We start from the raw sequence: 57,671 nt of genomic DNA on the forward strand, positions 1-57,671 counted from the left end.
TTATTTTATTCTCTCGTAGAATCCTGCAAATTGAACGGTATTGATCCCTTCGAATACCTGCACGATGTATATAATCGACTCCACGATTGCCCGGCTGGCGAGCTCATCAATTTACTGCCGCCTTATTGGAAGCCGGCGCCATCCTCCAACTAATACCCATCGATCAAAGAGCTTTCTTACCTCACTTACTGTCCTGAGGCAAATGTAAGCCCTCCAACGTTCCATTCAAAGATGCTCCGGATCGTATGCTTACGCGGGATCGCGTAAAACTGTCTGGTCTTCGGGAATGCCCGGCAACTCGTTTTTGAACCAATAAGCTATTCGCCGGAAATTCCCGCTTTCGTATTCCGTGTTATAGGGCTATGGGTCTAACTCGATTTTCTTATCTTCATAGCTCACGTCCGCCACGGTTTATAGGATTATATCGGGAACAATCCCGGGTACACGATCCAGAATCATTGCGCAATTGAATTTATAAACCTGTCCTTTTGTGATCATAAAAAGTATATTTCCATAAAGGTAGCGCTGCCAGCTACCTAAGACAATAGAAATCTGAAAATTTGCGCAAGTTCCGGAATGTTGGAATTAAATTTCTGTCTCTGGCCGTCGGCCGTGTGGATGGCGTTGGTATCCGTGTGGCAAAGGTATAGGGGTATAGGAAAAGCATTGTATACTGCGTGCTGCCTTTTTGGGCACCAGGACGGCGCCTCCGGTGCAATTTTCTACTTACTGTCCGTCAAGGTGGGGGCCGGGTATATACACAAGTCCTGGAATGACTTAGCTTTCATTATGCAGTGTTTTTACAGGGTAAAAGAATAGTTAATAATTTTTTTTGGCTATATTGATTAGAATATGATTGCATTAATTATTAGCCTTGTTGCTTTGTGTACGGGAATAATAGCATTTATAGCAGCTCAGGAAGTCATTATCGACTCCAACCAACGCGGGATAAAGCGAATTAAGAAACCTGGATGGATTTTTATTTATTGTACCGGAGCACTCGTTTTTTTGCCCTTAATTCAATATGTATTACAAAATGCAGCGGACGAAAAAAAGGAAACTCAAAAGAAAATTGAGCAGGATAAAAGAGATTCTAATTTAAGAGCAAGTTATAACGTAGCAATACTAAATATTAAAAAAAACTTTGACACTAGCAACCAGAAAACAGTTTCTTTAGTTTCTGAGACTCTTGGCAAATATGGGTTTAAATTAGATTCAGCGAATAAAAAATTAATAAAAAAAGTTGTTGATTCTGCAAAAACAAAAATAATTTTGGGTGATGATCCGATCCTTCAATTGTCTGATGCACCAAAGGGTATTGAATTTTTGAAACGCGAAATAAATGTAAATCATTATAAAATAACCTATGAAAGCACTGATGCTAGTAGTTGTTGTTATGAAATAAAATACAGTGTTGTGATATTAGATTCCTTAAAGGGATATAAGTATATCAATCTTCAGCCTGCTAACCCTCCAGATTATAATCTGAATCTATCAAAAAATCAAGGAGAAAGTTTTTTCTTTCATATCAATGATGAATTAACATATAACTATTTATATGTTTGGGTAAGAGGAAAATATAAGAACAGTGACGGTTCGAAAAGTTTCACGATTAATAAAGTCTACTTTAATAATATAAATGGAAATGCATTTGGGTTTATTCAAGGAAATACTCGGCAGAAAGTAATAGAAACAGTTTTAAAAAATGAAAATTGAATATTGCTCTTTTTTTCTTTTTAGCATATTTCCGATATAAATTACAATAAGGATTCCGAACGTGGTAAACTTCCCCCGAAACCCGGTGGAAGCGGATACCTTCAGCTTTTGGTATGTCATGCTGGCCAGTTCTGCGAATGTCTAACGACCGGGAAAATTGAAGTCATGAGGCTCTCCCTTCAATAGCTCCGAGAGAAGGAGTTCCAGGGCCTTTGCGAGTCTGTATCTATAGCTACAATTCCCTATACAATGGTAATAGGAATAATAGCTAATCCAAGTCAAAAGTTAATTTGCTAAAATATTTAGAATAATTATTGCCCAAAAATGGGAAATTTAGTAAAATTGGCCTAGATTGTGGAAAATATACGGCCCAAAAATGGGAAATGAATTTAATACCACAAACATTTATAGCCTCTTAGGGCAACCTGTGAAGATTTCCCTATTTGATCTTATTGAAAAAAAGAAGGAAAGTTTAGGCCTTTCGAATCTTCAATTGGGTACCATTCTTAATGTTAGCAAAAGTACTTTCGATCGAATCCTTAAAAATATTCAAGAAAATGATTTAAAGGACATTGACTTTTTCATTCTTTTGAAACTTACCCAATTCTTAGGGGTAAGTATAGAGGATATATCCCAAAATTTTGTCGCTACATTGAACGTAGAGAGCATAAAGGAGTTAGAATATGCCAGGATGGCTAATTACATCTATGAAAATTTTGATTTAAAAAGTTTGAGAAAGGTAGGTTTTATAGACACCTTAACTGATTTTAATAAAATTGAAAATAGAATAAGACTATTTCTAGGAATAGAAAGTATTTATACTTACACTTCTAATTCTTCATACATTCCTGCATTTAGTAAGACAAAGCGGAATGCTAGTCAACTTATGAAGGAATTTTGGGTAAAATCTGCGAATGCGTATTTTGAAAAGATAAATAACCCCTTTCCATATAATCGAACTTTACTAATTGACCTTATTCCTAAGATACGGCCATATACGATGAATTTGGAAGATGGGTTGAAGACTGTGGCCCAGGCTTTGTTTAATGCTGGAGTGACTGTCATTTTTCAACAGTCACTCCCTTTAACCCAAGTGAGAGGTGCTACATTTATTATTCACAATAAGCCTTGCATTGCAATTACTGATTTGAATAAAAATTATTCAACTATTTGGTTCGCTCTGTTACACGAATTACATCATGTTCTGTATGATTTCAATGAGATTAAAAAGCAAGTTTTTCATCTTACTGGAGAACCAGATCTATTCTTATTACAAGAGCCATTGGCAGATGAATTTGCCAGAGAGTATTTCTTTTCAGATGATAAGTGCAGGTATATTGCTCCCTATATCGAAAGCCCACATTTAGTGGCAAAATATGCTCGGGAATGCCAGGTTCATCCTTCAATTATTTATAATTTCTTTGCATACTATGCTGACGTAAATGGCTTAGGCTCAATGTGGGGAAAAATCAATTGGGCGCAACCAAATGTGCAACACGCTTTAAGTTTTATGGATATTAACACCTTTAAGTCGGAAACTCTTGACAACAATGCTAAGCAATTATTGCAAACAGTTTATAATGTATAAATAGAAGCTATGGCAAATAAGAAAAAAGAGACCCAAAAAAGTCAACAACAATTAAGTGAAGAAGCTGCAGCAGAAAGGATGCGCCTTTTAGCTGAAGCAGATGAAGTAAAAGGGGAGCAACTTTCTTTTACACCAGAAGGTCAGTTTGTAAAAATAAGGGAAATACCAGTTACTGATACAGGAAATGTTGATGATCCTGAGAAGAAATTCGATATCTATTACAGAAATATAAATCGAATTCTGAAAAGGTCTCTTCCCAAAGGGAAGCAATACAAAGCCGCAAGAGATTATATATATGAAGAAAAAAATGTGATCCTTACCAGAGGGAAAAGAAAAAAGTCAGATGGCACTAGGGGTGGGGATGGTCGTATGGCTTATATAATAGATGCTGAAGAAGTATTGGAAATGGTTGCCAAGTGGGAAAAAGAAAATGGCAAAATGGCTGACCTATTTAATACCCTTCACAGTTATAATATTAGTAAAGGGTATGGAAAAAGATTCTGAGTTATTTCCTTTACTAAAGCTGGACAAATCCGGAAATACCAGTGAACCGGCAATTACAGAATTTACGGTTCGAAAAAACAATTTGTAGTTGATTAAACCTATAGGGCTTTTTGTTTGCCCCACTTACCATTGATGAAATTCCTCGCTGGCACTTCTATGAAACGATAGGAGAGATAAGAAATGAATAAGATAAATACAACAAATATTGAACAGGCTAACCAACTAATCAGCATGCCCATCTTTGGAATTGCGATGCCGGTTTTCTCTGGGTTTCCTAAAAGTGCTGCGCCCTGATATAAAAAAGGTTGATGAATAAGATAAAGTGAAAATGACCAGTCGCCCAATCTTTGAAGTGGTTTTGATGCCAGAATGGTATCGAGTTTTCGATTGCCATAAGCGGCGGATAGTAGAATACCTGGGAAAATGAGAACGGTAAAAACGTCAAGTACTGCGAAATGCAGACATAAGGCCAGGCCTGAGATAAGTACTAAAAAAGTATAACCTGACGAGAACAATTGTTTGCTCCAATCCCGCTTGTATCCAAAATAAACAATCATGCCTATTACAAAACCAAATAGGCATCGGAAAAAACCAAATTGATAGGCTACATTCAAACTGAAGGGAGTAACCCTTAAGAAACGATCATCGGGAACTTTCACCAATGGAACCAGTACGTAGCCAATCACTAAATACCCCAAGATACACAAAGCAAAAACAACCAACCTGCCAGGTCTTGATAATTTCAAAAATGGGCGGACTAAAAATGGGAAAAGCATGTACATCCACCATTCAGTACTGATGCTCCAGGAAGCATGAGTAAAAGTAAACCATTGATGAAGGTTCATCGAATGCAGCAAAAACAGATTCGTGATAAAGGAATAAACTGAATTCTCGGCATCTAATATGGGAGAAACTTTTGCACCCCATTGATGTAATAGAAACAAAAATAACGTAGTTAATAATAAGGAGAACAGGTGCAAAGGATATACCCTGGCGAAACGGGCAATCGTAAATTTTTTAATGTCCTGTCCTTTAACCGGACCCTCAAAACTTTTCGAATATACATAGCACAATATAAAACCACTCAATACAAAAAAGAAGTCAACCATTAAGTACATATGGTTTATAAAAGATGAAATCTTACCATCCAGCAATCGCCCACCAAAGGAAGAGAGGACAATGTCAACATGGAAGAGAACAGTAAGCAAAGCAGCAATACCGCGAAGCGCAGTAAGGTTGGAAAGGTATTTGTTAGTATTCATTCCATTTTCATTAGAGGCGCACCTGTTATTACACTTGCTGCTTCCGCAACATCGAATGTATTCGTTTGCAAATTGCTGAAAGCCGGGTTGTTTGTCACTGATGCAAAAAGGTCACTTTTCAGAAACTGCTCCAATTCCGTATCCGATTCAAACAGATACACACCACCAGTTTCCTGGTGATCTTCATTAAGGAGCCATATTTTCCAGCAGCAGCCGGGAATTGCTGAAAATCGAGGTGCCACTGCCTGCATTATTTTTTTAAACTCCTCTGTTGGCATACTGTAATTAAACTTCGTCGTTAATACTTTTTTAGTCATTGTAAATTTTTTGATATTGATAATATTATTGCCGCAGGCAGATTACCTGCGTGTTATTATTCTGCCTTCATTAATGTATTTTCTGTTATCCATTTTCCGATCTTATTCCCCATTGCCTGCCCTGCCTTACAGGAGAAACGAAAATGAAGACCCGCCCTCACTCTTGAATCTGCGTTTTCATCGGCAGCGTTAAAAAAGCTTTTGAAGCTTCTTGTCGCGCCCGGTGTGGCAGAAGAGGTGGAAGTGGTTGCAAAGGCAAAATTGTCGCCATAAAAATAGGTAAGTACCGTGGCTCCTGCATTACCCAGCACACTGTGTGTAGATGGATAATCCTGTACCGGGGGCGTGGGCATCAGCGGCTCCCAGGCGGGGTTGCCTCCGTCAGTTACCGGTGTGTTTACAACGGCAGTGTAAGGTCTCCAGAAATTATAATAGAATTTTGAATCCCACCCTGCAATATAGGCATCCGCCAGTGTTATATTGAGCATAGCGAACAAACGGGCTGTAGTAAACAAACCAGTTTTCGCTTTGCCGGCAGCGACCGATGCAATACGGTTCCAGCCAATTTCGGCGTACTCATACCAAAATTTTGCATAGGATGTCTGTTCTGCTGTACGCTGCAGGCTGTTTTTCTCACCAAATGTTTTTACTTCTTCAAAATCTTTCTGATAAGCTGCACTATGCAAAGCCGGGTAGGGGGCTGCGCGAAATTGCTGGGGTTGCAGCAGCCCAAAAGGTTTCATTGTTTTCCAGAAAGGCGCAAATTCAAAATTGAATGGTGGAACTGCCTGGTATACACCAGGAACTGTTGATGGTGCAATAGCTCCGATTGGATCCTGGAAGGCGCCATCATCTTTTCTCAGGTCAATAATGGCATTGCCGCATTGCAGTCCGAGTGCAATGCCTTTTTGTTTGGCATTTAGATCCGCAATAGTATCGATTGCTTTTGCAAGCTGGCTGTCAAGCATTGCTTTTTTCCCCGGTAACTCATGAAGCAATACAGTATATGCGGCAAAAGCGGCTGCCGCTACCGGGTGTGCGGCTGCGTCGCCAGAAGTATTACAGTACTTTTTATACACCGGTTTGATTGAATTGAGCGCATCGTACTGTGCGATGTGGACCATTGTATATAGTCTTGATGCTGAAAGCACATGCTGGTAGTTAGGTGCACCCATAGCGTTCAATGCAGTCGCATTCCAGTCCAGTATCACCCGGTTGGAAATTGCAGGGAATGCTTCGGAAGGTTTGGAATCCACCGGGTTTTTTTCACAAGCTGTGACGGAAAAGCCAATCAGCACAATGCCCAGGTAGGTTAACGGCTTTAATAAGGACAGCCATTTGTTGGTTGTTTTCTTCTTTTGCAGCAATGATACTGCTTTTGTGTTTTTCTGTTCCATTTTTTTGTTTTAAAAATTTAGGAAACAAAAAAACGACTAGTTTGCCACAAAGCAGTTCTGCAAAAGGTATTATTATATATGCGAAAAGTATTTTATTGCTGAGGAGCAGATGACTGCTCAGTATTGTCCGGATTATTGCCCGGCTGCCGGAGAATATCCAAATCTTTTCTTAAAGGCGGTGCTGAAATTATTGTAATGTTTGTATCCCAGTTCATCTACCACATCTGTTACGTCTACCCGGCCCTGCTGCAGCATTGCCCGGGCGTAGTTCATTTTATGTTCATCAACAAATTTCATTACAGAATTACTGAAGAGGTGTTTAAAACCATGCTTTAATTTAAAACTGTTGATACCAAACTTACGGCTAAGCTGCTGCAACGATCCCACTTCAAGATAATGCTGATCGAGGTAAGTTTTAATGTCGTTCAGCAAATCAATATCCGCCCGGCTGAGTCTGGTTGCGGTATTTCCAGGTTTACGATCGGCTCCGGTAAAAATGGCCAGTTGATGAATAAAGAGATTAAGAATAATATTTTCTTTATAGGCGGCACCCAACGCTCCCGCGTAGGGGCAATTTAGGTAGTCATGAATGCATTGGTATATAGCTGGTTTTATTACCTGCGGTGTATCAAGGGTAACAAAAGGATCTTTTCGTTTGCAAAAATTAACCAGCGGGTTATTTTCATCGTGGTCCTGCATTTGCTGCAGTAACAGATCCGGAAATACTTTTACACAAAAAAATTCTTCCTCTGTATTTTTCCTTATGCAGGTATTGAATTTGAATGAAGGAAGGTAGTTGAGGGAATGCATCTGACCGGTTACACTTACATTGGTACCGGTGGCAAATGTGGATGTACCTTTTAGCTGAAAATACATCATGATAAACGGCGTGTTCCTGCCTGCCGTAAAATGCAGATCCTGGCTAACATTACAAAAGGCGCCGTTCAAAACTATAAACCACTTTTCTGAAGCGGTGCTCACACGGATAAGCCCCTCTTTTTCATCTTTAAGCGTAAGCATAGTGGTTTCCGCTTTGCTGTACATGCTGTTGACAGTATGTATTATTTCATCCAGGTTAAGCATTGTTGTTGTAGTATATTTAGCCGTAAATATTCAGTGCACAAAAAAACCTATAATCCAATTCCTATGAAAACTTAAAAGTATTATAACTTTCTGATACACGATGATGAGAATATTACTTAGCTGACCGTTGGGAGATTCAGCCCTACCGTAGGGAAACTACCAAATCAAGAATGCTATGGCCACTAGCAATAATCAGTAAATAAGGCGTGACATTTTAACAATTTTCCTGACTAATATAATAAGAGCCTCCTGAAGAACATCTTCAGCATCTTGTATATTTCCTCCATTATGCCGGATCATTTTCTGCATCATGGGGAGATATTTATACAAGGAGTTAAGTGGTTTATCGTTTTTATCTGTACGGATCAATTCTATTATATGGTCAAGCTTTTATGGTGGTTTTTTCCTGATATATGGTAAAGATGGCAAAAAGGTCACATTGTGCGGAAGTAAATCTGTTCGAAAGGGTAGAATTTAGCATAAGTTGTTGATTTTTATAAAGTTAATCTATTCGAAGGAACTCCATAAATGGCAAGAGTGGGCTATCTATTCTTTGGATGGGTTTGAATAAACCTAAAATGATCTTTTAATAAGGTTAAATATGTCATATTTGATCTTATGAAAGATGTAATATTAGCAATGTTGGCTGAAACAGCAGAACGGTTTAAGGTGCCGGAACAGAATCGTGCTATATCATTGAATCCTGCAAAGCCTAAAGTCCAAACCATTATTGGCCCAAGAAGGGCGGGCAAATCGTCATTATTAAAATTGGCGATTCACAAATTATTGAGTGAGGGGGTTGAATGGCGGCAAATTTGTTATTTGCCATTGGAGGATGAGCGCCTGAGAGGGGAAACGTTTAAACCTGATCTTATATTACAGGCTTTTGGTGAATTACATCCTGAAAACCCGGGGTTGGACGATGTGTTTTTCTTCTTTGATGAAATACAATATCTTCCTGAATGGGAAGCATTTATCAATCGGGTACATGAGCAGGTAAGCCGGAAAGTGATCATTACCGGATCAAATAGCAAAAAATTGCATACCGAAGTAGCCTCGGTTTTACGGGGAAGAGGGATGCCATTGGAACTTTTACCTCTTTCGTTTACTGAGTACCTTCAATTCAGAGATATTGCTTTCAAAGCTCACGGTACAGAAAAAGCGGTTGTTCTGTCGGCGTTTAATGATTACCTGTTATGGGGCGGGTTTCCAGAAGTTGCCCTTTCGACCCCGGAAGATAGAAGGGCTTTGCTGCAGGAATACTTCAACTCGGTCCTGTATAGGGATATCATAGATCAGCAGCAACCGGCAAACTATAGTTACCTGCGCTATTTATTTCATCGTATAGCAGGCAATACGAGCAAAAACCTAACCTTGAGGAAGATATTTATGGAAATGAAAAGCAGGGGATACACAGTGAGCCAGGGAAGTATATATCAAATGGCTGATTTAGCCGAATCAGTATATCTGTACAAGCGTATAAGCCGTTTTGACCATTCGCTGATCAAGCGGGAGAATGCCGACAAGAAAGGTTACTTTATAGACAACGGAATGCTGCATGCCATAGATGGTAGTTTTTCAACTAACAAAGGAATGCTCCTGGAAAACCTGGTTTTCTGGCAGTTGTATAGAATGTATGGAAATATATATACGACTGATATTTATTATTACCAGGACCAGTACCACGAATGCGATTTTGTGCTTTATAAAGAAGGAGGACAGTCTCTACCGATACAGGTTTGCTTGCAAATGACGGATGAAAGTACCCGTCAAAGAGAGTTGAAATCTTTGGTGAAAGCCTGCAAGCAAACTGATAGTAACAAAGGGATCATTATCACCCTTGAAGAAGAACAGAGCTTTGTGTATCAGGATATAAACGTACAAGTGATAGCCGCTTGGAAATGGTGTGCAGCTCCTTTTGATTTATTTTGATGCCCTGAGCCCTGCCTAAAGCTGCTTAGCGTTGGAATCAACACATTATACGAATTTATGGAAAATAGCTGAAAAATATTTTATAAAACAATTGTTTATTGTTGTCGTGAATACTATATTTGTGACAACAAAGCCAAATGACGGTACAAAACACAAAAAACACAAAATACCAAAAAGGGAAATTATGACACAAACGAAACGTAACCGCAAATATTGGATTATTGTGGCTTCTAAAGATCATGTAAGAACAGGTCTTGCAGAAGGAATTGCCCAGGCCTGCCACGGTAAGACATCTCCATTGAAAAGGATGCGAAAAGATGATTTTATCATCTATTATTCAGGCAAACAAACTTTTGGCAAGCCTGACAAGTGCCAGGAGTTTACGGCTATTGGAAAGGTGATGGATGATGAAGTTTATCAGTTCCAGATGTCAGCAGACTTCTGTCCATCGAGACGCAATATTGAATTTTTACAGAGTGAGGATATTTCAATCCAGCCATTGATACATGAATTGGAATTCATTCGAAACAAAACCAGTTGGGGCTATCCATTCCGTTTTGGTTTCTTTGAAATCAACCAACACGATTTTGATCTTATTTCTTCACAAATGCTTCAAAAAGTGTATGCCTAAAAAAATTGAATTTCACTTTAAAAGCCCTAACGACAGCCCCGGCTATTTGCTTGGACAATTGACCATGTTATGGCAACGTAAACAAAAGAGGGTTTTAGATCCGTTAGATCTGACACACACACAATTCGTATTGCTGGCTTCGTTGGCCTGGCTTTCACGGGAAAATAACGCCGTAACCCAGGTTGACATCGCCAACCAAAGTAATGCTGACAGAATGATGGTTTCAAAGGTCTTACGAACATTGGAAGAAAAAAAATTCATCATACGCCGTGAACACGAAACCGATACCAGGGCAAAAATCATTAAGTTGACAGCTACCGGGGAAACGGTTTTGCAAAAAGCCATTAGACAGGTTGAAAATGCCGACCTGGAATTTTTCTCGGCTTTAAAAAAGGACCTTTCACCGTTTAATTCCAATATGATACGACTTATTGCCGGGAACAAAAGCGTATAGAAAAATCAGCTATTGGCTATAAGAAAAACTGTATATATTTGTTCTATGCGAATGACAATATCCGGCCTTCCGCGCCATTTCGACAAGTTTGATCTTCAACGGCTTTTTAACCAATTTGGCTGGGTGGAGTATACAAAAATCATCATCGACCCCCTCTCTGGCCTAAGCAAGGGAAAAGGAATTGTTGAGATGAGTGATGATCAGGCCAAACTGGCAATGGTGGACTTACAGGGCAAAGTGCTGGGGACGAACCCGCTTAACATTAAAGAAGCAAAAGAAGGTGGCCCCAGGCGCGGTTAACCTATTCTTTCATTTTTTGACTACAACAAAAGGCGTTTTGGCTTCATTGTTCATTTTCAGATTGTTGAGCTTTGCCTCAACAAAAATGTAAAAATGAAAATCGTAGTTACAGGTTCCTTAGGGAACATAAGCAGACCACTGACAAAAGAACTGGTGGAAAAAGGACATTCGGTAACCGTTATCAGCCGAAAAGCCGAAAAACAACAAGAAATCGAAAGTTTGGGTGCAAAAGCTGCCATTGGCACCATGGAGGATACAGATTTCCTGGCAGCCACTTTTAAAGGTGCGGACATAGTATACCTGATGGAAGCCATTGGGTATGGTAGTTTCTTTGACCACAACCTGGACGTATTAATGGAGATTAATAAAATTGTCAATTGTTTCAAACAATCCATCGGACAATCGGGTGTAAAACGGGTAGTACACCTGAGCAGCATTGGCGCGCATACAGACAAGGACTCCGGCATTCTCGCTTTTCATTACCATGCAGAGAACATTTTGAAACAACTTCCGGCCGACGTCTCCATTAAATTTATGCGTCCGGTCGGGTTTTATTACAATATGTTTGCATTTGTAAAAACCATAAAGGCGCAAAACGCAATTATCGCTAATTATGGTGGTGACGAAAAAGAGCCCTGGGTCTCGCCCCTGGATATTGCAGCCACCATTGCCGAAGAGATGGAAAAACCTTTTGAAGGTAGAACAATGCGTTATATAGCAAGCGACGAAGTATCTCCAAATGAAATAGCCAAAACTTTAGGTGAAGCAGTCGGAAAAAATGATTTGAAATGGCTGATCATTCCTGACGAACAATCATTGAATGGTTTATTGGATGCCGGTATGAATCCGCAAACTGCAAAAGGCTTTGTAGCAATGAATACATCCAGGCGTGGCGGGGTACTATATGAGGATTATTACCGCCATAAGCCAACGCTTGGGAAAATCAAGCTGAAAGATTTTGCCAGGGAATTTGCCGCCGTCTATAATCAGTCATGAAATTATTATATTTGGAATATGAATTATTTTTTAGCAAATGGCAGTGAGTAGCCCATACAGAATAAGAACCATCAGCGAGTTTCATCAATTGAGAGGCTTGCCCAAACCGCAACATCCCTTAATAAGTGTAGTGGATTATGCATCAATTCAACATTCTCCGGAGTTTAATCTTACGAGCTGGGTTCTTGATTTTTATTCAATATCAGTAAAAAGAAACTCCGCAGCAAAAATAAAGTACGGTCAGCAGCAATATGATTTTGATGAAGGGGTAATGTTCTTTATGGCACCAGGACAGGTTTTTAGCGTTGAGATAACCTTCAGCCTTGCCGTAAAACATTCCGGGTGGATGTTGCTGATCCATCCGGACTTTTTATGGAACACGAGTTTAGCGAAAACGATAAAAAAATATGAATACTTTGATTATTCTGTAAACGAGGCATTGTTCCTGTCCGAAAAGGAAGAAGACACGACTAATCGGATTATTCAAAATATTCAGCAGGAGTATGATTCCAATATTGATAAGTTCAGTCAGGATATTATTATTTCGCAAATTGAAACCTTACTTAATTACGGAGAGCGGTTCTATCATCGGCAATTTATCACGCGTAAAAAATCAAATCATCAGCTACTCGATCAATTAGAAAAATTACTAACAAATTATTTTAATACCGAAGATTTACAAAAAAATGGGCTGCCAACTGTCAAATACATTTCAGAAAAGTTGAACATATCACCAAATTATCTGCGGGGATTGCTTAACGTATTGACCGGACAAAACACACAGCAACATATTCACGACAAGCTGATCGAAAGGGCCAAAGAAAAACTATCTACCACTGCCTTGTCTGTTAGCGAAATTGCTTATGAATTGGGTTTTGAACATCCGCAGTCCTTTAGTAAACTGTTCAGGGCGAAGACCGATCTTTCGCCTTTGGAATTTCGACAGTCATTTCACTGATCAGCCTTGTTAGCTTTAGCGGCCTTGTCGGTGCTTCAAACAGCGATTGTTATCAATCTGAAAATCTCCCTGTATTTTTACATAAATTACTTGTAAAATGATAGATAAACTCCTGGATTTTATGGCTACGAAGATTAGCCTGACAGACAGGGAGATCTCGCTCTGTAAAAAGTATTTTGACCCCGTTTTATTTCCGAAAAACAGGATAATTGAAGAAGAGGGAAAAGCCCCCAAATATCTTTATTACATTGTTTCGGGCTATTTAAGGCTGTTCCATTATAATGATCAAGGCGACGAAGTAACTACTCATATCAATTGCCCTCCCGGATTTTTTACTTCTTACATGAATTTCATCAATAAAAAGAAATCGGATGAAAATGTGGAATGTATTACGGAGTGTGAACTTTTAAGGATTACCAAGGAAGATCTGGACAAGTTCACATCCGAAAGTCCTGTAATGAAGGATTTCAGTATTTCGGTATTCCAGGAATCCCTTGCCTACAATGAGAATCGCTCAAAGGATCTGGCCACCCTGCCTGCGGAACAACGCTACCGGAAATTGATGGATGAGCATCCCGATATACTGCAAAATGTTCCTGTTGCTTATATCGCCTCCTTTTTGGGAATAAAACCAGAAAGCCTGAGTCGTATACGCAGGAAAATGGCAAGCTGATCGCCTTTACCTAAATTTTGGAAATAACTATCGGTGATTGCTGTTTAACTAACAAATGTCAAGTGTATCCGCTTGCTCTTTGCTGAACTTTGCTGTATTAATTAAAACAAAAAATCATGACAGCGAAAAATTTAGCATTAGTATCCGGTGCCAATGGACATTTGGGTAATAACCTGGTTCGTTGCCTTATCAAAAAACAAATACCTGTAAGGGCCACCGTACGAAATATTAGCAACAAAACACCCTTTGCAGGGTTGTCTTGCGAGGTGGTACAGGCAGATATAACGGATAAAACTTCCTTTATAAAGGCGTTGGTGGGAGTGGATACCTTTTATGCCGTTGGTGCATCCTTTAAACTTTGGGCAAAGGATCCTAAAAAAGAAATCTATGATGTGAATATGCTGGGAACAAAAAATACGATTGAGGCCGCGGCCGAAGCGGGGGTGAGAAAAATTGTATATGTAAGTTCCATTGCCGCATTAGATTATGCTAAATTGCCAACCAAAGAAAGTAACGGGTATAATCCTGACCGCAGGGATATGTACTATAATTCTAAAAATGACGGCGAAAAATTGGCTTTTGAACTGGCAAAAAAACTAGGAATTGAGTTGGTTGCGGTTTTGCCAGCCGCGATGATCGGGAATGAAGCTTTTTTGCCCTTGAATGTATCCTATGGCGTGCTAAAGATGATCCTGAACAAGGAAATTCCTGTGGACACAAAAATAACGCTGAATTGGGTCGATGTTAAAGATGTGGCGGAAGGCTGCTACCTGGCAGCCACCAAAGGAAGGGCCGGTGAACGCTATATTTTGGCCAATGAACAATGTATGACCATTACAGACACTACCAAAATGGCCGGTACATTATATCCCGATTTAAAATTGAAAACTCCCCGGGCAGTTCCGAAACCGGTATTGTCTGCCATCGCCGGGATAATGGAGTTTTCTGCTAAACTTCGGGGGAAAGCGCCATTGCTGACCAGAAAAGATATAGCCATGTTTTCCGGGCTCCAGCAGAATTTTGACATTTCCAAAGCAAGAACGGAGCTGGGTTTTAACCCAAAAAAACCAGAACAGGCGGTAAAGGAAGCCCTTGACTATCTGATGGCTAACCAACAAATTTTATCCTTGTAGACTATTTTTCCGGAACGCTTACCATCCCCGATATCGTTATTCTACGAAAAAAATTTGCGCAATCAAATGCTTGCTCATATATTTGCAAGCAAATGATTGCATATTATGGAAACACGCAGAGACGTTTTTCAGGCAATAGCCGATCCCACCAGACGGGCAATAATAGGTATGATTGCGGGCCAACCTGTCAATGTTAACACGATTGCCGAACAATTCGATGTCAGTCGTCAGGCTATTTCCCTGCATCTTAAAATCCTTGCTGAATGCGGGTTGTTAAACATAAAACAACTTGGCAGAGAACGTTTAATTGAAGCAAAACTGGAAAAACTTAACGAGGTCCATGCATGGGTTGAACAGTATCACAAATTGTGGACAGGCAGATTGAGTGCCCTCAAAAAATTTGTCGAACAGGAGGATTTGCAGCCTGCCCGGATAAATACAACCAAAAAGAAAAAAGCTAAGAATATCCATAAATCAAAAAAATAAAAAGATGGAAAATAGTCTTAATAAAAATGAAGTTTTCATAGAAGAAATCTTTAACGCAAGTCCTGCAAAAGTCTTTAGTGCATGGACAGACCCTGAGAAATTAATGAAATGGTATGCACCTGATGGCTGCACCGTTTTCTTCAAAAAAATTAACATTAAAACAGGCGGACAATTCCATTCCTGTATTTCCAATCCTCAATTCGGGGACTGTTGGTGCATAGGGGAATACAAAGAAGTTGTGCCTAACTCAAGAATTGTGTTTACCCTGATCAACGCGGATGAAAATGGTAATCCAATAAACCCGGTTGAAATCGGTATGGACCCTGATTGGCCGGGTGAAACGCTTGTTACGGTGACACTCACAGAAGAAAATGGTCAAACGAAATTGCAATTACGGCAAACAGTTTCCCCGGAAATTGCTAAAAGAACTGGCGCATACCCAAGTTGGCTGCAAATGTTGAACAAAATGCAAACAGTACTCCATCTAAACTAATAAAATGAAAGGGACAATCCTACATGCTGTTCTAGCAGTTCTGGTTCTATCATCATTCAAAAATGTAAAACAATCAGAAGCAAACAGTAATCCAATTAAAACGATCGCAAAGGATACCCTGATTTCCAAAAAAGGCTATTCTGAAGTCAACGGAATTAAAATGTATTATGAAATTTATGGTCAAGGCAAGCCGCTTGTTCTGATTCATGGTGGAGGCTCTACCATTCAAACAACATTTGGTAGGGTCATCCCTATGCTTGCTAAACATAGAAGACTTATAGCTGTTGAGTTGCAAGCTCACGGAAGAACCGGTGACAGAGACAAGGAGATATCCTTTGAGCAGGACGCAGATGATATTGCCACAATTTTAAAGAATTTGAATATTGATCAGGCAGATTTTTTTGGTTTCAGTAATGGGGGGACAACTGCTGTTCAGATTGCCATTCGTCACCCTGAAATAGTGGGCAAGCTTATTTTAGGCTCTACCCTTTGCAAACGTAATGGCGTTCCTGCGCAGTTTTGGGATTTTATGAAACAGGCCCGGTTAGCCAATATGCCCAAAGAGCTAAAAGAAGCTTATCTGCAGGTTGCACCAAACCCAAATGGCCTGCAAATCATGCACGATAAGGATGCAAAACGGATGGTAAATTTTAGAGACATACCCGACGAACAGATCAAATCTATTAAATCTCCGGCCTTGATTATCATAGGCGACCAGGATGTTATATTACCCGAGCACGCTATCGAAATGCACCGACAAATGGCCAACTCGTCATTAGCTATAATACCGGGCGTACATGGTGAGTATATTGAGGAAATAACAACACTGAAATCTGATTCCCGGGAAGCAGCCTTTGTTATTTCCATGATGGAAAGATTCCTTGACAAAAACTAGATGTCGCTATCCTGGAAGACCCAACGGTACACCTCTACAGATATTTTAACCATGCTTTTTCCGGGTGCCTGGATTTGTAGCCCGCATACCAGCGACAGGCAAAATAGAGGATGACCACGTCGATCAACCAGACAAGATAAAGCGAGGATAACCCCCAGCGCTGGTCTTCTGGAATTCCCACCAGGGGCGCGGTAGCATACCAGTCCTGGTGAATAGTTCCTGAGCGGACCAGGTTTACGATGAATGCAGAAAGATGGATCAGGAGTAAGTGCAGTAAATAGAAGAATAGCGGGACACGTCCAATGATGGTCAGCACATTCGAAAATCCTCCTTTTACCTTTTCGGCCCATGGGACCAGTGCGATCACCGGCCCGAGCGTCATCAACAAGTAGAGCTGGGATGGTGGATATTTCTGTTGCCCCAGGAGTTTGAAAATAAATGGAATGTCACTGTCTCCCGATGGACTTACCAGGATCATTATTGTCCCGGCTACGAGGAAAAGAAGGATAGCAGAAATACCGATCCGGAGACAGATTTTTCTTACCGTCCCGGGATCCCGAAGGAGCAGCTGCCCGAAACCATAACCAGCCATCATCACGCCGATCCATGGGATCAGAACGTATAAAATGCTGACGCCCATAATGTTCTCCAATCCGGATTTGCCGGTGAGAACGGCGTTCCTGGATCCTGAGGGATAGAAAAAGCTCCATATCGTTCTGACAGGTTCCTGGATTGAGGACGGGAAAATAGCAGGAACAAAGTGGAATATCTGCTGAGCGAAAATCAGGACGAGACCTATGATACCGATAGTCCCCGGACGCAGCCATACAAATGGTGCAAGGAGGATCATGCACCACCCCAGCATCCAGATAACTCCGGCAAGCATAAAGTTGGCATAGTCAAAATTGAAGGTCCAGAAAAAACGGACCACGGTCATCTCCAGCACAACCAACAAAAGTCCGCGGGTGATAAGAAACCAGGCGAGGCCCTGTTTGTTACCGGATTTCTGTAAAAATAAAAATGCGCCGGTGCCGGCAAAAAAAGCAAAAGACGGAGCGCTGTAATGCGTGATCCAGCGGCCGAAAAAGACAGCCGGCGAGAGACTGCCGGCGGGAATACCGGAATAGGCACGGACATGATCGATGGCCATAATGACCATAACTGCTCCTCTCAAAAGATCGACTGATTGGATCCGCGTATGTGCCGGGTTGAGTTTTTGAAATGGTTCCATACAAAAAGATTTAGGAAATGGCAAGATCTATGGTTTGGCATTAGTGTGCAGCCATCATCTTCCCTGCGGCAGTTCCTGTACTCCTTGCGGCAATTTTTATTTTTCCCGGATACTTACCACCCCCGATGTCGTTATTCTACGGATAGTCAGCTCCTTTCGGTTATCATCGTAAGTGTACTGATCTTCTTTTAGTAAGATTCCATCTATCGATACCGAAAGAGGTTTGGCAGACATATGCATAATGATAGACCATGTCCTATGTTTTACACTATTTTCAAAGGTTCCTTGGGTCTTCCCGATCTCAATTATGCTGGAAGCCGCTGTCTTTTTGGCGGTAATACGGGTCGTGGAATAGTTGCCCTTCTCATAATCAAAACTCACACCATCATCTTCGTATAGATCAAAAGATGTTTCCTGCTGGTCCGGAAATACGTATAAGGTAATTTCATCCATTGGTTTTTCACCCCGATATTGTACAACCGGTCCCATGGGAATAATGGAGCCTGAATGGATATAGAGAGCGCCACCCTTATTATCCGGCCAGGTAATATCTTTCTGCTGAGATCCCGCAATAATCCCACCGGTCCAGTAGTCTTTCCATTCTCCTGCAGGGAAATACATGTCTTTTTTATAGATACCCACCATAAGACCAGGTCCCAACAGATACTGATGAAGATTTTCCCGGCAGTTTTTATCCTCCGGATAAACAATCGTTAAGGGCTGTAATAAAGGCCATCCTGTTTTAGTGGCCATCCTGGCTGAGGAATACAAATAGGGAAATAACCGGGACCGGAGTTCAGCATAAGAACGGTGCAGGTCCTTCAACTCCTCTCCCTGAACCCAGGGCATTTTAAAATAGGCCCAGCTGCAGATCTCGCTAAAAGGTAAAAGATAACCATAGTGAATGCCCTCTTTAGTGCCCACTTCCATATCTACGGTAGACCAGCTTTGGCCTACTATAGATGTATTTAAGATACCTCCCAGCGTTGTCAACTCTCCTCCGGTATCCCCGGTCCAGGTAGCGGAAAAGGCCTGAAAACCAGTCCAGCCAGCAGGAGTGAGCGCTGCCGGACGCCGGTTTGTTTTTGCCTTAAAGCCATCATACATCTGTTGGGAATAAAGCAGCGGATAAAGATTATGCATTTCTTTATCCTTCATTCCATTGCCCCATAACCGGTCCGGATGAAATTCCATTTGCACGGCAGCATCCTGTTTGAAGAAATCAACACCCTGATCCACAAATTTTTCCAGGTGTTTGAACCAGGGTTGATCGATAATGGTTACCGTATCTGAAAATACATGCCCGCCCAAATGTTCATCCTGAAACAGGGGAGGAGTTGCATTTGCCTTATTGCCATTGGCTAAGGAGGCCAGATTTGCCTTTCTTCCCGCTTGTCTTTCTGCCTCATAACTAAGATCATAATTGTTGCAAAGCCATAATTCCAACTTAAAGCCCATCTTTTTTAAGGCGGGCACAAACGAGGGAGGCCGGGTTTCGTTGAACCAATAAAGATGGGGGAAACGGATGGAGCTCCATTGTTTTTTCGTGGAATAATCATACCGGCCTTCCATCCATCCCGGTTCCAGGCCAATTACGTCGCAAGGTATTTTTTCATGTCTGAAATTATAGGCTGCTGTAACGGCCTCCATATCATCCGCCTGATCGCGGCAGATAAACCATAAGCCAAATGCCCATTGCGGTGGAAGCCGCGGCCGGCCCGTTAAATGGGTATAGGTATTCAGGAGTTGTTTGAAATCTTTCCCCACCATAATATAATAATCAATGGTACCGCTTTCATTTTTCCAGTTATAGGTATCCGGTTTTGTTTTACACATGTCGAATATCGTATGGTAGGTGGTATTTACCAATACCCCAACTCCTTTGGTGGACATAAAGTAGGGAACCGGAATATAGGTGGACGTCTTATACCGGACATCGCAATCAGCCATATACCCTCTGTGATAAAGATGGGTTCTGGATTGATCTCCAAAACCGATCCAGTCTTCCTCCTTATCTGCCTTAAAAACGACCTCTGTAGTACCATGGTCAAAGGTGGCGGCTGATTGATCCAGCAATACTTTACTGCCCTCGGGGTCTGTGACATGAATATTCCCTGTTACATAATTGATTTTCACCCGCATATCGGCTGTTTGGGCTAAAAACCCCTGGCTAGTCTGGGAAATCTGTGGTTTGAAAATTCCTGAGTCCGGTAGATTAATGAACCCGTAGCGGTTAAGACCGGAATTTTGAAAAACTCCCCCTTCCGGAACAATAGAAATCCGAAGAATATTAGCGGATATCATCTCAATCCGTATCCGCGAAGTTTTGTTAAAACTATGCTCTACTATACTCGTATTACTATTATTCGTATAATTCTTACTATTATTCTTACTATTATCCTTACTCTTTTCCTGTGCCTGCGCTTGCACCTGTGCCTGCACTTGCACCTGCACCAGGCTCAATAAAGTCAACAGGAATGGTAATAAATAGTGGGGTTTGGATGTAAAGGGGTTCATTTTTTCCAATTTTATAGTTAATGCCCGGGAGATCAATAACCAGTCTAACTGATTAAGTTACATTCAAATATAAACCAATGGAAAACTGTACAAAGGCCGTAAGGGCAGATTGCTAATATATTGGAAAGGATTGCCAATTGTAATGAACTGTCTGAAATTTTAAACGACAGGTAACAATCAGGTTTCGATATTATTGAATATTTAACAAAAGACAAGCAGCTTTAACAGAATCCTTAACAGCTCCTGCTTTACCTTTGTGTAGATGATTTACATGATCATCCCTTCAATAAAAATTTTTAAGTTTCTCATAAGCAGTTAGTTTTGGTTACGGCCTCTGTTTCTACAGAGGCTTACTTTTTTATAATAAGCCTTACTCAAATAACCATTATCTATCTTACCTAATAGTCAAAGATTCATCCATTTGTACTGGTCGCAGAACGAGCTGGAAACTAACATTGATTTCCTCTTTCACTTTTATCAGGCCTGCCAGTTTCCGGGGCGGGGTTAAACCAAAATCTGAAAACAACAATTTCCGCTTACCGCCTAGATGCAGGTACCCTCTTTGATCGTTTTGCAGGGTAAAGCCTATCTCCATCTTCCGTGTAATTCCGGCCAGTTCAATGGCAACCCAGCCCTTTACTTTTTGAACATCGGACCGGGCAGTGAAATTGTCAAGACTCAGCAAACCGATTTTTAAAGTCGAATTTTTGTCGGCTTTCAAAGTTTTTCTCATATCTGCCGTAATATTTCGCTGGTGGCAGTCAAACCTGCTGATAAGGATAGCAGGCCCTCCTTTGATAATAAAAGACTGCTGGTAATTATCTTCCTTATAAAACTCGATTGTATCGGCCTGGAGATATTCCCCTACGTCGCAACGGAAGCTATTCACATTTGATTTGCCATCGAAGGATAAACTACTGTTCTTTTCAATCACCCATTTCTCTACTATGGGTTTTCCCGGGATAAAAAAGCACCCGGCAATATAGGCCAGCATAATTAACTTCATAACAAAATGCTTTTATTAATGGCTAAAACCCAACCACCGCTTCAATAACATAGCCGTTAAACTTGCCCGAACTGCGATAATCTCCGGGAGGGAACGAATAATAATGCTGAAGCACATACTCTCCTTTCATTAAGATATTCCGGGTCACAAACCATCCTGCAGCACCCGCAAGGCGGTCTACCGAAATATTATTCGTCATATTGGCCAGGCGCCCGGACACCTTGTTATACCGGACACCGGCATACAGATTTTCCTGGTGGCCAAAACGGTAGATTAAATCTGCAGCATACTGATGCATGTTCCGTACGGATGTTTCGGTCCTGGTGCGGCCGTTTGCATTTTCAAAAGTGCCGAAAAATTCGAGACCGCCTGCTTTCAGAAAGCCGTTCAACATAATGGCATCCACTTTTTTGGTAAAACCGGGGTTGAGGCGCCCGGAAAAAGCAATAGCGGTAGAAGAAGGAAGCGCGACACCGGTAGGGGCATTTTCCATCACATTTTGATAATTCGATCCGCCCCGGTCACCGCCATATAGGGTAAGTCCGCTGGCATCCGAGCTTCCGTTATGGTATAAACTTCCCGAAAGCCGCAACCGCACATTTTCGGCTATTTTTTTATCGAAACCTCCCTTCAGGATGATAGAAGGCGAGCGCCTGGTATTATCATCCTGCAGTGTCTTGCCGACGGAATCAACGGAGCCTTTTATCATACCATTGGTGAGTGCTCCTACGGCGAAAAAGCCGTTTTTTTGCAAAATCACTTCTCCGCCGATTTCGGTTGCGAAGCCATCCATGATGTAGCTTTCCATAAATGGATTGTACATCGTCTGACCGGCATCCGATCTGCGAAAATGGGCATCGCCATAATTGATTTCCATATGACCTATCCTGATGGTAGTTACTTTCATTAAATCTGACCAGAATTGCCCTTTAAAAGGAAGCTTGTCAAATTGAATATAACCGCCTTTCACCCATGCTTCGTTGTGGTGACGGGTAGAAAGATAGGTGGTAACGTTGAGGTGGATACCATCGGCCAATTGGACATCCATGAACAAGTTGGCCATGGCTGTCATAAATCCCGAGGTGATCGGATATAATCTATTGGAGCTATTATTGTTTATTGAACCATTATTGGATTCCCGGAGATCCTGGTATTGCTGCGTAAAACCAGCGCCAAATCCCACTTTCAGGCCATCGAATTTTATGGAGTCATCCTCTTTTCCTGTTTCGAACCTATTTATCCCCGCCTTGTCGTAAGGTCTCATGTATAAGGGAGATCCGTAGCTTACTTTTTGTTTTTGCGCCCATAATGCCGCAGGGGCCATGAGCAAAATCGCCAGTGTCAGTTGGCCAGTCCGGCGGAGTAATAAATTTATCATAATGACTATTTTTTGACGTTTTAAGATGGAAGGAAGGCTGGAATCCACTTTTTTCAGGCGGATTTTAGAACAAGATTGTATTTTACAGTTATGGTGTTTCCAGTCTTAATACTGCCCAACATAATAGTAGGGGGCTTCACCTTAAAATCTGTCATTTTTAATTGATAAGAGCCGGAGTAGGTAATGCTTTTATCCGGGTTCATAATACCCGCAGCCGTAAGGATCACCTCTTTCGTTACGCCGGATATGGTCAGTTTGCCCTTTGCCACCAACTCGTAAACCGACCCGTCACCGGCCTTGATACTGGCTGATGGAGCTACAAAACTTATCGAGGCGTACTTGTCCGTTCCCAGCGCCTTATAGGTGTTTTTATCCATGGCTTTGTGCTCGCTTTTAAGACTTTCTGCGGGGACAGAGAAATTAAGGGCGCTTATGCCTGTGGGAATGCCTGAATTATTTACTTCAAACACGGCCGAACAGATCCCTTTGTCCGAAACCATTTCCCAGTCATGTATATTGGAAGTTCCTTCAATGACGAGCTTTACTCCGCCCGCAGATTGATAGGTGGTTTGCCCGGTAACCCTGTTAGAAAAAGCCAGGCAACCCAGCAATACTCCCGTAATTATGAATAAAATTGAATGGTGTGTTGGTAAACGTTTCATTATTTGTCTGTTTTTGAGGTTTGATATTCGCTGAGTGACCGGCAAATGTACCTGTGACCGCTCCTTTATTCTATGACCTGTCAGGGCTGGTGATATGAGTTAAGTCATTCCTGCAGGTGATTAAATACATTCCAAGAACCCAAAAAATAAAAGAATGGTGCCGTTTACTAAGTAAAACATCCCGTTTACGGCTTCCTTAAAAAAGAGGACCCGGAACAAAGTAATTTTATGAGATGGAGTATAATTTTATGATGCTGGAGAATATCCAATTTAAAAAGCAAAAGGAAGAGTAAGTATGGGTAAAACGGATCAAGGAGTGATTGTTGGCTTAATTACAATAATCGTAGCGAATGTAATAGTTCTGGGAATAGGGTATTATACGAAAAAGATGATCACGCTGACTGCTTTTTTAAATTTTCTCACCAGCGGATCGTTTGTTATCTATTGGATAGCCAAACAAATAAAAGTTCAGCAGCATATTTTTGAAACGAGGGAGTTGGTGGTGGTGTTTTTAGAATTCATGGTGGTTGGCTTTAGTCTATATGTAATTGCTGCCAGTAAGCCAATCGGTTGGATTAAGAATATCCAATATGTAATTTGGGGAATTCACCTGGCGGTGTTACTCGGTGGATTGGTTTTTATGTTTACGTTCAAAATGAATAAGTTGATCTAATGAAAGGTAATAGCCTGTTGGATTAATGTCCGATCGGACTATTTTTATGTCTCATTACGCTATTTTGTTCCATCCATTACGGCGAGATTTGCCTTTCATAAATCTTACAGCAATATGGAAAATTTAAAAAGAGCACCCGTTACTACAGGACCACAGGAGGGACAGACTGTGTCCGTGGTTGGGGATACATACCGAATTCTTATGACCGGTAAAGAGACCGGAGGGGCTTATGCCGCCATCGACATGCTCATACCTCCCAATGGCGGCCCGGGTCCCCATGCACATGCGGATTTCCAGGAATCCTTTTATATTATCGATGGCGAGATCGAGGTTAAATCCGAAGAGGGAACCTATATCGCTAAAAAAGGATCATTTGTCAGTATTCCGAAAGGCGGGGTAGTGCATTGTTTTAAAAACAAAACGGATCAGATAACGCATCTTCTTTGTTTGGTTGCTCCTTCCGGTCTGGAAGAATTTTTCCTGGAAATCGGGCAACCTGTCGCCCCCGGATCTTTCCTCGCGCCCCCACCAATGGATGAAGAGGCTATAAAAAAAATACTGCCGGTCGTTGAGAAATTTGGTATGAAACTTTTCCCCCCGGATTATCTGGGATAATAATCAAAGAATAAATAGTATGGATATCCTTTTATCACCCTATGCAAAAGGAAAACTGCAGCTAAAAAATCACCTGGTGATGGCTCCGATGACCCGGAGCAGGGCTACCGGTAATATACCAAATGACCTGATGGCCGAATACTATGGCCAGCGTCAGGGAGCCGGACTGATCATCACCGAAGGTACGGCGCCTTTACCGGAAGGCCTGGGTTATCCGCGTATACCGGGCATATTCTCAGCGGTCCAGGTGGCCGGATGGAAGAAAATAACGGCTGCTGTACACACAAGGGGCAGTAAGATCTTTTTACAATTAATGCATACCGGGCGTATTGGTCACCAGGATAATTTACCTGAAGGGAAGACAATAGTCGGGGTCTCTTCGATCAAAGCGGCCGGCCGGATCTTTACAGATAAAGGAGGGTTGCAGGATCATTCCGGGCCGGTAGCCTTAACGACAGAAGAAGTAAAGGATGTCATCAGGGGGCATATAGTCGCTGCACAGCAGGCGATGGAAGCCGGTTTTGATGGTATCGAACTCCATGGTGCAAACGGGTATCTGATCGAACAGTTCTTAAACCCGAACGTCAATACCCGCACCGACGAATATGGCGGTTCGATAGAAGGACGAGCAGCATTCGCTATAGAATTGGCCGGGGGTATCGCTGCCAGTATAGGAAAGGAAAAGGTAGGTATTCGATTTTCACCCTATAACACCTTTAACGATATGCAGTCTTATCCGGAGGCCGAAGTGTTCGATACCTATCATTATCTGGCCAAAGAAATGGAAAAGATCGGAATCGCCTATCTCCATATTGCCATATCCCCCCAGGTGCCGCAAAAGACATTGGATGCCATCAGGGCCTCCTTTACCGGCACGATTATCCTGTGTAACGGATTTACGCCGGAAACCGCGGAAGCTGCCTTGAATAATGGGGTCGCGGACCTGATTGCTTTTGGCAAGTCCTTTTTAGCCAACCCGGATCTGGATAAACGTATTGCCGGAAAACAAACCCTCAATCAGCCGGATTTTACCACCTTTTATACGCCTGGGGCCAAGGGCTATGTCGATTATCCGAAATGAACTATCTTTTATCCGGGATAAATGACAATTTATGGCAGTAGTATTTGATTTCGAGGCAGGGAAAAAATTCCACTTCCTGTCGGCTTTTACCAAACGGTTTAACAGTAGAGGCACCAAAGACCAGGTATTCCTTCCTGAAATGCTCGGGGAAGGATATATCCGGGAAATTTATCCCGATAATGGCCTTTCCCTGTGCATACATCGTTATACGCTGAGACAGGAGTTTATTCTGAGACGCCATGAATCAGGGGAAACGGATATGCTGACCATTAAGTTCGATGGCCGCAGGATGCCCGGCAAGGAATCCTTTTTTACCAAAGGCAGAGGATATGAAGCAGAATTCGGTACCTGTAATTTTTTTACCGAAGTAAAGATTCCCCCCGGGGAAGAAATCAATTTCCTGGTGATCCTTATTACCCGTCAGTCCTTACTTGATTTATTACAACTTGGAGAAGAAGGTGCTGTAATGGAAAATACGATCAGGGAAAATCCTTCTTTTATACTTCATGAGGCAATGACCAGGGAAATGGAACAAACGCTGAAACAGCTCAGCCAGATCGACGAAACCACAAAGCTGTCTGCCTTACTTTATAAAACCCGTGCACTGGAGTTGATTTATTTTTTGTTTGCCAGGCTTTTTTCACGGAAAGAAGGCGCTTCTTTTTCCGTCAACCAGGAGGATGTAAATAAGATATACCAGGTGCGTGCCATTATGTTGGCAGATCTGAGCGTTCCGCCCCAATTGCCAGATCTGGCCAGGAATATAGGAATGAGCTCGACCAAGATGAAACAACTTTTTCGTCAAATTTTTGGAGACAGTATTTACAATTATTTCCAGGTGGAAAGAATGAAGGTGGCCGCGCAGCTCTTAAGGGAATTCTCCGTATCCCAGGTAGGCTACAGAATTGGTTTCTCCAACCTGAGCCATTTCACCCGGTTATTTGAAAAACACCATCGAATGAAACCCAAACGGTTTAAGGATACCCTGGAGGAAACTTCTTCGAAGATCACGGCAGCCTAGCGGAAACTATTTTCTTATTTCAGGAAATTGGGAAATGCGCAAAATAGTGCAGCCATAGGGAACAAGGGTTATTTCCTCCGGCTGGGCCGTATCCAAACCATCGATGATGCTATATGGCAAGGGGCCCGCCATTTCGTTGTACAAGGTCCAGGAAGGTATTCGTTGGCCATGGGTTTTTATAGAGATAGGTACATGTTGAAGATTCCAGGGGAAATTGGAAGACAGTGCCGTCTTTTCCACTTTATATTGTTCTTCCAGTTTGTCGTCGGGAGTTTCCATCAATCCGAAGTTCCATGGAGAAGAAGAATGGATCTCATCATAATAACCACCGTAAACAGACGAATCGCTGGTATTCTTTATTCTATGGACTTCTTCGTTCATCTTAAGGGCATAGGTAAGAGGACCGCGTTCAACAGACAGGGAATGCTCATGCCAGGTATTTTTGAAAATATGCATGGGTAAATTCAGCTCCACGATATCTCCTGTCTTCCATTCCCGTTCAATTTTTATGATCTGATCCCCTTGGTACTCCTTCCATAATTTCCCATTGATTTTGACAGACCCGTTGTTGCACCATGCCGGAATGCGCAGATGGAAGGGAAAGGAGATCGGCTTGATTTGTTTGGCCAGGCTCAGGGTAAAGAGGATCGTTTCATCAAATGGATAATTGGTTTCCTCTGTAAAATGTATCCCGGTGCCATTTCCCAAGGTGGTTTGCACTTCACTGGGAGAGTAGACCAATGCTGCAATGCCCTTGTCTGCGGTCCTGTACCAGAGGTTCTGTGTAAATTTTGGCCAGCCCTGGTGCATATTGGAAGTGCAGCAGGGATACCCGGTCAACAAGCCAAAACAAAGATCGGTCCCGCCGTGGTTCTGATCGAAATTGCGTACATGCCTGGTCGCACTGACCTGGTTGGCCTGCTGATAGTACTGATGTTCCAGGAAATCGTCTGAAATCTGGGCAGGGAGCGCATTAAAGGCCAGTTTTTCCAGATGATCGGCATATCCGCTCCTGCCGGTAATCGCCAGCATGTTTTCCAGGGAGAACATCATTTCTACCGCACTGCATAATTCGGACCCTTGTGTCGGATCGTTGCCATGCAAGGCCTCATCCCCTCCATAGAGGCCGTGGGCCATCCCATCATATTTGCGGATGTCGCTAAACCCTTTTTCGGTGGCTGTTAAAAATCTATTGTCGCGGTGATGCTGGTAATAAATTATTGGCTCCTTCATTCCCTGCGCCAGGTTGACACAATGAATGCTTCCCAAAGTGGAGAGCAGATCCGTATCCAGAAAGGCATGGGTAAAATCAAAGGTTTGTTGGTGTAATAATTCTCCAAGATCCAGCAGGAATTTATCGCCTGTGATGTTATACAACCAGTAAACCACCATCAGGTTATCTCCGCCCCGGTAACGGGCCCAGAAAGTCCAGTGATCCAGCGGTTTTAAGGGGAGTTCTTTTAACTGGTACTTAAAATAATGGGTCATCAGGCTGATCACTCTGGGATCCCCGGTTGCGGAATAATATTGCTGAAGCACTTTGAGCATGACCATTTTCGGCCACCAGTCGCGGCTGTTATCCCGCTGTATTCCAGGTTCATCAGGATAATCCCGGGAAGGCCCAAAATAACCGTCCGGCTGCTGGCTTTTTATAGCCCATTCGATCCAGGGTTGGGTTTTGGCAATCAGTTCCTTGTCCTGAAGGATATAAGCAAGCGGTAAAAGACCATCAATCCAATAGGGGCCACGTTCCCATTGGTCTCCATCACCGCCCAGCCAACCGTTCCGTTGGTTCATGACAAGCGGATAGAGTTTGTCCAGGTTACCTGTTGCCCCATTTTTTTGACGGATCAGCATTTCTTGTAACCAGCCTTTTGGTTTTATTGCTCCCAGGGGTAATTCCAGGTAGTGATTCTGCCCCCTGGAATTAAATCCGAAACAGGTTTGCATACAGACCATTATAAGCAGGAAAATATAGTTTGGTTTCATTCAGGGATTATTTTCATGCAAGATGAGCATTATTGTTTAATTTGATTTCCATGAAATTTACAAACGTCTGGAAACAGGGGAGATATTTCGTTTTTAGTTTAATCTGCCTGGGTGGCTTGTTATGCTCCTTCTACAGGACAATGCCGGGAATAAACCCTCCGCTTAAGGAAGAATCGCCAAAGATCGTAAACATCGTAAATTTTATTCGTTTACTCGAACCGAGAGATACGGCTATTACCGAAGAGGTCCTATTCCAGACTGTTGTTAAACAGATCGCCATTATGAAAAAGTATAAGCTTGGCGGGACTTTTTTATTGCAATACGATGCCTTGCTTGACCCAAGGTATCAGCAACTTTTGAAAAGTCTTCCAAAGGAAGCCTTTGAAATCGGTGCCTGGTGGGAGATTCCTCAGCCGCTTGTAGAAAAGGCCGGTTTAAAATGGCGGGGAAAGTATCCATGGGATTGGCGGGCAAATATTGGTTTCTCCACAGGGTATACGCATAAGGAACGCGAAAAGTTAATCGATGTTTATATGGATGACTTTAAAAAGATTTTTGGATACTACCCTAAATCTGTGGGCTCCTGGTTTATCGATGCGTATAGTTTGAATTACATGTATGAAAAATATAAGATTGTTGCTTCAAGCAATTGCAAAGATCAATATGGAACAGATGGGTATACCTTATGGGGCGGATACTGGAACCAGGCTTATTATCCGAGCAAAATTAATTCCTACATGCCTGCTCAACATGAACAGAACCAAATTCCGGTGCCAATTTTCAGAATGCTTGGGAGCGACCCGGTCAGGCAGTATGACAATGGTTTAGGGACCACAAGGCAAGGCGTAGTTACCCTTGAACCGGTATATAAATTCGGAGGCGGTGATTCGGCATGGGTCAATTGGTTCTTTGCGTCATTTACCCGTGATCAATCCATTGGTTTCAACTACACCCAGGCAGGACAGGAAAATTCGTTTACCTGGGACGCTATGGCCAAAGGCTTTGAAATACAGATGCCATTGATTGCCCGTTTACGGGATGAAAACAAGATCAGGGTGGAAACAATGGAGACATCGGGCCGTTGGTTCAGGGAAAATTATAAAGTCACGCCAGCGACCTCATTTTCCGTTGATAAAGATATCGATGGCAGTGATCTCCGGACAGTATGGTTTAACAGCCGGTATTACCGAATAAATATGCTTTGGGAAAACGGGACCTTAAGAATACGCGATATACATTTGTTCAACGAAAATCTCCCTTCTGTTTATGAAACACAGGCTGCAACATCCAATGAATGTTCCTTTTTCACCTTACCTTTCGTGGATGGATACCTTTGGAGCAAACCCAGCCAAATTGCAGGCCTGCGCTTAAAAACAATCCTTGACGGCAAAGTAGTTGCCCTGGAAGGCAGGGATCCTGTGTTTACAAAAACGGGAAGCTCTTCGATGCATATTTCCTGGCCATTAAAAATGAGGGATGGAAGCTTTGAAATGGATATAAGTGAGCGAGAGATTAACATACAATTAGTGAGTACGAATGCCATAAACTGGTTTTTTGATCTGAATACCACCGAAAAAAGCAAGCTGCCATTCGATCAGGTAAATGCTAAAAGCGTGGAATGCAGTTTTGAACATATGAAGTATCAGGTTAAGGCGGAGAAAGGATTTTTTTCAAAACCGGATAACGGTTCAGTATGGAGAGTAAGCCCGGATTCAAATACTTTACGATTAATTTTCGCAGACTAAACCAATTTTCATGATAACGAGAACCCTCATGATAACGAGAGCCCGCATGATAACGAGAACCCGCTTGATAAGGAGAGCCCGCTTGCTGATACCCCTTTTTTTCGCCATTAGTCTCCTTGAAATAGCAGAGGCCAGTTTTGCACAGGCCATACATATAAAAAACGATCCCCAGGCTAAAACAATAGCTTTCGGAAATGGCAAAATAAAGCTGATTTTTGAGTATGATAAAAAAGCCAATATTTCTCTATTGGAGGTGAACGGACAACGGGTGATTGAAGGAGATGCCGGTGTATATTCACAGATCAGCATACAGGGAACAAATTTTTCTACTTTGCATCTGACTGCTGATCCAATTGTAAAGGTTAAGCAGGATTCGATATTCGTTACCGGGATCATCTATGGAAATAAGGAGCTATCCATTAAGGAAAATTGGACGTTCAGCCTTACCGGTAAAGACATTAAGTTCGATATGGAGCGCACCCTGAATGATCCCCTGGACCGTACTCTGAATCAAGCCCTGTATCGTGCCTTATCCGGATCGGTCACCCTGGATAAAGCGGCATTTCCTGTTTTTAATTTTCAGGATACTGCTTCCTGGGATGGGGCTTACCAGGATTATGGAGGGCTGGCCTGGTTTTACCTTTTTAATAAAAAACTGGACACCTATGGGGTACATAGCCACTCTTCGAGATTCTGGAACAGTAGAACCGACAATGGCCTGACGGTTTCCGTTGAGGCACCGGGGAACCAGGTGGCGATGGATTACAGCCGCACCGCAGCTAATCAATTGGCGTTTACTATCGGGATTTCTCCAAAGGAAATGCTGCCGCGTCTGGATTCCGGCACACAGAGAAGACGATATATTCGTGACGCCACCGCTGTCTGGGCTCCTTTTGCCATGGCTGCCGGCAAAACCAGTCAAAGCATAACCCTTTCCTGGTTCAGTGTTAAAGAACAGTTTGGCAGGGGAAACTTTGTTGGCATAAATGGTGAGCAGGTAAGCTCGGTCTTAAATACGATCGCAAGGATCGGGGTTATCGATAAGGAACATTTTGGAGGCAACAGTTGGCATACTCCTTATGGACCAATTTGTCTGCACGAGCAATATATTGCGCAAATCGGTTTGGCCATAAATGACAGCAATTACTTAAATGGTTATCAGCAATGTCTTGACTTTTATCGTGACAACGCCTTCAAGCCCGATGGAAGAGTATGGGCAAGATGGGCGTACAACGATGAAGACATGATGCCGGGTGAGGCCAATGCCAAGGGTTTTTATGAAGCGCAATGGGGCTATTTACTGGATGCCAATCCGGACCTGGTCACCAATGTAGCGGAGTTATACGATCAGACCGGGAATATAGATTGGGTACGAACACACCAGCTATCCTGTGAAAAGGCTTTGGACTGGATCTTAAAAAGAGACGGTAATAATAATGGGTTGGTAGAAATGATAACCGACAGCCATCTGCAGAAAAGGGGCAGCGATTGGCTGGATATTATCTGGGCCTCCTATGAAAATGCCTTTGTAAACGCCAAGCTCTATCATGCTCTTGTTTTATGGGCAGCTATCGAAGGCCGGTTGGGAAACAGGGAAAAAGAAAAAGAATACCTTGTCTTCGCCCAAAAATTAAAAACCAGTTTTAACAGGACGGTCAGGGATGGCGGTTTTTGGGACGATGAAACAAAGTGTTATATACATTGGAGAGATAAGGACGGTTCTGCTCATGGTAATAATATGGTTACGCCGGTGAATTTCATGGCCATTGCCTATGGCATTTGCGAGGATGATTCCCGAAGAAAAACAATATTGGATAAGATCGAGACCCAAATGCAAAATGAGAAGCTTTTCTTTTGGCCGGTATGTATGAATAGTTATCGTGCCGGAGAGGGAAATGACTGGCAATTCCCTTTTCCCAATTATGAGAACGGCGATCTGTTTTTATCCTGGGGTGCCGTGGGCGTAAAAGCGTATGCGGACTACAAACCCGAATTGGCCGTAAAATATGTAAAAAATGTTTTAGCGCAGTATGCAAAAGACGGGCTGGCCTTTCAGCGATACGGCCGGGTAAAACAAGATGGCCTGGGAGATGATATCCTGTCAGGGAACAGCCTTTCGGTAGTTGGACTATACCAGGCTGTTTATGGCATCAATCCGCTCTATAACCGGTTCTATCTAAACCCTCATATCACCCCGGAATTAGCGGGCACCCGAATAAACTATACCTTCCGGGGGAGAAAATTAACGATCAGTCTGGATATGGATAAGTATAGGGTATCCGATAACCGGTTTACGATTATTTCCAAAACCGATTTTGGTTTTTATAGTTCTGATTCGACGCTGCTGTATTTTCAGGGAAGTAGTGATAAGGCGTCGCTTTCATTGATAACTTCGGATAACAGCCCATTTTCGATGGATGTAAAAGAATGGAGCCTTGGGAAAAAGGTTTGGACCCAATCTTCAAACCAGCATATGGATTTAAGTTACGAGTTATATGACTTAAAACACCATACCGAATATAAAATTTACAGAAATAAAGATTTGTTTATGAAGGCCAGAACTAATGCTGACGGGACTTTGTTATTCCCTTGCAAAGCCCATAAAAAGGTTGATGAAATTCTTATTTCGGAATAGGTAATAATCACGCTAAATAAGTTAAAGTATTTATATTTTATTCATTTTTATAGCTGGTCAATCTTTCCGCACACAGTGTTAATGTGATCCAGTCCATAAAGCAAAGCACTCTCGTCGATACTCATCCATTTCGTATATCATTTACTTTGGCCAGTTCGTTAAAAATGAACGAATGATTATATTGGATTGAAGAAGTACTGTATATTTGTATCATATTATTCCCGGTTGTCCCTGACTTTGTCATACTTCCGGGTTTCGTTTTTTAAAGATATTTGTATTTTCAGATATATATAAATATTTGCCTTCTACATTATAATTAGAGAACAATTCGACTTCTCCGGTTGAATAATCCAAACGATAATGCCAGCCTCTTCTATTGTCGAAAATGAGCTGGCATTTTTAATCTCTGGACGATATTTCCTGCGTCTATTTATCCATCACAATATAAGTAGGACTTTCCCCAACGGTAAGCGTGATCGCGGCATCACCTGTTTGCTCCCATTTCGATTCCGGGGCCTGCCCGTTCGTAGTGGCCATGCCTGCGACACGGGTAGGTTTGCCAGGCAGATCCGTGAGGATTACTTTAACTTCCCTGGGCTGATAGCCTTCTTTTTCCTGCGTTTTGGTTCCTGTTGGAGACCAGGCCACCCAGATCTTATTTTTTTTATCCTCGCCATTTTCGAATTCATAAACGAACAGATCTTTCGCCTCGTTCTTTATTATCCGGTGAAAACGATAATTTCCCAGCGTTTCATACAACTGTTTGACTGCCCAAAAGGACATTTTTGGCTGGAACTTGCGGGTTAATCCGGAGGCAGCATGGAAGGAAGCCTCATCGTTATCATCATAAAAGTATAAATAGGCCCTTTCTACATCCCTTGTGGCAAAGGCAAAATAAGAACGCACCAGGTATTGTGCCTGCTGCAGATCCGTCGCTCCCTGCCAGTTAAGTTTGAGCGCCCAGTCCTTGCGGTCCTTCATGGCTCCGGGTGTACAGGCATCATATCCAAACTCGGTTATCCATACTTTTTTTCCGTTTGCATGCTGATTTCGCCAGGTGATGGATTCGTCGACCACTTTTAAATAGATCAGCGAAGTATCTTCCGGATAGCTGCGGTTCCAGGAGTTCGGAGAGGTGGAAGAGGTAGGGAGGGTGGGATAGGTATGTATGTTGATGACATCATACAAAGGCTGGATATCCTTGTCTGCATATATGCTGCTGAGGCCCTGGGAATAATCGTCGGCTGCACGGGCCTGGACGGCAGGAGTAAGAATAAGCGCCTTTGGGTCTCCTGCACGGATACCACCGGCCATTTGTTTGAAGATTGTTCTGTACAGCGCGGAATCCACCCGTTTTCCGGGCTCATTATCGATCTCGAACGAAGTTGCCAGTTTTTCAGCACCGGAAGGCCCGAAAAAGCCGGCCATGCTTTTACCGTAATCATAGGTCCATTGTTCCTTTCCCCTCCAACTTTCCATCAGTTTCAGATGGTCCGCGCCAAATTTCCCGAACTGAAGACAGATATCGGTTTCAAATCCATTTTGTTTCCAGGGGCCATATACCTGTGTTTTCCAATTGATATTATTGGAGGTTGCCGGTATGGTAAGCGGATCGCCAAGCGCCTTGACATCCCAATCGATATTGTGATAATTACGTACTAACCGGCAAACCTGTCCATATAATTCCGGTTTGAAACTAAGATGGCCGTTAATACCCATAAAATTTTTGAAAAGGGGCTTATCGCCGGCTACCGTATCTTTAACGGCGGAAGATTTGCCTGGCGTGCAAAAGGGAAAGGTCGTTGTTGCAAGGAGGCCTATACCCAGTAAAAGAGTTTTCACGAGTGTCAAATTTAGAAGGTTAATAATGAGAAGGCGAATGTAAGGGCGAATCTATGCCATATGCATTACGGATAGCTAAAAATAGTATTAAAAATTGCTTAATTTGGCTATAAGTGCGGATTATGTCAATCTGACGTTTTATTTGTAAAAAAAGAACATTTGTAAAAAAACGGTATGATCTATATTATTGGAAAGAGGAACGCCCGGATAGGTAAATATGTCGATAACGAGCAGATTTGTTATCGGTGCAAAGCCTTTGAAAGAGAGATTAAGGTGTACAGGACTTATGTTCATTTTTGTTATATTCCTGTTGTTCCATTTGGCCCAAAACAGATCGATATACGGTGTCTGAATTGCGGAGACAAAACCAATACGGAAAGCCTGGGGAAAAAGTATGAAAAATATGCAAAAACTCCCTTTTACCTGTATTCGGCCTTGTTCCTTATCGTTATAATAGGCGGCTATTGGTTTTATTGGAACAAAAACAATCAGAAACAGAAAATTGCTTTGGTGGCTAACCCTGCGATTGGTGATGTCTATACCCTTACGGAAGAGATAAAAAATGGAACGACCTATTCATTTATGAGAATAAGCGGAATTGAGGGAGACTCGGTGATGACCCTTCACAGCAATCTGGAGTATAGCGGCTTTGTAAGTCATTTAGCTGAGGATGATTATTTTGTAAAAGATGATACAGTGGTCCATAGTAGAAAAGAGCTAAAGAATATGCTTGAGAACGACGAAATATATTCGGTGCAACGCAACTATGAAGAAGGTGATGGTTTTAACCGGGTCAAATAAAGGTCTATAATAAAAAGCCCCTTTTGGTATTGATAACCATACACTTAGGTCAGTTTGCCACTTTTGGCTGGGGATAATTCTGCTATTGCCAGCCAAATCTATGTTTTTTTGCCCGTTTTTGGCTGGGGAAAAGCGATTTATTGCCAGCCAAATCCAGGAGTCAGGCAAAGTTTGACACGGAAAATACGGCTGCTTCCATTCACCCTGGAAGAAACGGCGAGGTATCTGCAAACCCGACACATAAATCTGTTACACTACCACAGAGAGTGCCATGCAGGTGATCGATCGGATCAGTTTCCATCACATGACCACCGTTTGAACAACTTCACTGCTGTGGTGTTACTGCCTGTACACCGGCGGTGGCTGATTATATTTGATGACCATTATTCTTAAACCTATGCGCAAAAGCGGGGCAATAAAAATATTACTGATTCTTCTGGGGATAAACTTTTTGCTGGATATCTATGTCTATCAGGGGCTAAAGACCCTGACCGCAGGATGGAAATCCCGAAACCTGCGGCGGCTGGTTAAATGGGGATACCTGGTTATTTCCGTCGGCGTAACCCTTTTATTTGTTGCCGGGGTCGGCAGTTACCGGACGGCTAAGGGAATGACGCCTTTCCACGAATGGATGCTGAGTTTGTTCCTTACCTTTTTTATTACCAAAGTGTTTTTTGTGCTGATCCTTTTGCTCGGTGATACAGGCAGGTTCTTTTATGGATTGATCAATTTCGCTGGTAGATCAACCGGCAGAACGGGCCATACCGGCGAGCCTTTTTTTCCTGCCCGCCGCAAATTTATCAGCGAGGTCGCTGTGCTGGTGGCCGCCATTCCCTTTTCCGGTTTTTTGTATGCCATGCTAAAAGGTAAGTATGATTACCGGGTACATAAAACAACGCTTTATTTTGAGGACCTTCCCGATGCCTTTGACGGATTTACGATCACCCAGTTATCCGATATTCATTCCGGAAGTTTTGATAATACCGAAGCTGTACAAAGGGGAATCGATCTGGCTAAAGCACAGAACAGCGATCTGTTTGTCTTTACAGGAGACCTGGTCAATAATGCAGCCTGGGAAATAGAGCCCTATATCGATCGGTTCGCTGCCATAAAGGCCCCTTACGGCCAGTTCTCAGTGCTGGGCAATCACGATTATGGCGATTATATTGAATGGGCCAGTGAAAACGAAAAAGCCGATAACCTTGAAAAAGTAAAAGCGCAACATACAAAACTAGGTTACCGTTTGTTGCTCGATGAACAAGCAACATTGGAAAAGAACGGCCAAAAGATCGCACTCATCGGTGTACAAAACTGGGGCAGGGGTTTTATTCAGATCGGTGACCTGGACAAGGCTTTGCAGGGAGTTCCTGAAGATGCTTTTAAAATATGTCTTTCGCATGACCCTACCCATTGGGAAGAAAAAATAAGGTATCACCCTTCGACTATTCATCTGACCTTGTCCGGTCATACGCATGGAGCACAGTTTGGAGTAGAAACAGATACATTCAGATGGAGCCCCGTTAAATACAGATACCTGGATTGGGCAGGTCTGGCCAACGAAAAGGATCGTTACTTGTATGTAAACCGCGGGTTTGGTTTTCTGGCCTTCTCAGGCCGGTTGGGTATCTGGCCGGAAATTACCGTGATAACCCTTAAGAAAAAAGGGTCTTTTTATCATCCGTGAGTTCAATCCAAACCGGACCATGATCGCTCGTTTTTTCCCAACCACGCACATTACTGTCTACACCGGCAGCAAGGAGGCGGTCAGCGAGAAGGGGGCTAAGCAAAAAATGATCTATACGTAAACCTGCGTTGCGGCCATAAGCATTCCGGAAATAATCCCAGAAAGTATAGATGACATCGTCCGGATAAAGTTTGCGGATGGCGTCGGTCCATCCCTGTGCTACCAAATTCTTAAACGCTGAACGGGTTTCCGGACGGAACAAGGCATCATCCACCCAGCGCTCCGGTTTGTATGCATCCAGTTCCGTCGGCATGACATTATAGTCTCCGGTAAGGACTACCGGCTTGCCCGATGCAAAAAGTTCTGCGGCGTGGTCCGTCAAACGCTCGAACCAGCGAAGTTTGTAATCGAATTTCGGCCCCGGAGCCGGATTGCCATTGGGGAGATAGAGACATCCTACAATAATACCGTTAACAGCTGCTTCGATATAACGGCTGTGGCTATCCTCCGGATCACCGGGAAGCCCCCGTCTGATCTCTTCGGGTTTTCCGCTGCGCGCCAGGATAGCTACTCCGTTCCAGCTTTTTTGTCCGTGCCAGATAGCATGATACCCTGCATCAAGTATGGCTTGCTCCGGGAATTTTTCCTGAGGGGCTTTCAGCTCCTGCAGACAAACCACATCGGGAGTTGTTTCTTCGAGCCAGCGGAGTAATACCGGAAGACGCCCGTTGACGCCATTCACGTTATAGGTAGCAATTTTCATGATAATAATCCTGGATTAATTTAGCTGATAAAGCAAAATTAATTTAAAATATGGAGGATAAATCACCTTTTGCCGGATCCATCTTTGATTGTTCCGCTTTGGACTGTTCCGCCACCTGGTTGGCCAGTTTGGCCTGTCTGGCTTGCTCAGCCTGTTCAAAATAATAGGCAGTCGCTATAAATCTTTTTACATGTAGCCTGGTTTCTTCCGGGAGATATCGCTGGATAGCCCAGAAACTTTTACTGTGTGCCTTCTGAATAGCCCTGTTCACCGGGACAGGACCGCTGTTATAGGCGGCGAGAACCAGTAGCCAGTCACCATAAGTGTTATGCAGATCTCTCAGGTATTTTGCGGCAGCCCTGGTACTTTTATAATAATTAAGACGATCATCCGATCTGCGGGTTGTTTTCAAACCAAGCGCATGCGCCGTACCGGCCATTAATTGCCAGGGGCCTTTGGCGCCAACCCGCGAAGTGGCCGAAGTCTTGAGTTCGGATTCAATAACGGCCAGGTATTTTAATTCCTGTGGCAGATGATAACGATCGAATACGGAATCGATGATAAAAAATGGCACTTCACTTCTTTGTTTGATGGAAAGAAGGCTTTCATCATTATTTTTTATATAGGCATTGATGAATTTCATGCCCGGTTTGCCTGGAAGATAAAAGACGATCTTTTTCTTTTTTGTGGCAGATAACCTGGCTTTTTCGGCCGTATAATACGAGTTGTTTTTCCCGGCCTCGAAGGATGGCTGAACGGGATTTGCCTCCGTAGGCATAGCGATAATAAACAAAAGGCTGCAAAAATAAATGGGTACTTGTGTCTTAAACATCGTTTTCAATTAAGGTAAAACAATGCCTGCCCAGGGTTGGATTGATTCAGTAAAATGGTAGTATAGAATATTGGTGGAGTCCGGTAGTCTTCTGTGGGTAGGTTAATGTGGTTTTTTCATTTACAGAAGACCGTTACCGCGAATGCAAATATACCTACCGAAGTTGGGACCTCATAGGGGATTCTACGTAGGAAAAATACGATGGTATTGGCCAAAGAATAGCTAAGCTATTGATTGTTAATAGAAATAGTGTCGGGACTGTTAGGGTCAAGGGGAAATAATTCAGTATTTTTCGTCTCCTTAAGCGTGGTGACCAGAAAATACAGACAGGTTCCTACCCAACCCAGCCAGAAGAGATAAAAGCCGAGATGAAATCTTTCTTTTAGCAGGCGGTGCGTATAGGTATGCAGAAAATCCTGGAAAGTAACGCATAAACCCAGTACGCCCAGCAATAACAAAATGGAGGTAACAAGGGTGGTTATTTTTTTGACGTTTTTCTTTTGAACGATATACAGAATAATAATAATGGTTACCTGTATGCCAAATAATAACAAAAAGGTCTTCCATCCCGAACGTAATAATCTGTATTCTTTATGTACCGTCGCTATCCCGATCCTGCCAATAACCGATATTTTTGAAATGAGGTATGCTTCCAGTAAACTTAAAAGCCCCTGGCAAAGCACCAGCAGGGGAAGCAGGGATCCGGATCGTTGCCGGATCCGGGTCTTAAGGTTGTCTGTTTGGGGTTGGGTTGTCACGAGTGTATTTGATTGATCTTGATGGATCGGATAGTTGTCCGAAGATAATTATTAAATTTATAGAAATACAAACATATTGACAATGGATAGCCCCGAAATCCTATACCGATCCGATATCATTCCGCAGGCAATGGAAGTTATTGCCCTTTTTAAGGAGACAGGAATGCCGAGACCTGTTGATGATGAAGGACGGATCGCCAAAATGCTCGAAAAGGCAGATATTATTGTGACGGCCTGGGTTGGTCCTCGTCTGATCGGCCTTTCGCGTGCATTGACAGACTTTTCCTGGTGTTGTTACCTGTCCGATCTTGCCGTCAGCAAGGACTACCAGAAGGGAGGTGTAGGCAGGCAATTGATTGCAGCAACCAAGGAACTGGCGGGTGAGCAGTCGATGCTCCTGTTATTATCTGTGCCGGAAGCCATGAACTATTACCCCAAAATAGGTTTCGAAAAACAAGAAAACAGCTTTTTACTCAGCCGGACAAAATAATTCCTTATTTAAGCATTCCCCGTAACTCAAGCATATTTTGCTCGGCTCTGTCCAGGTTTATCAGGCCGCGGTGCGGCCTGTCCAAATCCAGAATAGTGAACACAGTGATGGCGATCATTACTGAAAAACCCGATGCCACTATCCAATCCAATTTTCTTTTGCTGCCATATCCTACAATAAAAGAAGAGGTAAGACATAACAAAAACAACAGATCGAGTATCAATCCGGGCATGGTTGTTTCGCGGGACGCCTTGCGTGTGGTCACGGCATCGATCATATCATTAAGAGAGCTTACCATCATGGAGCCCCGGTTCCTGACGGTTGCGTTTTCGCTTTTGGCGGCAACGACAGCTATCTTCCAAAGACTGTCTGCATGTAATCCGGTCTGTTCTGCAGCCAGGCTGTTTTTCTCCGGATCGATTCCTGCATCGTATTGCGCAATCCTCGCCTCGACATAATTTTTAAAATGGCTGCGTAACTCCACTCTTTCGCTATCCGGAAAAAGGTCGGCACGTAAAATAGCTGTACCGATTGCGTTTGCCTCCTGTATCATTACCTGAAACCGGCTATCATGCCGCGAACTGGACATACCGAAGGTAAATGACAATAACAAGGCCAGCAGCCCAAGCAAGGAACCCTCAATGGCTCCAAAGCCTTCATCGGATTGGCCGGGATTTTTTGCTGCCTTTTTGGCCTTAATACGGAACCCGAGATAATAGAGTATAACCATGGCCAGGATCAGGCAAATACTGATGATAAAAGACGAAGTGTTGTACAAAAAAGATTGGTCCATAATTTATTATTGTTAGCCTATCCCCAAAGGTATAGGTTTCTGTCATTGATATACCCACCGGGTTTGCACAGGAGTCGAAGGTGTCAGAGCGATTTATTTTTGAACCGCCTTATGGAATCTTTCTGTTTCCTGCATCAAACAGGAAATTACAGATCATGGCTGCTCCCCTTACACTTACCATTAAATCTCCCTGCCACGAAGACTGGGCCAATATGCAAACAAACGGCACAGGTCGGCATTGCGCTGCCTGTCAAAAAGTTGTCGTGGATTTTACCTCGATGACTGATGCGGAAATTATCCATCACCTGGCCCTGGCCGGTAAGAATATCTGCGGGCGTTTGGCAAAAGATCAGCTTAACAGGCAGTTGACTCCATTATCTTCCTTATCTCCGCCGAAAAGGAACCAGTTACCGGGTTGGCAATTACTGCTGGCGGGATTTCTGCTAACCGCAGATCCTTCAGAACCTCATGGTCATGCCAGACAGGAGATTGGTGGATTCCTATCATTCCTGAGTATAGATTTTAGAGAGAAGCCAACTATGGGAATGGTAATGATAGATCCTGATCGCGTTTGTAAACCGGTAGATTCAGGAAAGGTGGTGCAAATCCCTGTTGTTAATGATACCAACAAGATTGAGTTCACACAAAATATGGTTGTTGGGGATATAAGTGTGGTGGTTGACGATTCAATTCCCACCCTGGAAAAAATAACCCGTTTGCCAGTACTGGATTCTTTGGATTCCAGCTTAACGCTAAATTTACCGCAGCCTCCAAATTCCCGGCAAACGCTGGATTCCACGCAAACGCCGGACTTTCCCCAAACCCCAAAAACCGATTCAGCAGGCGAGCCCGCGGATGGTCAAGTTTTTAAAGGCTTTGTGGTTGTTGCCCGTAGAAGCCCCAAGGATACGGTGCAACAATTGGTAACCGATACCCTCACTGCATTAAGACTTCTTCCGAAAAAACAATTGAAAGTCTATCCCAATCCTGTACACCGCGGCGGCAGCATTCGGATAGCCTGGCCAACAGAGCCTGGAACCTACCAGGCCGAATTATTCAGTGTCGCAGGAACCCTGATAGAGCGCCGCGTAATGACCATAGGCAGCACTACACAGGTAGATAACTGGGAGATTCCATCAAGTGTGGCAGCTGGCACCTATATTATCCGCGCAACTCTTCCCGGGAAAGAGAAAGTTTATACGCAACAATTGATTGTAGAATGAGAGCATGAGCGGAATCGAACCGCTGTTATATAGTTTTGCAGACTATATCCATAGCCAGCATTGGATTTGTTGAAATTTATCATTTTAAAAAAATGAACTATTTTGAAGGAGTTATTTTGCAAAAGGACGCATAAATATAAATAAAAAAGAACCTGCCATTTATAATATGATAGATATAATCCATCTTCCGGACGATATTTTTCAGGATAAAAAACTTTTATCTGCTTCTATCTTCATCTATGATTATTCGGCACCTGCCATTTCATTCAAAGGGAGAAGTATTTTACAGAAAAACGCCATCAGTCTTGTATTGCAGGGAGAAAAAAAGATGAGTTTCTCCGAAAGGACGGTGAGAGCCAATGGGGAGGAATTTCATTTTCTTTCCTCCGGAAATTGTTTGGTTTCGATGGATCTGAATAAGCAAATCCCATTCAAAAGCATATTGATCTTTTTTGATGATGTCGTTCTGAAAAATTTTTATCTTAAATACAATGACGTTCTCCTTTCGTTAAACCGGTCTGAAAAGAATAAACCTGAATTATACTTGTCCTTTCAAGAGAAAATTTGCAAGGATCTATGGCGCCACTCCTAATAAATGGTTTTTGCAGCGGAGAATGGAAATTGCCGCTCATCTACTAAGGAATGATAATGAAAAACCAAGTGAAGTTTATTTTAAAGTCGGGTATGAAAATCATTCCAGTTTCACCCAATCCTTTAAACAGATTTTTGGAATAACTCCAAAGGAATATCAGTTGCAAAAAAGAAAATCTCCCGAAAAATGAACGTTTAGCAACAGGAATTGAACAAAAACCTTAATTCACCTGGTTGATTAGAGCATAGTTTTGAGATTTCAAACAATAATCAACAACTATGCACACCAACACAGATCAGAACAAAGCCATTGTTATCCGGTTTAACAAAGAAGTCCTGGAACAGGGAAACAGGCAAACATTTGACGAACTGATTGCCGACGAGGTTATTAATCATGAGGCACCTCCTGGAACCTCAAAAGGGCCGGACGGGATGATCCATTTTTTATGGGATATCTTAAGAACAGGATTTCCTGATATAAAGGTGGAAATTCTGGAACAGGTAGCGGAAAAAGATCTGGTTACTACACGAAAAAGGTTTACCGCTACTCATACCGGAGAAATAATGGGTATCCCTCCATCACATAAAAAAGTATCCATCAAGGTAATAGATATGATAAGACTGCAAAACGGGAAGTTCATTGAACATTGGGGAATCAGTAATTTACAGGAAGTGCTCGCACAGTTATCAGAAAAGTGACCAGAAAGGAAATATTAAAAAAGGTTTTTTGCGGATTTTACAAAATAGAATTAATTTGCTGGAATTGTTTTTGTAAAACTACCTGCGCTGTGGATACGATTGCCGCCTTAAAAAAGGGAAACCTCCTGGTGTTTAATGATGTATATCATTCTTTTCATAAGAAGATATACTTTTTCATTTTAGGTAAAACAAGATCCTCCTTTATAGCCGAAGAAGCCACACAACTGACTTTCATAAAATGCTGGAAATACAGGGAGAACCTCTCCGAAGACCTGGATATCCAGGTACAGCTGTTCCGCATAGCCCGCACTACCCTCATCGATCTTTTACGGAAAGAAAATGTGTATGAAGAGAAAGTGATCCACGTGATCAGCCGCTATACCTTCCTCTCGGACGAGGTTTGGGAAAAACTGACGGAGAAGGAACTGCAACACAAACTGGTCCATGCATTGGATGCCATGCCGCCCATGCGGAGAAAAGTATTCGAAATGAGCCGTTTTAAGGGGATGAGTTATCAACAGATCGCCCAGGAGCTGTCTTTATCCTCCCGTACCGTAGAGGCCCATATCTTTCAGGCTGTCAAACAATTGAAGCATTATCTCGGACCCAGTCTTTTTTTCATCCTGGTGTCCCTGGCCGAAATTTTCTGATTTATTTTCCATCCGGCTAAGTAGTTGTCTCTCCACAGACGTATTTTATATAACAGCCCAGCATGCCATTATGATAAATGACGAGTTAATCAAACGTTTTCTCACTGATCAATGCACTCCGGAGGAGGCCATTTTGGTCGCGGACTATCTGCGGGACCATAAGGATATCCTGGAGCAATACCTTTCGCAGGAAGAGTTCCTGGGGATGCAGCTGAATAAAGATCTGCCGGAAACCATATCGGCCCAATGGCTTGCCCATATTCATCGCGAAGCCGGAGTGAACCGCGGACGCCTGCGAAAATTATGGATTCGCCGGATGGCGGTTGCTGCTGTGCTGGGTGGTCTCCTTTTTGGTTCGGCCCTTTTATTCAGGGAACATCGGACATCACCGCTCTCCAGCCTGTCCGCGGATAATACGATACCGGTTAATCAGCAGGAACGGAAAGAGAACAGGACAGGAAAAATCCTCCCCCTTGTTTTACCCGATGGTTCTATGGTCCGGATGATGCCGGAGGCCGTCGTTGTTTATTATAAAAAATTTGCCGTCCAAAGAGATATCTATCTGCAAGGAGAAGCCGATTTCGAAGTGGTACACGACGCGACACATACTTTTACCGTTTACAGCGGGGAAGTGAACACACAGGTTTTAGGGACGGCTTTCCGGGTAAAGGCATTGCCGGAGCAGGATACGATCACCGTGCGGTTGATGGAAGGGAAAGTGCTGGTAAAGGCCGACGTTTTTAACCATAAAACCAGTGATGATATTACCCTGGTTCCCGGACAGGAATTTACCTATAGCCGAAAAAATAAGACGGCATCCCTCCGCAATTTTAATACGCCGGTTAAAGGCACAGGCCTGGTAAAGGCAGGCAGTACGGGCAATAAGGCCATGAACAGACCGGACTGGTATAAGTTCAATGACCAGCCCATGAAGGCAGTGCTGGATCAATTGAGTAGTTATTACGGTGTGGCGATTTATTATTATCCTGCCGATATCGCCCCGCTGTATTTCGATGGAAAATTTGAAAAAACGGATTCGCTGGAAAAGATTTTAACAGATATCACCCTTCCCAATAAACTCAGGTTTGTCCGGGAAGACAGCGGATATATGATCAGAAAAAAATAAGTCCTATTTGTCGGTATACATCAAAAAATGGGGTGAGAACACCCAAGGGCGCTTATTGCCCTGTCAACATCAAAACCTGCTTGTTTATATGAAAATTCTTTACGTTAAGAAGCTCTGCCTGTTTTCATTTTTCAGCCTGCTGTTTTTGGGATCGTCCTTTTCCCTGAAAGCGCAGGAAACCCCTGTACAGGTCACCGGAACCGTCCGGGACGATATGGGGCTGCTCATACCAAATGTCTCCGTTTCCGCCTTTAACAAACGAACCAAATACGCTGCCGGTGTCCAGACGGACAGTACGGGCGTTTTCCGGTTCTCCGCACTACCGGTTGAAGGAGATTATGTATTCAACTTTTCTTTTATCGGGTTCGAATCACAGGTTTTGTCAGGTTATACGCTTAAGACCGGAATGACCCTCACCCTGGCGGTTAAGCTGCGGAAAAAGGCAGCCACCTTAAATGATGTGATCGTCATTGGTTATGGCACGACCAGCAGACGCAATGTCGTGGGTTCCGTAAATGTCGTGGCGCCCAAAGAGGCCGGAGCCACTACCGGCACCAATCCTTCGCAATTGCTGATCGGCAAGGCCGCCGGCGTCCAGGTCGTACAAGGCAGCGGATCACCCGGATCGGATGCCCAGATCATCATACGCGGCACAGGGACTTTCACCAGCGTCGATCCCCTGTATGTCGTTGACGGGATCCAGACCACAAAAAATTATTTCAATACGATCAGCGTTCAGGATATCGAGAGTATCACTGTTTTGAAGGACGCCTCCTCCACGGCCATTTATGGAGCGGCGGCGGCCAACGGGGTGGTGATCATCACGACCCGGAAAGGGAAGCCCGGCCCTCCCCGGATCAATATTACCAGCCAGTGGGGTGTTGCCAGACCCTGGAAACGCCTGGACCTGATGAATGCCGCACAATATGTCGATGCGCTACGGGATCTGGCCGCTACCAAGAACACCGTGCTGCCTGCCAAATTCAGTAATCCAGGCGTGTTGGCCGATAGTACGGACTGGCAGTCGGAGATCTTCCGGCCTGCTCTGCAATCCGAACAGGATATCAATATCAGCGGGGGGAGCGAAAAAGTGAGTTTCACCGCCTCGGCGACTTATATCGATCAGAAATCCATACAGACAAATTTCAGGAATAAACGGCTGCAGGCACGGCTGAGCCTGGACGAAACCCTTGGCCGTTTCCATTTTACCCAAAGCCTGTCCTACCGGCAATTCGATAATACCGGAATCACCGCCAGTATATTGGATGCCATACAATATCCCACTTACAAAGGTCTTTTAGATCCGAATATACAAGGGGGATATTCGGTGGTCACCAATATCGATGACTACAGCAATGCCAACAATCCGCTTCAGGCCTTATCACTGGGCAGCTCGACGTCAAGATCGCTGGCCTTTTTTCCGCAGTTCAGCGGAGAGGTAAGGATACTCAACGGCCTGAAGTTCAAATCACAATTCTCTGCGGAAATAAATTCAACGAGAGCCAACACTTTCCAAAGCCAGTACCAATCGGCTAATTTGCTCAACCAGGCCCGGCTGTCGACATTGACCTTTACGGAATCCTCTTTTTATACCCTGGAAAACTATTTGTCCTTCGACCGGATCTTTGGTAAACACCAGATTTCCTTAACGGCGGGCAACAGTTATCTTAATCCCGGTCTCACCAACCAGGATGGGGTCAGGGGCTCCAATCAACCCAACGATAATATTCAGAATATTTCCGTGGCACCCACGCAGAGTGTCACCGGCTCTTATTCCAATTTCGCCCGCCCTTCCGGCACCTCTTATTTCGGGCGGGTTAACTATACCTACAATGGGAAATATATACTGACCGGCAGTTACCGCAGGGACGGCGCTTCGAATTTCGGAGCGAACCACCAGTTCGGAAATTTTGCAGCGGCAGGTGCGGCATGGCGTTTCTCGGATGAAGATTTTATGAAAAAGAATCTTCGTTTTCTTTCCGATGGTAAACTCCGGGCAGGATGGGGACAAACGGGAAATAATAATATTGCCAACTTTCTGAATACGGCCAAGACCTACCAGGGAACACCGGCAGGATCGCTGGTCTATTCATTCGGATCTACCGAAGCCTTCGTTTCGGGAACTACAATTACCACTGTCAGCAACCCGGATCTGCAATGGGAACAGACCAATCAAATGGATATCGGGCTCGACCTGGCATTTTTTAATAACAAACTAACCATAGCCGCAGATTATTACGACAGAAAGAGTACAAAATTACTGACCTCCATCATCCTTCCCGCCAGCGTTGGGGTCAGCACTACCGGAGGGCAGCCTTCCAAACCTGTAAATGCCGCCGATGCCGACAATAAAGGGATAGAGCTGGCTATTGGCTACCAGGGGAAGATCAACCATGAACTTAGTTACAATATCGGTATCAATGGCGCCATCAATAAGAACAAAGTATTATCGCTGGGAGCACAATTCTCCGCCCCCATTCAGAGCGGTGCCTTCAGTCCTGTTCCCGCAACCACGTATACGGCTACCGGAAGTACGATCGGTTCCTTTTATGGTTACCGGCTGGATCATGTGGCAAAAGATGCCGATGAAATAACGGCCTTAAATCAACTGGCTGTACAGAAGACCGGCAATGCCGCCGCCATTTATCAGAGCGGACTGCTGCCCGGAGATTTTATTTTTAAAGATCTTAACGGAGACGGTCTGGTCACTTCAAAAGATCAACAGATCCTGGGTAACGCCATCCCGAAATATGTGTTTGGTATCAATGCCGGCCTGACTTACAAAGGATTCGATCTGAACATGGTCATCTCCGGAGTTTCCGGTCTCAAAATTCTGAACGGCACTAAACTGAATACCCAATCGATGTCTACGGGTCATAACGGATCGACTGCTCTGCTCAACCGGTGGAAAAAACCGGGTGACGTAGCTGCCTTACCGCGGGTGGGACAAAATGCAACCGGTAATGGTAATTTGCGCCCTTCGGATTGGTGGCTGGAAGATGGCAGTTATTTACGCATGCGGAATATAACGATCGGTTATTCCCTGCCTGCCCGTCTGTTATCCGGTTTTGCGGAAGGCTCCTTCAGAACGGTACGTCTTTACATCGCCGCGCAGAATTTATTCACGATCACCGGTTACACAGGTTACGATCCGGAAGTAGGCGGCAACTACCTTTTCGCCCGGGGAATCGACCTGGGGCAGGTGCCGCAGCAAAGGACATTCCTTGCTGGTCTTCAATTAGGTTTTTAATATTTCAGACTTTTAATAACATATTATATGAGACGAAACATATTTGTTAATACGATTCCGGGGCGCACCAAATTTTGTCTGCAGCTCTTACTGATCACCTTGGCGATCACCGCTGCACCAGGCTGTAAAAAAGCAGAACTGGCCCTGGTGAACCAGAATGCTTATGCTTACGAAACTTATTTTAATAATATCGGGGCCCTCAATCAGGCCACTGTCGCCACCTATGCCACACTGGTACATCCCGGTTTGTGGGCAAGGGAATATTATTACATTTTTGATCTCCTGGGCTACGAGGCCAAACGGGCAAGTTTTCTGCTGGGGGCAGAACAGGAGCTGGGCGATTATACGTTTGGTACCAATAATGCGGATCTTACCTCTTTATGGGGATCCTTATACCGCATGGTCTTTCGTGCCAACCTGGTACTGGACAGGGCCACTGCCTGGAATCCCACGGCCACCGCCGACAAGGCCAAACTTAACCAGTATGTGGCGGAAGTGAAATTCCTCCGGGCCTACGCCTATTTTCACCTGGTGAATTTATGGGGTGACGTTCCACTCTATATAGATTATAAGACCACCCTCAACAATAACTATTTACCGCGGAGTTCCGCTGCCGAAGTCTGGAAACGGATAGAGAGCGATCTGCAGGAAGCGGAAGCCGCCGCCGAACTCCCGGTGACCTATGCCTCCACTGATCTGGGAAGAGTGACAAAGGGCGGGGTAATCGCTTTACTGGGTAAGGCTTATCTCTATGAAAAAAAATGGCCCGAAGCGCAGGCCGAACTCTCCAAGCTGATGAGCGCTCCGTATACCTACAAACTGGACCCGTCCTTTGATAATTTATTCAGCACCACCAATCAGAACAGCGTTGAGAATATCTTTCAGATCATGGATCAGCAGTGGACGGATTGGGGTATCGGGTCTCCCTATTATATGTTCGGTAATGGTGCAGAGCAGGTCGGCAAACAGACACATACCGGCAGAGCGATGGAGTATGGATGGAATGACTGGAAGAATGTATATATCAGTAATGCCGCAGTGAATGCGTTCACTTACGACAATCCGGTGGGAGGAGGTGCATATACCGATCCAAGGGCAAAATCGACCTATTACGGTACGGCCGCTACCAGTGGCGATACATTGTATTGCCGCCAGTGCGCCGGCGGAGCCAAATCGTATCCCTTTAATGCGGCCGATCCGCAAAAAGACTTTCGCTGGAAAAAATATGAATATTATGACCTGGTGGACAAATATAATGATCCCAAAAGCCCTATCAACGGACAGGTGATCAGGCTGGCGGATGTCATGCTGCTACTGGCGGAATCATATATCCAGCAGGGAAACGCGGGCAACGAACCACTAGCCCTGATCGACAGCGTGAGAAGCAGGTCCGGCGCTGTGTTATATAGCTCCCTGGGTTCAAAGGATGACGCGATGAAGATCCTGATGCGGGAAAGACAACTCGAACTTTGCGGTGAGCAATCCCGTTATTTCGATCTGATACGCTGGGGAATTTCGGTCCAGACCATTAATGCTGAAAAGGCAGCGGAACCTGGAGACGGGCTGCAACCCGTCCAACCCAAACATGTATTATTACCGATCCCCGATACGGAGAAAAATTATAACCCGATGGTGGCGAAGGACGTTAAAGACGGGTGGAATTAAGGATAGGATCGTCTGCGGGAAAGTTTAGTCCTGAAACAGGGATTGCCTGCGGATAGATGTCGGTACGTTTAAAAAAACGAATGGCTTGATATGAAAAAATTAGTTCTTTTCGTAATCTTTATTACGATGCGGCCGGTGCTATGGGCAGTGGTGACGCTTCCTCATGTATTTTCCGATCATATGGTGCTGCAGCGGAATATCCCTATCATCATTTGGGGATGGGCCGAAGCGGGTGAAAGGGTGGCCATCCATTTGCATGAACAGTCGGGGTCCGTCAAGGCAGATAAAGCCGGAAACTGGCTGATAACACTGAAACCGGAGGAGGCCGGGGGCCCTTATGAAATGACTGTTACCAGCAATGGTTCCGGCAAAAATTCCGGTATACATTCAGTTGTATTAAAAGATATTTTGATCGGTGAGGTTTGGATCTGTTCCGGCCAGTCCAATATGGAATTTTCGCTGAAAGGGGTCATGAACGCGGCCGAAGAGATCAGGACTGCCGCCTGCCCGATGATACGGGAACTCAGGGTGGCAAAGAATACCAGTTTCAGACCGCTTAAGGATATTCAGGCTAGCTCCTGGCAGGTCTGCGCACCGGAGACCGCAGGCAACTTTACCGCCGTCGGTTATTTTTTCGCCAGGAAATTATGGGAGACCCTAAATGTGCCGATAGGCCTTATCCATACCAGTTGGGGCGGAACTAATGTGGAGACCTGGACCAGCAGGGAAGCTTTACGGACCGACAGCGACTTCACCAGGCTGACCGGAAACGGTCCTGAAAGTTTTGCCGGGATCAGGCGGTCAAAGATCCTGAACACGCTGGAAACGATTACAAAATTTCAGCATGGGGATATTGCCGCCGGGGATACTGTGCATTGGAAAGACCAGGACTATGATGACAGCAACTGGCCGCATCTTTCTGCGCCTGGTTTCTGGGAACCGCAGGGGTTGCCTGATCTCGATGGGGTCGTCTGGTACAGGAAAGAGATCGTGCTGACGGCGGAGCAGGCTAAACAGGGCGCCCTGCTCGAACTGGCCATGATCGATGATGCCGATGAAACTTATGTGAACGGAGTCAGGGTCGGCAGTACCAGCAATTATCTCGCTTTACGAAAATACCGGGTACCACCCGGCGTGTTGAAGGAAGGCAAAAATGTCATTGCCATAAGGGTAACCGATACGGCTGCCGGCGGAGGTATACATGGTGATGCCGCTACGTTGCAGCTGACCGTTGACGGACAATTTCCCTTATCGCTGGCCGGTGAATGGCGGGTAAAAGTAGATACCGCTAATATTCTTTTCAAAGGAACCGAGGGCCCCAATGCTTATCCTTCTTTGTTATTCAATGCCATGCTCTCTCCGCTGATCCCTTATGGTATCCGGGGGGCTATCTGGTACCAGGGCGAAGCCAATGGAGACAGGGGGCATCAGTACGAGCGTACTTTTCCCCTGATGATCCGCGATTGGCGCAACAGATGGAAGGAAGGCGATTTTCCCTTTTATTTCGTGCAGCTTTCTTCTTACAATGCCAGTGGCCAGAACGGTCTGACAGGAAGCCAATGGGCGGAGTTGAGAGATGCGCAACGCAAAACGCTTTCCCTGCCCAATACAGGAATGGCTGTCACCATCGATATCGGGGATCCTAAAAATATTCATCCCGTTAACAAACAGGATGTCGGGTTGAGACTTGCCCTGAATGCGCTGCATAAAACATATGGATTACCTGTAACACCCGATGGTCCCATTTATACATCCGTGGAATTTAAGGGTAAGGAGGCCTTTCTTACTTTTTCAGACCTAAGTTCAGGATGGATGATAAAAGACAAATATGGGTATATCCGCGGTTTTCAGATTGCTGGAAAAGACCATCTTTTTAAATGGGGAAAAGCTTATCTCTCCGGTAACAGGATTGTCGTATACAACGATGAAGTGGCGGAGCCTGTTGCCGTCCGGTACGGTTGGACGGACGATGCGGGGGAAGCGGACCTGTTCAACAAGGAAGGATTGCCAGCCTCGCCTTTCCGGACCGATAACTGGAAAGGTCTGACGGCCGGTAACCGGTATGTCCTGATTTACTAACCGATACCCGAATGAGGCTAATTTCTTTAACCATTCAAACCTATTATCATGAAGAAGCTCCACACTGTTTTTTTAACAGGGCTGTTCCTCGCTGCCCTTCACCTGCCCTCAAAGGCACAAACCTATACCTGGAGTACAGTCCGGATAGGAGGAGGGGGATTCGTTACCAGTATCAATGCACATCCGAAAGTGCCAAATCTCCGTTTTATTACCACCGATGTAGGCAATCCCTACCGCTGGAATAACAGTACGCAGGCCTGGGAGGGTCTGATGAATAATTTTCCTGCCGTCTACTGGCCTTCAACCTGCAGCAACCTTACATTCGACCCGCAGGATGTAACCGGAAATATCCTGTATGCTACGATGGGGAAAGGTGCGACGGCGGGTTCCGGTGCGGGAACGATCGTGCGGTCCGCTGACCGCGGGACTACCTGGACGGATCTGAATATGCCTGTCTGGGTGTCACCGAACGAGGCTGAAAAATCCAATGGTGAGCGGCTGGTGGTGGACCCGCTGAATGACAGCCTGGTCTATGTCACTACGCGTCGTCCGAAGAATGCGTCGGAGACGACGACGGGTCTTTACAGAAGCGTTAATTACGGCGGGGCCTGGACGAAGCTGGACACCATCTATGGTTCGTTCATCGTTTTCGATACGGCTGCGGGACTATCGTCGGGCAGGACAAAAAATGTCTATGTAGGTGCTCCTGCAGGAGTGTACCGCAGCACCAACGGCGGCACCAGCTTTACCTTGATGACAGGCAGTCCGCTGAACCTGAAAAGAGGGGTGCTCCGCGGGGGCAGGCTGCTCTATGCAGCGAGCTCCACCGGCATTTACAAATGGAACGATACGGCCTGGTCGAATATAACGCCATCCGGGGGAACGGGCAATTATTTTGGTGTAGAGGTAAACCCCAATAACAGCAGACAGGTGATCATCAGTACCGGCGCGTTTACAGGTACGATGTATATCACCGGAGATGCCGGGGGCAACTGGACGAAGCTGACCACGACACGGGATTTCAGTGAGATCCCCTGGGCGCCGAGCGGCGGCAATGCGGGCAATACAATATCGGATTTTGCCTGGGACCCGTTTAATGCCGGTGAGGTTTGGTTCTCCGACCTGCTGAATGTTTACCAGACGACGAATGTCTGGGCTACGCCTTCCTCCAACTGGAAAGTGCGGGCGGTGGGGCATGAGGAAGTGGTTGTCGACGGGCCGCTGGTATGTCCGGCCTCGGGTATCAATCTTCTGTTAACGCCGACGGCGGATGTCGCAGGTTTCGATCATACCTCCCTGGTAAACCCACCGGCCCGGTCACTGATCGCACCTTTTCAATATGCGAATTCTTCCGGAGTGGAAACGACGGGCGCCGCATATGAGGAAGCCAATCCCAATTATTTGGTCCGGGTGGGCCGGAGAGGTTGGGGAGGAACGGGTCTTGGAGGCTATTCCACCGATGGGGGTGTGCACTACAATGCCTGGGTCTGCCCGGCAGGTATGGCGGGTGGGCGAATTGCCGTTTCGGCCACAAGCGAGACGATGGTCTGGACCACGCAAAACGGCTATACCTACCGATCGGCAGACAGGGGTACGACCTGGACGAAGATCACCAGCATCGGGTTGGCCGCCCTGGGATATTACAATGGGACAGGCGACATCTTCAGCATACCCGCTGCGATGAATCCGCTGGCTGCCGACAAGGTCAACGGAAACAAATTCTATATCTACCTGAGCGGAGTCATGTACGTGAGCACCGATGGCGGTGCTACTTTTACGGCGGGCTATAGCGGCCTGCCCAGCATTACCAACCCTGGTGTGGGCAATATCGCATATATCAATGTAGAGACGACACCCGGAAAGGAAGGAGATATCTGGGTATCTGTGGAAGGGAACGGGTTATATCATTCCACCAATTCAGGGGCAAACTTTACCAAAATCAGTAATGTGCAATCTGCGAAGCTGATGGCGGTAGGCAAGGCGGCGACTACGAACCCGACCGTTTATGTATTCGGTACAGTCAACAGTGTGGCCAATATTGTATCGCGGAGTGACGATAACGGAGCCAGCTGGACGACGGTTGCCAATCCTCCCGTGCAGCAGTTGTTAATGCTGGCCGCAGATAAGCGCGTATATGGGAGAGTGATTCTTGGTACGGCGGGCAGCGGTATTTTTTATGGCGAGGCTGCCCCGGCGGCGGTGACGGGTGTCCTCTTGTCGAAGGCGAGGGATACCGTGGCGGTAGGTAACCGGGATACGTTGAAAGCGTATGTTATTCCGGCCTGGGCGGCAAATAAAGTGGTAGCCTGGAGCTCTTCCGATACGACAAAGGCAAAAGTGGATACGAATGGGGTGATCCTGGGCACGGGTGTTGGCACGGCCATTATCACGGTGACTACGCAGGATGGAAGTAAGACGGCCAGGGATACGGTGGTCGTTACCACACCTGTATATGCTACAGGTGTGACCCTCAGCCCAAGCCCCGCTGCCGTGGCAGCAGGAAGTTCTCTTACGCTGACGGCGACGGTGACTCCTTCCAATGCCTCGAATAAGACAGTAGCCTGGGTTTCTTCGGATACCACGAAGGCAACGGTAAGTAATGGAGGGGTGGCGACAGGCACCGGTGCAGGGACGGTCCTTATCAAGGCGACTGCCCTGGGAGGGCAGCCGACAGGAGCAAGAGTGGCGGCGCAGGATACGGTCACGGTGAGCGTTGTTATTCCTATAGCTGTCAGCATAGATTCCGGGGCTGCGACGGTGAGTGTTCCGGATACGCTGCGTCTGAAGGCAAACTTGATACCATCGAATACGAGCAATAAAAAAGTTACCTGGATTTCCTCTAATGCATCCATCGCGACCGTCGATTCTACAGGACTGGTGAAAGGGGTTGCTGCAGGTACGGTGACAATAACCGCTACGTCGGTGAGCGGCGGTCTGACTGCCACGAAATCGCTGACGGTTGCGGCAGAATCGCTTTGCGGTTCGCTGCTGAACAGTGGCTTCGAGAGTGGTCTGCATAATTGGACGGTAGTCAACTCTTCGTTGGACAATGGTCCGTCTTCCGCCATCACCACAGTAGCCGCCAATGTACATAGCGGATCGAGGGCGGTAATGGTATCCGGGGAAGGCGGTGTAAGCTCTGTAGGTTCGATGCCGGTGAACGGGGCGCAGCAGGTGAATTTCTCCGGATGGGGCAAGATCGAGGACGGACCGCAATGGGCAGGTTTTGGGATCGACTATGTCGACTCGGCGGGTCAACAGATCACGCAGGATGTGCTCACGGTGAGCGGAACTTCCTATACGCAATATTCCGTTTCAAGGGTAACGCCTGCCAATACAGCCAGGATGAGCATCTGGACCTATAAATCGGGAAATACAGGTCGCCTTTATTTAGATGATTTCTGCGCCACCGCCACCAATGTGGTACATGTTACGGGTGTCACGGTTACGCCGAATCCGTCTACGGTAGCTATCGGTTATACAAGGACGCTGACGGCCACAGTAACGCCTTCCAACGCCAGCACCAAAAGTGTGACCTGGACTTCTTCGAATCCACTTATCGCTACCGTGAACGCAACGGGCGTAGTAACCGGCGTGGCCCTGGGAACGGATACCATCACGGCCACCACTACGGATGGAAGTTTTGTTGCTGTCAGCGTAGTGAACGTTACTAATTTTGTTGCGGTAACCGGTCTGACCCTGAACCCTGACAGCGTTTCGATCGGCGTAGCGGATAAGTTTACCTTAACCCCGGTGATCACCCCGTCGACGGCTTCCGTTACTACAGTCACCTGGGTCAGTTCCAATACCGCAGTAGCAACTGTGAACAGCTCCGGCGTGGTTTCGGCCATCGCCGTTGGAACCGCCACGATCACCGCTACTACCACCAGCGGCGGTAAGACAGCTACGGGTTTTATCACGGTAGTGCCGGAAGGAAGTTGCGGATCGTTGGTTAATAACGGATTCGAAAGCAGCCTGGTGAACTGGGCTAATACTAATGGCGCATCAGCCATCACCACTAACTCTGCAGATGTCCATAACGGTCTTAAAGCGGTAGTTACCACGGCTCAGGGCGGAATAAGTTATGTTGGTTCGATACCTGTCACCGCAGGCAATACGGCGGAGTTCAAAGTATGGGCTAAGGTCAGCGGCGGTCCTGTCTGGGCAGGGCTCAGCGCGGACTTCCAGGATGCCTCCGGAACCAAGCTGGCTACCCTGCAGTTCACGGTGACGGCCACTTCCTATACCCTGTATGATTCGAGTATAACCATACCTGCCGGAACGGCACATATCAATATTTGGGCGTTTAAATCCGGTACGGTGGGTGCCTTGTACCTGGATGATTTTTGTCTGACATCGACAGCTGCGGGAGGATCCTCGGCGATGGCAAAGATGTCCGGCAACAGTATTCCGGCCATGCCGGCAGAGGGAGAAGTTTCTGTGAATGCCTTTCCCAATCCTGTAGAGAGCGGAATCTACCTGGATATAATCAATTACAAGGGTAGTCAGGTGGAAGCCCGGTTGACGGATATTGGCGGCAGGCTTTTACATCGTGAAATTATCCTGACGACAGGAAATGGACATCAGCGATATCAGCTTCATCCCGGCAGAAAACCAGCGAAAGGCCAATACATCCTGACCGTAACCGGAAAGGAGCTCTTTAAAAATATTAAGTTGGTCGTACTGTAGGATAGGATAAAAATAGTATTTCCTTGAAAACCAGAGAGGGCGGTAACATGCTTTTGCATCTTACCGCCCTTTTATTATTTCTTATGTTTGGGATCATCGGCCGGGTTGACATAGGTCACTCCCGATGGCCCGTAACCAGTGATTTCTACCATAACCGGTCCTTTGGTCATGGCAAAATGATTTTGTCCTCCCACTTCTGCATACACGCTTCCAACAGGTAGTTGTTTTAACTTCGTTTCATCGAATTTATCACCGTACCCGAAATACCAGGTTCCGGAAATTACGGTTGCCATCCGGGAATCCGGGTGAAGATGCGCAGCAATCCTGGTGTTGCCGGCTATCTTTAAAATGATCGTATACAGACC

The 57,671-nt window shown here is 44.6% G+C and carries 50 protein-coding genes (1 of these 50 running past the window's edge); 34 read left to right on the forward strand and 16 right to left on the reverse strand.

Going from position 1 to position 57,671, the window contains the following annotated elements:
• The 4 genes from ACX0G9_RS08005 to ACX0G9_RS08020 form a co-directional block, all read left to right on the forward strand.
• Positions 1-153: transposase domain-containing protein (locus tag ACX0G9_RS08005; RefSeq protein WP_459064505.1), on the forward strand; the 153-nt coding region annotated here is incomplete at its 5' end.
• Positions 154-852: 699 nt separating this feature from the next.
• Positions 853-1,716 carry a hypothetical protein gene (locus tag ACX0G9_RS08010; RefSeq protein ID WP_459064358.1) on the forward strand — a complete coding sequence of 288 codons (864 nt, stop codon included), beginning with the start codon at positions 853-855 and terminating at the stop codon, positions 1,714-1,716.
• A 376-nt stretch (positions 1,717-2,092) separates the two neighbouring features.
• Positions 2,093-3,304 (forward strand): XRE family transcriptional regulator, encoded by a 1,212-nt coding sequence (locus ACX0G9_RS08015; RefSeq protein WP_459064359.1) that lies wholly within the window; start codon positions 2,093-2,095, stop codon positions 3,302-3,304.
• Positions 3,305-3,313: 9 nt separating this feature from the next.
• Positions 3,314-3,808 carry a hypothetical protein gene (locus ACX0G9_RS08020; protein WP_459064360.1) on the forward strand — a complete coding sequence of 165 codons (495 nt, stop codon included), beginning with the start codon at positions 3,314-3,316 and terminating at the stop codon, positions 3,806-3,808.
• A 98-nt stretch (positions 3,809-3,906) separates the two neighbouring features.
• Here the strand turns inward: ACX0G9_RS08020 and ACX0G9_RS08025 are convergent, their stop codons facing one another.
• From ACX0G9_RS08025 to ACX0G9_RS08040, 4 genes are all read right to left on the reverse strand, one after another.
• Positions 3,907-5,070 carry an acyltransferase family protein gene (locus ACX0G9_RS08025; protein ID WP_459064361.1) on the reverse strand — a complete coding sequence of 388 codons (1,164 nt, stop codon included), beginning with the start codon at positions 5,068-5,070 and terminating at the stop codon, positions 3,907-3,909.
• Positions 5,067-5,387 carry a YdhR family protein gene (locus ACX0G9_RS08030; RefSeq protein WP_459064362.1) on the reverse strand — a complete coding sequence of 107 codons (321 nt, stop codon included), beginning with the start codon at positions 5,385-5,387 and terminating at the stop codon, positions 5,067-5,069. Before ACX0G9_RS08030 ends, ACX0G9_RS08025 begins: the two co-directional genes overlap by 4 nt.
• Before the next feature lie 56 nt (positions 5,388-5,443).
• A complete protein-coding gene (locus ACX0G9_RS08035; protein ID WP_459064363.1) occupies positions 5,444-6,784 on the reverse strand; it encodes a vanadium-dependent haloperoxidase in 1,341 nt (446 codons plus the stop codon).
• Positions 6,785-6,916: 132 nt separating this feature from the next.
• Positions 6,917-7,867, reverse strand: a complete 951-nt coding sequence (locus ACX0G9_RS08040; protein ID WP_459064364.1) for a helix-turn-helix domain-containing protein — start codon at positions 7,865-7,867, stop codon at positions 6,917-6,919.
• A 618-nt stretch (positions 7,868-8,485) separates the two neighbouring features.
• On the opposite strand from ACX0G9_RS08040, the gene ACX0G9_RS08045 reads away from it, so the two are divergent.
• The 11 genes from ACX0G9_RS08045 to ACX0G9_RS08095 all read left to right on the forward strand — a co-directional run bounded on the left by ACX0G9_RS08045 (position 8,486) and on the right by ACX0G9_RS08095 (position 16,818).
• The gene (locus tag ACX0G9_RS08045; protein ID WP_459064365.1) at positions 8,486-9,799 is read left to right on the forward strand and encodes an ATP-binding protein; all 1,314 of its coding nucleotides are present in this window, start codon (positions 8,486-8,488) and stop codon (positions 9,797-9,799) included.
• A 31-nt stretch (positions 9,800-9,830) separates the two neighbouring features.
• A complete protein-coding gene (locus ACX0G9_RS08050) occupies positions 9,831-10,430 on the forward strand; it encodes an EVE domain-containing protein (protein WP_459064366.1) in 600 nt (199 codons plus the stop codon).
• The gene (locus tag ACX0G9_RS08055) at positions 10,423-10,884 is read left to right on the forward strand and encodes a MarR family winged helix-turn-helix transcriptional regulator (RefSeq protein WP_459064367.1); all 462 of its coding nucleotides are present in this window, start codon (positions 10,423-10,425) and stop codon (positions 10,882-10,884) included. Before ACX0G9_RS08050 ends, ACX0G9_RS08055 begins: the two co-directional genes overlap by 8 nt.
• 45 nt (positions 10,885-10,929) lie before the next feature.
• Positions 10,930-11,184: an RNA recognition motif domain-containing protein gene (locus ACX0G9_RS08060; protein ID WP_459064368.1), complete on the forward strand. Its 255-nt coding sequence runs from the start codon at positions 10,930-10,932 to the stop codon at positions 11,182-11,184.
• Positions 11,185-11,277: 93 nt separating this feature from the next.
• Positions 11,278-12,180, forward strand: a complete 903-nt coding sequence (locus ACX0G9_RS08065; RefSeq protein ID WP_459064369.1) for an SDR family oxidoreductase — start codon at positions 11,278-11,280, stop codon at positions 12,178-12,180.
• A gap of 37 nt (positions 12,181-12,217) precedes the next feature.
• Positions 12,218-13,138: a helix-turn-helix domain-containing protein gene (locus tag ACX0G9_RS08070; RefSeq protein ID WP_459064370.1), complete on the forward strand. Its 921-nt coding sequence runs from the start codon at positions 12,218-12,220 to the stop codon at positions 13,136-13,138.
• Positions 13,139-13,235: 97 nt separating this feature from the next.
• Positions 13,236-13,811 (forward strand): Crp/Fnr family transcriptional regulator, encoded by a 576-nt coding sequence (locus ACX0G9_RS08075; protein ID WP_459064371.1) that lies wholly within the window; start codon positions 13,236-13,238, stop codon positions 13,809-13,811.
• A gap of 116 nt (positions 13,812-13,927) precedes the next feature.
• The gene (locus ACX0G9_RS08080; RefSeq protein WP_459064372.1) at positions 13,928-14,944 is read left to right on the forward strand and encodes an NAD-dependent epimerase/dehydratase family protein; all 1,017 of its coding nucleotides are present in this window, start codon (positions 13,928-13,930) and stop codon (positions 14,942-14,944) included.
• Between the two features lie 105 nt (positions 14,945-15,049).
• Complete coding sequence (locus ACX0G9_RS08085; RefSeq protein ID WP_459064373.1) at positions 15,050-15,430, forward strand: ArsR/SmtB family transcription factor; 381 nt, start codon at positions 15,050-15,052, stop codon at positions 15,428-15,430.
• A 4-nt stretch (positions 15,431-15,434) separates the two neighbouring features.
• The gene (locus ACX0G9_RS08090; RefSeq protein ID WP_459064374.1) at positions 15,435-15,923 is read left to right on the forward strand and encodes an SRPBCC family protein; all 489 of its coding nucleotides are present in this window, start codon (positions 15,435-15,437) and stop codon (positions 15,921-15,923) included.
• Positions 15,924-15,927: 4 nt separating this feature from the next.
• Positions 15,928-16,818, forward strand: a complete 891-nt coding sequence (locus ACX0G9_RS08095) for an alpha/beta fold hydrolase (protein ID WP_459064375.1) — start codon at positions 15,928-15,930, stop codon at positions 16,816-16,818.
• 34 nt (positions 16,819-16,852) lie between these two features.
• Here the strand turns inward: ACX0G9_RS08095 and ACX0G9_RS08100 are convergent, their stop codons facing one another.
• The 5 genes from ACX0G9_RS08100 to ACX0G9_RS08120 form a co-directional block, all read right to left on the reverse strand.
• Positions 16,853-18,049, reverse strand: coding sequence for a DUF1624 domain-containing protein (locus tag ACX0G9_RS08100; RefSeq protein WP_459064376.1), 1,197 nt, complete (start codon positions 18,047-18,049; stop codon positions 16,853-16,855).
• Between the two features lie 96 nt (positions 18,050-18,145).
• The gene (locus ACX0G9_RS08105; protein WP_459064377.1) at positions 18,146-20,566 is read right to left on the reverse strand and encodes a glycoside hydrolase family 31 protein; all 2,421 of its coding nucleotides are present in this window, start codon (positions 20,564-20,566) and stop codon (positions 18,146-18,148) included.
• Positions 20,567-20,960: 394 nt separating this feature from the next.
• A complete protein-coding gene (locus ACX0G9_RS08110) occupies positions 20,961-21,572 on the reverse strand; it encodes a hypothetical protein (RefSeq protein WP_459064378.1) in 612 nt (203 codons plus the stop codon).
• 22 nt (positions 21,573-21,594) lie between these two features.
• A complete protein-coding gene (locus tag ACX0G9_RS08115; RefSeq protein ID WP_459064379.1) occupies positions 21,595-22,950 on the reverse strand; it encodes a hypothetical protein in 1,356 nt (451 codons plus the stop codon).
• Positions 22,951-23,003: 53 nt separating this feature from the next.
• Positions 23,004-23,612 carry a YceI family protein gene (locus ACX0G9_RS08120; RefSeq protein WP_459064380.1) on the reverse strand — a complete coding sequence of 203 codons (609 nt, stop codon included), beginning with the start codon at positions 23,610-23,612 and terminating at the stop codon, positions 23,004-23,006.
• A gap of 295 nt (positions 23,613-23,907) precedes the next feature.
• Between ACX0G9_RS08120 and ACX0G9_RS08125 the strand changes: the two genes are divergently transcribed.
• The 4 genes from ACX0G9_RS08125 to ACX0G9_RS08140 all read left to right on the forward strand — a co-directional run bounded on the left by ACX0G9_RS08125 (position 23,908) and on the right by ACX0G9_RS08140 (position 27,002).
• Positions 23,908-24,285 (forward strand): hypothetical protein, encoded by a 378-nt coding sequence (locus tag ACX0G9_RS08125; protein ID WP_459064381.1) that lies wholly within the window; start codon positions 23,908-23,910, stop codon positions 24,283-24,285.
• A 114-nt stretch (positions 24,286-24,399) separates the two neighbouring features.
• A complete protein-coding gene (locus tag ACX0G9_RS08130; RefSeq protein WP_459064382.1) occupies positions 24,400-24,900 on the forward strand; it encodes a cupin domain-containing protein in 501 nt (166 codons plus the stop codon).
• A gap of 19 nt (positions 24,901-24,919) precedes the next feature.
• The gene (locus ACX0G9_RS08135) at positions 24,920-25,981 is read left to right on the forward strand and encodes an alkene reductase (RefSeq protein ID WP_459064383.1); all 1,062 of its coding nucleotides are present in this window, start codon (positions 24,920-24,922) and stop codon (positions 25,979-25,981) included.
• A 31-nt stretch (positions 25,982-26,012) separates the two neighbouring features.
• Entirely contained in the window at positions 26,013-27,002 is a 990-nt protein-coding gene (locus ACX0G9_RS08140) for a helix-turn-helix domain-containing protein (RefSeq protein ID WP_459064384.1), read from the forward strand.
• A gap of 6 nt (positions 27,003-27,008) precedes the next feature.
• On the opposite strand, the gene ACX0G9_RS08145 is transcribed toward ACX0G9_RS08140, so the two are convergent.
• Positions 27,009-28,991: a beta-L-arabinofuranosidase domain-containing protein gene (locus ACX0G9_RS08145; RefSeq protein ID WP_459064385.1), complete on the reverse strand. Its 1,983-nt coding sequence runs from the start codon at positions 28,989-28,991 to the stop codon at positions 27,009-27,011.
• A 50-nt stretch (positions 28,992-29,041) separates the two neighbouring features.
• On the opposite strand from ACX0G9_RS08145, the gene ACX0G9_RS08150 reads away from it, so the two are divergent.
• Positions 29,042-30,736 (forward strand): hypothetical protein, encoded by a 1,695-nt coding sequence (locus ACX0G9_RS08150; protein WP_459064386.1) that lies wholly within the window; start codon positions 29,042-29,044, stop codon positions 30,734-30,736.
• A gap of 10 nt (positions 30,737-30,746) precedes the next feature.
• Complete coding sequence (locus ACX0G9_RS08155) at positions 30,747-33,371, forward strand: glucosidase family protein (protein ID WP_459064387.1); 2,625 nt, start codon at positions 30,747-30,749, stop codon at positions 33,369-33,371.
• A 426-nt stretch (positions 33,372-33,797) separates the two neighbouring features.
• Here the strand turns inward: ACX0G9_RS08155 and ACX0G9_RS08160 are convergent, their stop codons facing one another.
• Positions 33,798-35,213 (reverse strand): cellulase family glycosylhydrolase, encoded by a 1,416-nt coding sequence (locus tag ACX0G9_RS08160; RefSeq protein WP_459064388.1) that lies wholly within the window; start codon positions 35,211-35,213, stop codon positions 33,798-33,800.
• Positions 35,214-35,387: 174 nt separating this feature from the next.
• On the opposite strand from ACX0G9_RS08160, the gene ACX0G9_RS08165 reads away from it, so the two are divergent.
• Positions 35,388-36,014, forward strand: coding sequence for a zinc ribbon domain-containing protein (locus ACX0G9_RS08165; protein ID WP_459064389.1), 627 nt, complete (start codon positions 35,388-35,390; stop codon positions 36,012-36,014).
• Positions 36,015-36,390: 376 nt separating this feature from the next.
• Positions 36,391-37,698, forward strand: a complete 1,308-nt coding sequence (locus ACX0G9_RS08170; RefSeq protein WP_459064390.1) for a metallophosphoesterase — start codon at positions 36,391-36,393, stop codon at positions 37,696-37,698.
• Here the strand turns inward: ACX0G9_RS08170 and xth are convergent.
• The 3 genes from xth to ACX0G9_RS08185 all read right to left on the reverse strand — a co-directional run bounded on the left by xth (position 37,667) and on the right by ACX0G9_RS08185 (position 40,051).
• Entirely contained in the window at positions 37,667-38,461 is a 795-nt protein-coding gene (gene xth, locus ACX0G9_RS08175) for an exodeoxyribonuclease III (RefSeq protein WP_459064391.1), read from the reverse strand. The genes ACX0G9_RS08170 and xth overlap by 32 nt on opposite strands.
• Positions 38,462-38,504: 43 nt before the next feature.
• Positions 38,505-39,293, reverse strand: a complete 789-nt coding sequence (locus ACX0G9_RS08180) for a lytic transglycosylase domain-containing protein (protein ID WP_459064392.1) — start codon at positions 39,291-39,293, stop codon at positions 38,505-38,507.
• A 227-nt stretch (positions 39,294-39,520) separates the two neighbouring features.
• Entirely contained in the window at positions 39,521-40,051 is a 531-nt protein-coding gene (locus ACX0G9_RS08185; protein ID WP_459064393.1) for a hypothetical protein, read from the reverse strand.
• Positions 40,052-40,133: 82 nt separating this feature from the next.
• On the opposite strand from ACX0G9_RS08185, the gene ACX0G9_RS08190 reads away from it, so the two are divergent.
• On the forward strand, positions 40,134-40,541 hold the full coding sequence (locus tag ACX0G9_RS08190) for a GNAT family N-acetyltransferase (RefSeq protein WP_459064394.1): 408 nt from the start codon (positions 40,134-40,136) through the stop codon (positions 40,539-40,541).
• Positions 40,542-40,545: 4 nt separating this feature from the next.
• Here ACX0G9_RS08190 and ACX0G9_RS08195 read toward each other — a convergent pair whose 3' ends face one another.
• Positions 40,546-41,334, reverse strand: coding sequence for a bestrophin-like domain (locus tag ACX0G9_RS08195; RefSeq protein ID WP_459064395.1), 789 nt, complete (start codon positions 41,332-41,334; stop codon positions 40,546-40,548).
• 155 nt (positions 41,335-41,489) lie between these two features.
• On the opposite strand from ACX0G9_RS08195, the gene ACX0G9_RS08200 reads away from it, so the two are divergent.
• The 10 genes from ACX0G9_RS08200 (at position 41,490) to ACX0G9_RS08245 (ending at position 57,306) form a co-directional block, all read left to right on the forward strand.
• Entirely contained in the window at positions 41,490-42,557 is a 1,068-nt protein-coding gene (locus ACX0G9_RS08200) for a T9SS type A sorting domain-containing protein (RefSeq protein ID WP_459064396.1), read from the forward strand.
• Between the two features lie 166 nt (positions 42,558-42,723).
• On the forward strand, positions 42,724-43,149 hold the full coding sequence (locus tag ACX0G9_RS08205; protein WP_459064397.1) for a hypothetical protein: 426 nt from the start codon (positions 42,724-42,726) through the stop codon (positions 43,147-43,149).
• Between the two features lie 10 nt (positions 43,150-43,159).
• Positions 43,160-43,339 carry a helix-turn-helix domain-containing protein gene (locus ACX0G9_RS08210; protein WP_459064398.1) on the forward strand — a complete coding sequence of 60 codons (180 nt, stop codon included), beginning with the start codon at positions 43,160-43,162 and terminating at the stop codon, positions 43,337-43,339.
• A gap of 88 nt (positions 43,340-43,427) precedes the next feature.
• Positions 43,428-43,847 (forward strand): ester cyclase, encoded by a 420-nt coding sequence (locus ACX0G9_RS08215; RefSeq protein WP_459064399.1) that lies wholly within the window; start codon positions 43,428-43,430, stop codon positions 43,845-43,847.
• A gap of 89 nt (positions 43,848-43,936) precedes the next feature.
• Entirely contained in the window at positions 43,937-44,497 is a 561-nt protein-coding gene (locus tag ACX0G9_RS08220) for a sigma-70 family RNA polymerase sigma factor (protein ID WP_459064400.1), read from the forward strand.
• A gap of 70 nt (positions 44,498-44,567) precedes the next feature.
• The gene (locus tag ACX0G9_RS08225) at positions 44,568-45,623 is read left to right on the forward strand and encodes a FecR family protein (RefSeq protein WP_459064401.1); all 1,056 of its coding nucleotides are present in this window, start codon (positions 44,568-44,570) and stop codon (positions 45,621-45,623) included.
• Positions 45,624-45,711: 88 nt separating this feature from the next.
• Positions 45,712-48,873 carry a SusC/RagA family TonB-linked outer membrane protein gene (locus ACX0G9_RS08230; RefSeq protein WP_459064402.1) on the forward strand — a complete coding sequence of 1,054 codons (3,162 nt, stop codon included), beginning with the start codon at positions 45,712-45,714 and terminating at the stop codon, positions 48,871-48,873.
• A gap of 27 nt (positions 48,874-48,900) precedes the next feature.
• Positions 48,901-50,538, forward strand: a complete 1,638-nt coding sequence (locus ACX0G9_RS08235) for a RagB/SusD family nutrient uptake outer membrane protein (RefSeq protein WP_459064403.1) — start codon at positions 48,901-48,903, stop codon at positions 50,536-50,538.
• A 90-nt stretch (positions 50,539-50,628) separates the two neighbouring features.
• The gene (locus ACX0G9_RS08240; protein ID WP_459064404.1) at positions 50,629-52,617 is read left to right on the forward strand and encodes a sialate O-acetylesterase; all 1,989 of its coding nucleotides are present in this window, start codon (positions 50,629-50,631) and stop codon (positions 52,615-52,617) included.
• A gap of 48 nt (positions 52,618-52,665) precedes the next feature.
• Positions 52,666-57,306: an Ig-like domain-containing protein gene (locus tag ACX0G9_RS08245; protein WP_459064405.1), complete on the forward strand. Its 4,641-nt coding sequence runs from the start codon at positions 52,666-52,668 to the stop codon at positions 57,304-57,306.
• 74 nt (positions 57,307-57,380) lie between these two features.
• Here the strand turns inward: ACX0G9_RS08245 and ACX0G9_RS08250 are convergent, their stop codons facing one another.
• Positions 57,381-57,671, reverse strand: the 3' portion of a protein-coding gene (locus ACX0G9_RS08250) for a cupin domain-containing protein (protein ID WP_459064406.1). Its footprint extends 240 nt past the window's final position; 291 of the gene's 531 nt are visible here — the last part of the coding sequence; the start codon falls outside the window, past its right edge; its stop codon occupies positions 57,381-57,383.

The sequence above is a fragment of the Flavitalea flava genome (genome assembly GCF_054461575.1).

Coding starts and splice junctions, on each gene's coding strand:
- ACX0G9_RS08010 (WP_459064358.1), top strand. CDS start 853: ATGATTGCATTAATTATTAGCCTTGTTGCTTTGTGTACGGGAATAATA.
- ACX0G9_RS08015 (WP_459064359.1), top strand. CDS start 2,093: ATGGGAAATGAATTTAATACCACAAACATTTATAGCCTCTTAGGGCAA.
- ACX0G9_RS08020 (WP_459064360.1), top strand. CDS start 3,314: ATGGCAAATAAGAAAAAAGAGACCCAAAAAAGTCAACAACAATTAAGT.
- ACX0G9_RS08025 (WP_459064361.1), bottom strand. CDS start 5,070: ATGAATACTAACAAATACCTTTCCAACCTTACTGCGCTTCGCGGTATT.
- ACX0G9_RS08030 (WP_459064362.1), bottom strand. CDS start 5,387: ATGACTAAAAAAGTATTAACGACGAAGTTTAATTACAGTATGCCAACA.
- ACX0G9_RS08035 (WP_459064363.1), bottom strand. CDS start 6,784: ATGGAACAGAAAAACACAAAAGCAGTATCATTGCTGCAAAAGAAGAAA.
- ACX0G9_RS08040 (WP_459064364.1), bottom strand. CDS start 7,867: ATGCTTAACCTGGATGAAATAATACATACTGTCAACAGCATGTACAGC.
- ACX0G9_RS08045 (WP_459064365.1), top strand. CDS start 8,486: ATGAAAGATGTAATATTAGCAATGTTGGCTGAAACAGCAGAACGGTTT.
- ACX0G9_RS08055 (WP_459064367.1), top strand. CDS start 10,423: ATGCCTAAAAAAATTGAATTTCACTTTAAAAGCCCTAACGACAGCCCC.
- ACX0G9_RS08060 (WP_459064368.1), top strand. CDS start 10,930: ATGCGAATGACAATATCCGGCCTTCCGCGCCATTTCGACAAGTTTGAT.
- ACX0G9_RS08065 (WP_459064369.1), top strand. CDS start 11,278: ATGAAAATCGTAGTTACAGGTTCCTTAGGGAACATAAGCAGACCACTG.
- ACX0G9_RS08070 (WP_459064370.1), top strand. CDS start 12,218: ATGGCAGTGAGTAGCCCATACAGAATAAGAACCATCAGCGAGTTTCAT.
- ACX0G9_RS08075 (WP_459064371.1), top strand. CDS start 13,236: ATGATAGATAAACTCCTGGATTTTATGGCTACGAAGATTAGCCTGACA.
- ACX0G9_RS08080 (WP_459064372.1), top strand. CDS start 13,928: ATGACAGCGAAAAATTTAGCATTAGTATCCGGTGCCAATGGACATTTG.
- ACX0G9_RS08085 (WP_459064373.1), top strand. CDS start 15,050: ATGGAAACACGCAGAGACGTTTTTCAGGCAATAGCCGATCCCACCAGA.
- ACX0G9_RS08090 (WP_459064374.1), top strand. CDS start 15,435: ATGGAAAATAGTCTTAATAAAAATGAAGTTTTCATAGAAGAAATCTTT.
- ACX0G9_RS08095 (WP_459064375.1), top strand. CDS start 15,928: ATGAAAGGGACAATCCTACATGCTGTTCTAGCAGTTCTGGTTCTATCA.
- ACX0G9_RS08100 (WP_459064376.1), bottom strand. CDS start 18,049: ATGGAACCATTTCAAAAACTCAACCCGGCACATACGCGGATCCAATCA.
- ACX0G9_RS08105 (WP_459064377.1), bottom strand. CDS start 20,566: ATGAACCCCTTTACATCCAAACCCCACTATTTATTACCATTCCTGTTG.
- ACX0G9_RS08110 (WP_459064378.1), bottom strand. CDS start 21,572: ATGAAGTTAATTATGCTGGCCTATATTGCCGGGTGCTTTTTTATCCCG.
- ACX0G9_RS08115 (WP_459064379.1), bottom strand. CDS start 22,950: ATGATAAATTTATTACTCCGCCGGACTGGCCAACTGACACTGGCGATT.
- ACX0G9_RS08120 (WP_459064380.1), bottom strand. CDS start 23,612: ATGAAACGTTTACCAACACACCATTCAATTTTATTCATAATTACGGGA.
- ACX0G9_RS08125 (WP_459064381.1), top strand. CDS start 23,908: ATGGGTAAAACGGATCAAGGAGTGATTGTTGGCTTAATTACAATAATC.
- ACX0G9_RS08130 (WP_459064382.1), top strand. CDS start 24,400: ATGGAAAATTTAAAAAGAGCACCCGTTACTACAGGACCACAGGAGGGA.
- ACX0G9_RS08135 (WP_459064383.1), top strand. CDS start 24,920: ATGGATATCCTTTTATCACCCTATGCAAAAGGAAAACTGCAGCTAAAA.
- ACX0G9_RS08140 (WP_459064384.1), top strand. CDS start 26,013: ATGGCAGTAGTATTTGATTTCGAGGCAGGGAAAAAATTCCACTTCCTG.
- ACX0G9_RS08145 (WP_459064385.1), bottom strand. CDS start 28,991: ATGAAACCAAACTATATTTTCCTGCTTATAATGGTCTGTATGCAAACC.
- ACX0G9_RS08150 (WP_459064386.1), top strand. CDS start 29,042: ATGAAATTTACAAACGTCTGGAAACAGGGGAGATATTTCGTTTTTAGT.
- ACX0G9_RS08155 (WP_459064387.1), top strand. CDS start 30,747: ATGATAACGAGAACCCTCATGATAACGAGAGCCCGCATGATAACGAGA.
- ACX0G9_RS08165 (WP_459064389.1), top strand. CDS start 35,388: ATGATCTATATTATTGGAAAGAGGAACGCCCGGATAGGTAAATATGTC.
- ACX0G9_RS08170 (WP_459064390.1), top strand. CDS start 36,391: ATGACCATTATTCTTAAACCTATGCGCAAAAGCGGGGCAATAAAAATA.
- xth (WP_459064391.1), bottom strand. CDS start 38,461: ATGAAAATTGCTACCTATAACGTGAATGGCGTCAACGGGCGTCTTCCG.
- ACX0G9_RS08180 (WP_459064392.1), bottom strand. CDS start 39,293: ATGTTTAAGACACAAGTACCCATTTATTTTTGCAGCCTTTTGTTTATT.
- ACX0G9_RS08190 (WP_459064394.1), top strand. CDS start 40,134: ATGGATAGCCCCGAAATCCTATACCGATCCGATATCATTCCGCAGGCA.
- ACX0G9_RS08195 (WP_459064395.1), bottom strand. CDS start 41,334: ATGGACCAATCTTTTTTGTACAACACTTCGTCTTTTATCATCAGTATT.
- ACX0G9_RS08200 (WP_459064396.1), top strand. CDS start 41,490: ATGGCTGCTCCCCTTACACTTACCATTAAATCTCCCTGCCACGAAGAC.
- ACX0G9_RS08205 (WP_459064397.1), top strand. CDS start 42,724: ATGATAGATATAATCCATCTTCCGGACGATATTTTTCAGGATAAAAAA.
- ACX0G9_RS08215 (WP_459064399.1), top strand. CDS start 43,428: ATGCACACCAACACAGATCAGAACAAAGCCATTGTTATCCGGTTTAAC.
- ACX0G9_RS08225 (WP_459064401.1), top strand. CDS start 44,568: ATGATAAATGACGAGTTAATCAAACGTTTTCTCACTGATCAATGCACT.
- ACX0G9_RS08230 (WP_459064402.1), top strand. CDS start 45,712: ATGAAAATTCTTTACGTTAAGAAGCTCTGCCTGTTTTCATTTTTCAGC.
- ACX0G9_RS08235 (WP_459064403.1), top strand. CDS start 48,901: ATGAGACGAAACATATTTGTTAATACGATTCCGGGGCGCACCAAATTT.
- ACX0G9_RS08240 (WP_459064404.1), top strand. CDS start 50,629: ATGAAAAAATTAGTTCTTTTCGTAATCTTTATTACGATGCGGCCGGTG.
- ACX0G9_RS08245 (WP_459064405.1), top strand. CDS start 52,666: ATGAAGAAGCTCCACACTGTTTTTTTAACAGGGCTGTTCCTCGCTGCC.